We start from the raw sequence: 55,901 nt of genomic DNA on the forward strand, positions 1-55,901 counted from the left end.
GGATTAGCGATCGCGATCTGATTAAGCAGAACATCCCCACAACAGATGTTCGCGTGCTCTTAACCAAGGGACAGCTGAGCGATTTAAGCGATGCCGTCAGCCAGATTCTGAAAGCCGCTAATGAAGGGATGATCTCGCCCACTAAGATGTTTGAACAACTGCGCACCGTTGCGGCAACAATGGGGACCGATCCTAACCAGTTGAAACAGCAAGACAGCGCGAGCATCGGCGATCTTGGCGTGCTGGGCGAGTATCTGGCCGATCTTCCCTACAAAAGCGATGTGCTGAATCTCGATGAAGAAACGTGGAAAAGCTGGGATGGGCTGTCACAGGAGAAATTTATCCGCACACTGTCATCCAAGCTGCGTCACTATCAAAAATATAATGCAGATGTCGACCGCTGGGTCGAGCTGGCGCAAGGTAGCGATCCGCGCGATCGCGTGTATCCCATCCCACTGGAAATGATGCCCTGATGCTGCACATTGAAGACTTGTGCGTGGTTCGTGGTCAGGATCATCAGGCTCACCGTGTTTACCTGCCGCAGCTTTCGCTGCGGCCAGGCGAGGTGGTGGCGGTAACGGGTGAAAGCGGCTGCGGTAAAAGCACGCTTCTGGAAGCCATTGGTTTAGTGTTGCATCCCAGCAAAATTGGGCGTTACACGCTCAGCAAAGGGACACAGCAGCAGGATATTGCCGCGTTGCTTCTGGGCGAGCGACATAATACACTCGCTGCGATTCGGGCACGCGAACTTGGCTTTGTATTACAAAACGGTGGCCTCCTTCCCTACCTGAACGTCAAAGATAATATTCTCTTGCCGTGCCAGCTGCTGGGAGCCCGCCCTGACAGCACCATGCTGGATAGGGTCATCGAAACGCTAAAACTGTCGCCACTACTGGCAAAATATCCTACCCAGCTCTCCTTTGGCGAACGGCAGCGCACCGCTTTTGCGCGCGCGATATTACATCGCCCGGCGCTGGTACTGGCAGATGAACCGACGGCGGCGCTCGATCCCTACAATGCCCAGAAATTATTTAGCCTGTTTATCGAACTAGTCCGTCAGGAAGACATGATGGCGCTGGTCGTTTGCCATGACTGGCCTCTGGTCAAACACTTCAATTTACCCTGTTTAGCTGCGCAGCCAGAATCGCTGACGGCGTCATCACAGAGCGAACGGGGAGGTACTTACTTTGTCCTTTAATCGTGCAAGACTGCTCGGTCGCCTTGCAATGCAAGACCTGTGGCACGATCGCATCATCTCTTTTTGCATCGTCTCCTCTCTTGTTGCGGTCATCGCCCCTTTACTGCTCCTTTTTGGCCTGCGCTTTGGCATTGTGAACCAGTTACAAAACGATCTGGCCAACGATCCCCGCAATCTGGAGATCCGCATGTTGAGCAGCGGAAGCTACGATCAGCACTGGATCACGCAGCTACGGCAGCGGCCTGATGTCGGCTTCGCCATCGGGCAAACGCGCTCGCTCAATACGCTGACTGACTTGCAGACGGACAGCACACATTTTATTGAAAATGCGGAAGTCATTCCGACAGAGGCTGGCGATCCTTTGCTCGGCACGCAGGTGCTCCATCATGACCATGAAGTTGTTATTACTCAGGAAGCGGCACGCAAGCTGGCGGTGAAAACCGGTGATACGCTCACGCTACGCGTGAGTCGTATGCTCGATGAACGCCGCGAATGGGGACGTAAGCGCGTGACCGTGGTGGGGATTTTGCCAGCCACCTATTTTAATCGCCCCGCTATCTTTACCCGCCCCGCGTTATTAATGGCTCTTGAACATTTTCGCGATGGCTATGCGGTAACAGCGTTAGGGGTCGCCAGCGGCGCTCAGCTTAACGGTAACGCGCCGCGCTACGCCCGCGCAAGGTTGTACGCACGCGATATTGACCATGTCGCCAGCCTTGAACGCGATTTGCGCGCCCAACGCATCGAAACCACCAGTCGGCTGGCGGATATTGAGAATGTAAAAAGCATTAACCGTGTGTTGGGCATCATCTTTAACACGATCGCCATCACCGCGCTCATTGGCTGTATCGCCTCGTTAATCGGCTCGTTTATCGCCAATGTCGATCGTAAACGTAAGCATATTGCTGTACTTCGTCTGCTGGGCTTCACGCGACCAGCCGTAGGCGTTTACGTCATTAGTCAGGGCGCTTTGCTCAGCCTGATGGCCTATATCGGCGGTTTTGGCATCTATTTTTTAGCCAGCCAGATATTTAACCGGGCGCTGTCCACAAGCCAGGCCACCGGTCAGATGATTTGCAAGATAACGCCCTTACACGGCCTTATCGCCCTCTTACTGACGCTGGTTGTGGCGACGCTGGTTGCCGGTATCGGTGCCTGGCGCGCGATCCATATTGAACCTGCGCAGAGCCTGCGCGAGGCATAACCCTTATTTTTTTAATTTGCCCTAAGCATCTATTTTAGCGGAGATCGTTCATGGCCTTTACTCCTTCCACATTATCGCGCTGCCTGGCGCTAGCCCTGCTGGTGAAGATCTCCCCCGCGCTGGCAGAACCGTGGGCAGAGAAAACCTATAATCCGAAGCCAGATAGCGATGACGTGATTTTGCCTATGCCCTGCGAAGGTTCGATGGTATTTCGTCGGGTAGAAATTCCAGTAGCCGGTCCTCTGGATGATATTCCCATCACCTTAGGGGAAGATGGCGGTGAATGGGGCTTTGTGGAACACAGTTATCCCACGTTTATCGCCGGTAGCTTTACTGAAACGCCCCAAAATAAAGGCCGTTATTATTTAATGGCGAAATATGAGCTGTCGGCATTGCAATATCAGGCATTAACTTCCGATACTTGCCCGACACCATCGCGTAAACTTAGCCTCCCTCAAACCAGCATCAGTTGGTTTGAGGCCGTTAATTTCTCCGATAAATATAACCAGTGGTTACGCGCAAACGCGCTCGACAAGCTGCCGAAAGAAGATAACAAGCCAGGTTTTTTACGACTGCCCACCGAAGTAGAGTGGGAGTTTGCCGCGCGCGGCGGTCTGAAAGTGGATACCGCACAGTTTCGTGATTCCCGTTATCCGATGGACGACATCAAAAATTATGAGTGGTATTCCGGTTCGCAGTCCTCAAACGGGAAACTTCAGCTCATCGGTCTGTTAAATCCTAACCCGCTCGGCCTGTACGATATGTTAGGCAACGTCTCTGAGATGATGTTTACCCCCTTCTACCTCAATAAAATTAATCGATTGCATGGCCAGGCTGGCGGTTTTGTGGTGCGTGGCGGCAGCGTGATGTCCAGTGAGTCGGATATCCGCAGCGCTAGCCGTAAAGAAATTAACTATTACGATAATGCCCAGCCTTTTACCAGTAAAACAATGGGCCTGCGGTTGGTGCTGGTTTCCCAGGCAATTACCTCAACGGACCGGGTCAAACTTCTTGAGAAAAACTGGTCGACTCTCGGTGATGATAAAACGGGCGCAGAGAGCAGCAAATCCGGGTCCAATGATACGGCGAAAGCGTTAGGTAGCCTGGCTTCTGGCGTTGAAGACGGCGAGCTGAAGAAAAAGCTGAAAGATCTGGAAAACCAACTTCGTGCCAGCAACCAGCAGCAGCAAGAAGAAAGAGCACAGTCTATCCGCGCCAGCCTGAATCTGGGCTCTTTTCTCTGTACCAAATTACAGGACGATGGTCGTTTCCTTGACTTCCTCAATCACAATTATGAGCTGCTGTGCAAAGATAAAGACAGCAGCGATGCCAACTGTGCCATCCGCAAAAATAAGCTGGCGGAACAAACCGATCGTCTACAGCAGCTAACGAGCTACTACGCCAGCAGTCTGGTGGATTCCGGCACCCTGTATGGGCAAGCAGGGCTAAAAGGCGAAGTGAACGTGTTCAATCAGATGCTGATGCTGAATAAACGTCTTTCCGGTCTTAAGCCGTTCCTCGCTGCTCATTGGCAGAATCAGCAAAAATACCTAGCGAACGGCAAAATTGATACAGCTGGCTGGCTGGATACCTGCAAACAAGTAAAGAACGGCCACTAATCTTAAACATGTCAGTTTATAAAGGAGTAAGGAACGTGAAATTAACTCTACGAATTGCGGCGTTGACCATTGTCTGTATGTCACTCAGCCAGACAGCTTTAGCTGCGTCTTACAGTGCGGAGGATCAGGAACAATTAACGCTGGAATGCCTGCTCACCAATAATAAATACGCCAGCGCCTTTATTGCGCAGGATAGCGCGGGATATGCCCTGGGAACCCAGTCTGCTCCGACTGCTGAGCTGAATCTTGTCACTAATCAACCGGGGGTTAACGCCTACTATAATTCTCAGATGATCGCCGGTGGCTCGCTTTACTGGATACGTGTCGTCAAAGGCCCCTATGAATATATTGTTTACGATAAAGAGCAGCACGGCGATATGTCAGGTGTGGTTGTCACAAAAAAAGGGAAAAGAATCTTCCACAAAGATTGCAAGGAACCTATCAAGGTGGGTACACAAAACGATGGCAGCATCTTTAGCCGATTTGCGCAAGAAGATACAGAAGGCGATCGTATTATCGATTTAATCAACAAAGCATAAACGCTTATTTCGTCGTAATGGGGATGTATATCTATCATCCCCATAGAAGGCAGCTAAAGCTATCCGCTTTTTTGTACGCTCATTTTTAATGGTTGATAATATTGCGGATCAAACATCGACAGTGGCAGAGCATGGACTGAACCATCCGAAGACGTTTCCTCAACGTCGGTAATCACGATGTTGGCTGTATTTTCAACCGCATCACAGCTGAATTCAGTTGCCGAAAGGGTTGAGCGAGTTGCACTGCTATCGCCAAACGGCTGAACATCAAGAGTTCCTTTTTCCAGAACGGCTCCCGATTTATCAGTTAATTGTAAGCTGACTGTCAGGTTATTGAATGTCCCATCACCGCCGTTATCCAGCCGGAATACCAAAGAACACACGCCCTGCACCCAACTGCTATCCGTATTACGAATACTAATATACCGATGGTCATTCTCCGTACTCACTGCGGGGCCAACCATGCCGCCACAAAGTACGGCCAGCAATAAGCTGCATAATGTTTTCTTAATCATAATCTTCTACGCCCTCATTCCTCACGCCGCCTCACAAAATTCTGTTCTCTTCCCCGATACGTATGTCGGTTTTAGCCTATTTCAGTGCCAACTCAATCTGTTCTATTGCTTTCTAAGCATATTGTAATGAGCTATATGGTTAAAAAATAGTAATACACTAAACAAACTAGCACTTCAATTTAAAAGCGTTACTCACGAAAAAATTAGAGCGATAATTAGTTCGTTAAAAATAATAACATTACAAAATTAGTAATGTCTATTCTTTCTTGTTGCTTGTAGAAAAAACAGCCTAATCAATAGACCCTATGCAAAATTCATTGAGATGGATCATTTGAGTATATGAACGGTTTTGCTAACGTCATTAATCGTTATTATGTAAAACGTTGTTTTGTTTTCCTACGTATACCTAATGCGGAATATAAGGAAATAGCATTCTATAAAGATATTGGTGAAGAATAATTAATGAGTAGTTATTGCATGGATGTTTTTAAAAAGTTAATGAATGATTCCATGAATAACATAATATCAATTAACAAATAGGTGTAAAAAGTAATGGCTACTAAAATTCGCATGGAGAATCCACGTACTGGCGAGACAGTAACAGGATTTTATGGTTTTTCCTGGACTACATTGTTTTTCGGAGCGTTTCCAGCTCTTTTCAGAAAGGACTTCATAACCTTCATCGGTACTTTTATCGTGCTGATTATCCTTGCTTTTCTCACCATGGGTATTGGCTCGATGATTGGCATGATTATTTGGGCATTCATGTATAATAAGTACTATACAACTAATCTTATTAAGAAGGGTTTTGCTTTTGCAGGAACCAACACAGAGAATGAGCTTGCATCAGGTAAGCTTAATCTCCACTTAAATGCTGATAACTGCCTCACATACAGAATTGGTAATTAAGTATCCAATTGAGCCACCAATGAGTGGCTCAAGTATTCATTATTCTTCAGGTACGAACTCAGTTGTTACCAACGGTGCAAAACTGATCCACCCCAGCGGTTGAAAATTGATCCAGGGGTTAATCTGCTCCTCTGAATACAGGGGAGCTTATGATCACTTTTGAGATTCGTATGAAAATTAAAGTCCTGCACAAGCGGGGAATGAGTATCCGGGCCATCGCCAGAGAACTGGGTATTTCGCGCAATACTGTCCGCAGCCACCTGAATGCCAATCCTGAAAAGCCGCAGTATTCACCACGCCCGGCATCATCATCACTGCTCGATGAATACCGCGATTATATCTGTAAGCGGATCAGCGACGCGCATCCCTACAAAATCCCGGCTACCGTTATTGCCAGGGAAATCATGGAGCTGGGCTATCGTGGAGGTCTGACTATCCTGAGGGAGTTCATCCGTTCGCAGACACTCCCCGTACAGGCAGAGCCGGTTGTTCGCTTCGAAACCGAGCCCGGACGGCAGATGCAGGTTGACTGGGGGACCATGCGAAACGGTAAGTCTCCCCTGCATGTGTTCGTTGCTGTTCTGGGGTACAGCAGAATGCTTTACATCGAGTTCACCGACAACATGCGCTACGACACGCTGGAATCCTGTCACCGCAATGCGTTCAGCTTCTTCGGCGGCGTACCGCGGGAAGTTCTGTACGACAAGATGAAAACGGTAGTGCTCCAGCGAGATGCTTACCAGGCCGGACAGCACCGGTTCCATCCTTCCCTGTGGCAGTTCGGCAAAGAGATGGGCTTCTCTCCGCGGCTGTGTCGCCCCTTCAGGGCACAGACTAAAGGTAAGGTGGAGCGAATGGTGCAGTACACCCGCAACAGCTTCTACATCCCGTTAATGACGCGTCTTCGCCCGATGGGGATAACCGTCGATGTTGAGACCGCAAACCGTTACGGTCTGCGCTGGCTGTACGATGTGGCTAATCAGCGGAAGCATGAAACTATCCAGACCCGCCCCTGTGATCGCTGGGTGGAGGAACAGCAATCCATGCTGGCACTGCCACCGGAGAAAAAACAGTATGACGTGCAGGTTGACGAAAGCCTGGTGACCTTCGACAGGCAGCCGTTGCATCATCCGCTGTCCATCTATGACACGTTCTGCAGAGGAGCCGCATGATGGTCGAACTACAACATCAACGGCTGATGGTGCTTGCTGAACAGCTCCAGCTGGACAGCCTTATCGGCGCGGCGCCGGCACTGTCGCAACAGGCAGTGGTTCAGGAATGGAGCTACATGGACTTCCTGGAGCACCTGCTACATGAGGAGAAACTGGCCCGGCATCAGCGTAAACAGGCGATGTACACGCGGATGGCAGCCTTCCCGGCGGTGAAGACGTTCGAGGAGTACGACTTCACCTTCGCCACCGGCGCACCTCAGAAGCAAATCCAGTCGCTGCGTTCCCTGAGCTTCATCGAACGTAACGAAAACATCGTGTTGCTGGGCCCCTCGGGCGTGGGGAAAACACACCTAGCGATAGCCATGGGCTACGAGGCAGTACGGGCTGGCATCAAGGTTCGCTTCACAACAGCAGCAGACCTGCTGTTACAGCTATCGGCTTCCCAGCGTCAGGGGCGTTACAAAGCGACACTCAATCGTGGTGTCATGGCCCCCAAACTGCTCATCATCGACGAAATAGGCTATCTGCCGTTCAGCCAGGAGGAAGCCAAGCTGTTCTTCCAGGTCATTGCCAAACGTTACGAAAAGAGCGCGATGATCCTGACCTCTAACCTGCCGTTCGGGCAATGGGACCAGACGTTCGCCGGGGATGCAGCGCTGACATCGGCAATGCTGGACCGGATCTTACATCACTCACACGTAGTCCAGATAAAAGGAGAGAGCTATCGACTGAAGCAGAAACGAAAGGCCGGGGTTATAGCGGAAGCTAATCCTGAGTAAACAAGGTGGATCAATATTAGACCGTTGGTGGTGACGGTAAGTGGATCACTTTTTACCCGTTGTTGACACTTGAGATCACGGAGTAAATTGCGCATGGAAAGCATGGCCTTCAACTGAGGGATTTGCCGGGAAACCTGCTCCGGGGTGAAATCTTTCATGCTCCGGAAGGTCAGGCTGATGTTGTCTTCGCTGCCGTCATCAGCCAGCGTGTTTTTAACGGTCAGATTGACGTTTGGGGAATATTCGGACAACACTGAGTCGAAATTATTTTTATTCAAATCAACTTTTTTGCGCTCAGACAGGGGGGCAGACTCCTGACTATTACTGAAGTCGCCCGCCACGAGCAATTTCAGGGGGAGCTCCGTTTTCTTGCTCGCGCCACCAGTGTGCAAATCAAGTTTTAAATTAATACGCACTTTAGGGATTTCGGACTGAAAGGAAGAGTTAGACATGGCTGTCCCTGTTCTATGAAGTAATAGAAACGGTCAATGCCAGTGAGAAATAAATAAGAAAAAATTACCCTGCCAGAACAACTTTTCGGTTCGCGTCATCCGACGTAAATAAAAACCCCGGAACTAAAAAGCGGGCGCATTCCATCCACCAGCATGCCGACACTGTATTTTTGAGCATTTGCCTGAAATGGAAAATTTCGGATAAGACCCAATAGCCGGAGTATAGGAACGTTCCCTGCCAGATCGGAAATGAAAAAATGTAATAATATTTTACATTTCTAAGCTTTAACAATTAAAGATCATCTTTCTGATTTATAAGAATTTTCTTGCATAACCCCTTCAGGCCTTGTGGGATAAGGATGTGCGGCAAATGATCAGTTTATCTTAGGGTGCATATCTGTGCGAAATACCACCAATCGCATGAAATCTCTGGTTTTGTATTTTTATCGAAAAATGTGAAGCCGGACGTGACTGAGCATGTGAAAAATTGACGACATTTTCAGGTTTTCATCATTTCTGATTATTCACTTAAACGGTGCTTATTTGTTTTCGTCAGAAGAAAATAAATGTCATGACTGCCCTTTACACATGCCTCAATACCAGAAAGTAAGCACGACCCGGATATCTGCCATTCAGGGAATGGGTTGTGATCAGACTGACTAATGCGTTGAGAATGTTTGTTCTATTGCTCAGGTTGTAATGCGATCCGGTTCAACGCCATCATGACTGGCGGGAGGGCATGGGCCTGAAAAACCTCTGCACATGTTGACAGGTTGCCCGTCACCAGAAATTCCACCAGCGCAATCAGTTTACCCTCATCCGAAAATCCACCGGTCAGTGCCGACTTCCTTACCAGCAATGCATCCGTATCGCTGAATTCCTGGACCAGAAGCGCTTCATTGTCCCAGTCCTCGTCACTCACCACTGCATTGACCCAGTCCTGCGATTTAAGTTGTTCAATTGCATACGTCAGCCGGTACAAATCCGACTGAGCAGACACCGGCCCCGAGCACGAAGACCAGAGATATTCCAGACGAGTGAATAAGCTGGCAGCAAAGCCCTTCTGGCGCCCAAGTGTCATCAGACTCTCAATATCGGATGCGATAGCATGCGGAAACCGCTTTTGCTTATACGCCACAGTCAGCCAGCGCAGCAAAAATGCATGCTGAGTGGCGACAGCGCCTGACCATCCTGCTGCACGGTACGTAATGCGACAAGGGCGCACCAGGCAAAATGTGCAAGTTCAGCGACGGTTTGTTCCGGAGGTAGAGTATCGTGAGTTCTTTTCATCAGGGAATTATATCGGTGCTGAGGGTACCGGAAAAGACCAAAAAGTGATCGTGTGGGGTCAGACGGAACATCATCACGGTAACCAGTACGCTCACGGGCAAATAACACCCGTTCTGGCCGTAATCACGGGAGGTACCATGTTATCCATTCCGGCCTTCAACCGGCCAAACGGCACGGTAAAAGCGTTCTTATCTGAACGACTAATGATGAAAGATGACATGCTGGTAACGTTATTATCAGTGTGTATCACCGCACACCATGCCTCTCTGAGTATCCTGCTCATGTCCTGCTGTACGACCCCATCGCGCAAGGCCCCCAGCGTATCAAGATTAATCAGCAGCAGTATTTTGCGCTCTGGTGCACTGGCAGACTCCCACATCCATCGCAGGATCGTTGGCGGTGAACTCTGCCGCGCCTGCTGACGCTGGCGCGAATATTCGCCGGTGCGCTGCCAGACTTCAGTATGAAAACGCAGAATCAATGACCGGTATTCGCTCATGGTTTCTCGATACGGCAATTTCAGCGTAAAGCTGAATGCCGCCAGTCGCGGGTAATGGTCAACGGCCTGTTGCAGAAATGCACGCGTACTGACGGCATACGCGCTGACAGCATCAGAAGCCCGTGTGTAAGAATGATTCACAATGCAGACTCTCTTTGGGTTAAATCAGGGAAGACCCCGCCAGTGCGGCGGTATCTGGTTCATAAAGGCGAGGGAGGACTATCCGGTACTGTAGCAGTAGTTTCTCTGCCAGTTCACTTCTTCGATGCTGTAGATACCGGTCTGGCATCGGTAACAGTGCTTCACGCCCTGATAATGGTCGCCGCACCACACACAGTACCAGGACAGCGTCATCACCGTAGCATCCAGTCCGTTGAGCATATTGCGCAGCTTCCTGTGCCGGGCCCCGGCTTTCACTTCCGGGTCGAGATGGGCACAGTTCATCAGCACATCCCGGGCCACGGTCCGCGTATCGTGTTCAAACCACGCAGGGTCGCTGAAGGTGCCAGCATGCAGCACCAGACGACAGCCACAGGAAGCACAGCTCCATACCTGCCCCGGTGCGCTCATGGCTTCACCGGCCGTCACAAAGTGACCTTCACGGTCATTTGCCAGGTAACATTTCAGTACGCGCATGCCGTTACCTCTGCAGTCCGGATTTCAGCATCAGAGAGCGTCCTGCTGAACTCACCGGTTCGGCAGGTCAGGCAATAGCGCTCACCGTGATAATTACTGTCGCAACCACTGCAGTGACAGACGGCGCGGTAAACCAGCGGACGGGCATCCGGTACATACCATTGCAGCTGCCGGATATGGCGGGTCCCTTTCGCTTCCAGGTTGACATACGGACAATGCTGTCGCCCGTTATCTGTCAACATGTCGGACCGGTGTTCAAAGAACGGTCGCTCAGTGTTGTATTCAGGATGGTATCGCAGCGCACTGCCGCACAGGTGGCAGGTGTAGCGGTCATACGGATACCGTTGTGCTGTTCTGGCTCCGGTGAGACGACCATTACCGTCAAGGGCGATGAAAGATTTGGCGTACATCGTGGTACTCCTTACCGCCAGACGACACGCAGGCGTAAGCCGTCCCGATATGGGCTGCATGGCTGCGTGAATGGCGGGTCAGTTATGCGTTAGCGGAAGATGATTCTTGGTATTCAGTCTCTGCAGCCCACCGGGATTACGGTTGTGCAGATGCTACAGAGGTGCGAAAACAAACGGGGCAGGGTCTGGCACCACAATACTGCCTGCGGCAACGGGGACACTTACAGCGCGCCGGGATGTTCTGTGGTTTAGTACGGCGTTGTTTTTCCATCAACAAACCTCGTCTGCTCAGGCGCCACGGGAATCTGCGATACGCTGCTGCATCCAGGTTTCCACCTCGCTTCTGCGCCAGCGCGAACTGCGGCCCAGCTTAATGGGTTTGGGAAACAGACCGTCGCCAATCAGTTTATAAAACCACTTGTCCGTCATACCGGTGTACGTGGTGATAAAAGTCATGTCGATAAGCGGGTCCTGAGCTGAAAGCAGTGTGTCAGGACTGGCATTAATGTTCGAATTCGTCGTGGTCATGGTATTTTTCTCCCTCTGAGGATATGGCTGTCGGGAGACGTCCGGTAGTGGTTGAATCATGGGGTTACCGGTTCGCCTCAGAGGATAGGGAAACGTTGTAAAAAATTACCCGGCCCGTACGTTCAGGCCTGGTGAATCGATATATGCCTGGCTCAACCGCGGCTGCAACCGAAGTTACGTTCACCATCGCCGGTGACTTTGGTTTCGCGTTTGGCAAGATAAGCGGCCTGCGCCAGCGCCTGTTGAAGCTCTGTGGTATTACCGCGCGTCAGCCAGGACACCGGGCTCTTCGGGAAGCGGGCCAGAACGGCATGCGCCTGTGCATCCACCTTCAGAGCACTGCACCACGCCTGTTTAATCATACCTGCGAGCGAATCCGGGTCCTGGTAATCCCCCGGTCCGCACCACGTATCGCGGTTCAGCAACAGCACCGCGTGGTAATGCTTCTTCCCTTTGATTTCACCAAACTCCCGCGCCCAGACAAAACGCAGCGTGGTCGGCCAGACGCGTTTGCCCTCGCGACGTTGACGCGCCTGAAGGGCTGTAATTCGGGCTTTCAGGGAATCGGTGAAACGGGAGATAACGGCTGTATCGCTTGCCGCTGGCGTATCCGGCAGACGGAGGTCAACACGCAGGGCCAGTAAGCGGGTGTAAGCGTTAAGCGCACAACTGAAGGTATCGGCGATGCGTTGCTGCCAGAAAGGGTCGTATGTGTAACTCATTAAAATGGACTCCGGTGGGTTATCGTTCATAACCATTACCAGCGCCGTAAAAAATAACTTTTTGCCTTCAGCGGGTCCCTAAGCAGGTCCCCAGAGATGGCAGGATTCGATAAAATATCGGGGGTGGCAGGGAGATATATGCAACGGGTAGCAGCACAGTGACTGAAGCCATGAGGTCAATACGAATTAACAACGATTCTGGCGCAGGGTGACCCGAATACTGCGAAAAAACAGTCTTCCCGTTACCGACATCTCCAGGGCTACAGTGAACAATGGACATGGAAAGAAGATAACCAGAGGAAATAACGATGATTGTTGACGTTGAGGAAACCCCGGCGATCGCGCTGGCACTGTTGAAAGAAATACTTCACGACTGGTAAAAGACCGTTCCACCATCCTGGCCCTCAACCTGGCCTGTATTTAACCGGCTGGTTGAACGTCATGACGAGATGGTGGTGGTATACAGGGAGATAGCGTCCAGCAGTCTCTCCAGACAACAGCTCTGGGTGCTGCTTGAGCAGATTATCCATGCCGGTAGCTTTGGAACCGATGAGCGCTTTGCACAACTACGGGCTGATCATCAGGAGCTTACGGCCCTGAATGACAGTATCAGCGCCATGAGCCAGAAACTGGCTGAAATGCTGGAGCGACGTACAGAGCTTAGTGGGAACGGTCACTTTCATTGCGAGCGTATGCGTAAACTCACCGAATTTATCGATGATGCCGGAGAGAAGAACGATCATTATCAGCTTCACCTTAAACCAGAACTGCAGCGGCTTAATAGTTTCGATCGGCTTTGTTGAATAAATAAGATTTCGTGCGAACGACCCTGTAGCTGGCTGGATTTTCAGGCAATACGCACGCTTTCTGGCATCCCAGCCTTTGTCATCCTGTTCAACGCACGCACCATGGCCATAGCTTCCGCTACCTGACCATCGTAGTCACGCAGCGTCAGTGAATCTCCCAACAACTGCTTCATTCTGTACATTGCCGTTTCCGCTATCGAGCGACGGTTATATTCCGTTGTCCATTTCCACCGTGCATTGCTTCCGCTCAGCCGCTGAATAGCAACGGCACGGTTGCGGTCTGCGTACTCACCGGGCCAGTAACCTGCTCCTTTTCGGGGAGGAATAAGCGCGCTGATTTTTTTGCGGCGCAGTTCATCGTGACAGAGCCGGGTATCGTAAGCCCCGTCTGCCGCGGCTGCCCTGATTTTTCTGTGAGTCTGCCGGATAAGGCCCGGGAAGGCTTCTGAGTCCGTGACGTTATTCAGCGACAGGTCTGCACAGACAACTTCATGTGTGTTGCTGTCAACAGCAAGATGCAACTTTCGCCAGATACGACGGCGCTCTTTGCCGTGCTTTCTGACTTTCCATTCGCCTTCACCAAAGACCTTCAGCCCGGTGGAATCAATCACCAGGTGTGCGATTTCACCCCGGGGGGACGTTTTGAAACTGACATTAACCGACTTTGCCCGCTTACTGACACTGGTGTAATCCGGGCAGCGCAACGGAACGTTCATCAGGGCAAAAATGGAATCAATAAAACCCTGCGCAGCCCGCAGGGTCAGCCGGAATACGCGTTTAATCACCAGAACGGTGGTGATGGCGAGATCAGAATAGCGCTGGGGCCTTCCTCGTGATGAAGGCGTTGCCGACTCATACCAGGCCTGAATCGCCTCATCATCCAGCCAGAAAGTGAGGGAGCCACGGTTGATGAGAGCTTTGTTGTAGGTGGACCAGTTGGTGATTCTGAACTTTTGCTTTGCCACGGAATGGTCTGTGTTGTCGGGAGGATGCGTGATCTGATCCTTCAACTCAGCAAAAGTTCGATTTATTCAACAAAGCCGTTTCGATCTTAAGTACTGGCCTGACATTGCCGGGATTATTCATTCGCTGGATATGGAGGAGGTTGAGGTTACATTTGCTGATGAAGCGACGGAGGCGATAATTAATGCACGCCGCCCTTCGCTGACGGATTTCTTCAGAGCGTTATTCGATAACATCGGTATGCAAAAAACAGGGGATTACTACGCCTTACCACGAACGTTTAAACTCTCAGATGCAGCGCTGGCGACAATTTGTAATATCACCCGTAGTTTGCCACCCGATGAACTCGTTGACGCCGCTTATGTCAAGCGTACCCGTCATCGTCTGAAAACACAGGATTTTAGCGCGATATGGTGAAGCCACCAGCCCATGTGATAGTCATTGCCAGATTTACTTAAGCGTTTGATGTTTTGTATTGACCAGGTTTAAAAAGGGTCTGTGGTTACCCTGAAAAGCGAATATGACTCCGGCGGGATGTATATACCCGGGGTAAGAGCCCCTGTACCAGCCCCCGCTGCCATCATGATATTACTACCTCGTTCAATAAACCCGATAAATAATCGTTATCGGGACTACTGTTAAAACGCTCTGTAACGCATCACGCTCAACGTATTCATACCATCCACAGATTTCCATTAGCGTTATCTTTTATGCGATTACAGGGGCTTACAGAAAGCTTCAGTAACATTCAGGTTTATAACATCAAACCGTTTATCAGATAACTTACGATAATGCGTTAATTGTTTCTCAGACACTGAAAGATTTGGCCATAACAATACGCGATGTTACCTGCATTATCCGGCCTGCGGTACATGCCCGAACTATTACTCCCGACAAAATCTACATACCCGGATTTATGGTTCGTTGATGTAATCAATACCCTTGCACATACTTAGCGTATTAACACGATCCTTTCAGCTTCCATTGGTTATCACATTACCTGTTATAGTCAACCCTCGTAATAACACGTTAAACAGACAGGCTAACACCAGTAGCACCCACCGTGTATTTACACTTCGCACAACGCTGCCATACGCTCAGTCCATCCTCCGGCAATATTATCGACCGCACTACCCTCCCTGAAGATTTACACACCAAAGATAATATCACTAAGTTTAATATCTAACGTATTTACTCATTTACGCAGTCTTATCTCAAAGTAATGGCCTCGTCTTGTCTCTTTATAAAGGGAAATGACTGAGAGAAAGCACTGTCTGACGAGTAGCCTCACCTGCCGGTTGATATCATCGGCAACTACCTTTTCAACTGTAATATTGCCTTTCAAGTGATACTCTCTTCCAGGCTGTCATTCATCCCTCTGAGTAATGTTCTTGTACTAACTGTTGTTTAACCATAAAGAAAGGGCTATCTTTATTATATTAATACCAATCCAACACATCGGGCCTGACTGCAATACCAGAGCAGGTTACGTCAGGCCTGGTCTATACGCGATAAAAGCCATGCACGTTCACTCTGGAATTATCTTTACCAACACCCCCCCAAAAAAACACTTTGCCGCCTCAAATAACCTCAACCACTATAACGCCCAAATTTACACAACTCACAGAAGCCATCTCCCTGATTCTGAGCAATGAAATGAAAATATACTAGGGTAAACCTGCCTGCTGCCAGAAATTCCCTCTGAAGCGAACCCGGTATCATGACGGGGTGAAGACGAGAGCATGCAGAAGAACAAACGGAGGAATAAGATAAAGTTAAAGAGTAGTGGGTAAGCGAACAAGAATCCCTAAAAACAGAGCACAGAAAGAAATAAATCATTAAAAACAGCAACATTAAAACCATGGTAAAACCGTGATCAAACCAACATAAAACCACAATCTTACTTCACGATGACTACCAGATATGTTTTTTAGTGACGATAAAACCATTGTCATGCTACTTTATCCCCACAACAATCACTACACAAACCACTACTATGTAGTTTGTTTTATGGAGCCTTTTATAATGGCAATAAATTACATTAATGGCAGACAAATACCCGTTAAAAATCGTGACATACGAATCTGCAATTTTTATATTACCTGGTTAGAAATAAACAAAAACATCAGAGCAGAAGGGGTTAACCGTCAGGAAGCAGGCAGCTGCCATCAGGCAGTTAATCATCTCCTCAATAAGTACTATCCTGATAAAGAACAGCAAGACAGACTCCTGGCAGATATGCATACCGCCTGCGACGAGAATATCTTACCTGCAGAAAAATTTGACTGGATTGAAAACGACGAGCGGGCCGCATTCTGGATGTGGGGTTATCTCTGTGAAGCGAGTGACTATCAGCTTGGTATTCTCCGTTCAGGAGATGCCCCTTTCGGTCAGAACTGGTATCAGTTCCTTCAACTCAATAAATCCCCGGCAAGCCACCGGGAAAGAATGCAACTTCTCTTCAATTTCTTTGACTGGATAATTATTCCTGCCCCACCAGTTAATCACCTTAAGAGCCAGGTAATGGACAGGCTCAAAGACCAGTGGAAAAATATTTACAGCAAACCTGCTCCGCTGAAATGGTTACCTGATGAGGAAGAGGCGGTACTGTGGGCATGGAACAGTCTTAAATCGCTACAGGAAGAAAGAAACGCCCCCACCGGCGGACTTTCATTTACGCTTTCTTCGCCGGGGCTGAGCACCTGGTTTACCCCTCTGAGCCATGCTGAACGAAATTTAGCGCTACGTGCCGCACTTGATTTATGGGATGACGCACCGGATACCAAACGGCTATTCCTGCTTAATCTGAATAAAGCCTGGAATCAGCAGAAGCTACGTCAGTCCCGCACAGATAAAAAAGCACTCAATACGTACCTTAAGAACGAAACTAAAATGCGACTCGACTTTATGGCTGAACGCAGCGGAGTTCGCATCAGCGATATGCTGGAAACTCTGATTAATGACCATTACCGAAAAACCTGTGGTGGTGAGTGAGGACTTTGAGCTAAAAACAAGGTGAGCGGAGGCAGTAATACAGCCCATACATGACATTCAAAAAAATTTCAGACCTATATTACCTGTGTGAGAAGGGCAGCAGAAATGCTGCCATTTTGTTATTTCACTCACGGAGGTTAATGTGTCAGATAAAACTGAACAGGGTCTTGATGGCCTGAAGCAACAGCTGTCTCTCCTGCCCGAAACACTCTCCCGTACGATACTAAATCGCATCCGCCAGCACATCCATTACGAGCCGGTCGTTGGCATTATGGGTAAAACAGGGAGTGGGAAAAGTTCTCTATGTAATGCGCTCTTTCAGCAGCCCCTAAGCCCGGTCAGCGATGTGCAGGGCTGTACCCGTGAACCGCTTCGCTTCACGCTCGATATTGGCGGGCGTCGCATGACGCTGGTCGATTTACCCGGTGCCGGTGAATCTCTGGACTATGACCGTGAATACCGGCAGCTATATAAAGATCAGTTACCGACGCTGGATCTTATCCTCTGGGTGATGAAAGCGGATGACCGGGCCTGTGCGACCGACGAAGCGTTTCACCGGTTCCTGCTCAATTGTGGCGTCTCACCGGGCAGCATTGTCTTCGTCATTAACCAGGCCGACAAGGCGGAACCCTCGCTGGAATGGGACAGGGAAGCGTGTCTGCCCTCCACTGGCCAGTTGCTGACGCTGACCACCCGAAGCGCAGCCATCTCACGGCAGTTCTCCTGTCCTTATCCGGTTCATGCGGTGTCAGCCAAAACAGGCTACAACCTGGCCCGTCTGGTCGAAACCATGATATTTGCCCTGCCCCCGGAGGCCAGCAGCGGCGTTTTTCGTCAGGTCAGGGAAGAGCACCGGACTACGGAGGCAGAGAGTACCGCCCGACAGGATTTCGGCGATCTGCTGGGTGAGTTATTCAGCCGGATAGTGGACGCCATTCCGCTGCCAAAGGCGGTCCGTGAAGCGCTGGGAACGATCCGCGACGGCATTGTGAATGCCGCTTCTGCGCTGTGGCACTTACTTTTTTGAGGTGGTGGAAATGATACTCAGGACACTGACATGGTCCCTGTTACGCATGCTGCTGCGCTATATCCGAAGACGGGTGGTTAACAGGATCCTGGATTACTGCCGGCGCGCAGGCTGGCCGGAGAAAGAGATCCACAGCGTCCGTTGGGCTCTCATCCTTCTGTTTCGCCTCTTACTGCGTTTACTGAGGGCGAGATTAATAAAACGCAATACTACAGCCACCTTCAGCCCTGACAACGCCTCCTGCTGACCGGCTTTATGACAGAGTATGACCGCGTAACGCTCACCAGCTAAGCGATGTGAAATTATCATCGTAAATTCAGACAGTTATCGTGGGAAAAATATTGCATCTTTTCTGCCGCGCTGTCTTATCGCTGGTCATATCCTGTCCACACCGTCCTGCATAATAACCGCATGAGTTATCTCGGTATTTTTCATTCACGGAGGGCATATGCGCGCCACGAACCCTGCGCCCCGACACGACAGGCTGGCACTCAGGCTGTCAGTTATTATTAGCCGGCTTTTTGCTGGTGAATCCCTTTCACTAAAAGCGCTGTCCGGTGAATTTGGCGTATCTGAACGCACCCTGCGCCGGGATTTCTCTCAGCGTCTGCTGCATCTGGATCTGACTGGCGATAACGGCTGCTGGCGGTTACGAACAAACCCGATGCGCGACCATACTCCTGGTGCGCTGGCGTTTGCCCGCAACACCGGAATAGCCCGTCTCATTCCCTCACAGAGCCGCCATCTGATGCAGCTGTTGATGGATGAAAACGGCACATCTCCATGCCTGATAGGCCATGCACAGCAGCCCGCGGGGATCCTCCCGGACTGCTTTGAGCGACTTGCTGAAGGCATTTACCACCACCGTCTGGTCAGCCTGTTGGTTAAGGGGATTCGTCACGACCACCTTGAGCCCTACCGGCTAATTTTCTCACATGCAGACTGGTATCTGGTGGCCAGCCAGTATGGTGCGATACGGGTATTCAGGGTTGAGGAGGTAACGTCGGTCTCCTTGTCTGAACGCTCTTTTCACCGGCGCAGTGAAACCAGCGCACTCATTGTAGACGCGGATTTCATCAATGCCCTTCCGCATTTTCACTTTATCAGCAACGTCATTCATACCTTCCGGGAGCTTTCTCCCGAACCTCACACCAGACCAAAAGGAGTTAAAACATGAAACACGGTACAGCCCTGCTGCTGAGCGCAGGAATGATGCTGGCATCGCTGTCAGCCGTAAATGCCGCTACGCCCGATGCCCTTATACAGGCATACCACCAGCGTTGCGGAAAGCCCGTCTTCTATGCGCAGACCGTTAACCACAAAAAGGAAGTCGAGATTTGCATCATCACCCCGTCGGTATCGTACTCATTCGGCAGGACCGGCGCAGAACATAAGGAAATGGACCTCACCGTACCGGCAAACACCACCACGTACGCTTACCAGAGCAATCAGGTAATCAGTCTGCAGGAATTCACAGTCAGAAACGGAGACACCTCATACCAGGTATCTGCCGGGACAAACGATGAAGGCAGACCGTTCGCGTCCCTGGACGTTTACAAGGGAACACCTGAGTCGGGCCAGCATCTGGCGGAAATCCGGCTCGACCCGAACACGGTGGTGAACAACATCAGCCATGCCCTTGCACAGGAAGGCGTGGTGCAATCGGACAGCCTCTGAGCAGAGGCGTTTTAACGAATGGATATTAACACAATGATTCACAGGCAATTAAAAATGACGACGGCTTCCCGGGGCGCGTTACTGGCCGTCACTCTGCTGTCAGCTCTGGCCGTGAGCGGCTGTGGTGACAAAAACGAACAAGAGTTTATCCGGGGCTGTAAGTCCGGTGGCGGAACCACCGCGGTCTGCGGCTGTATCTGGGATGAGCTGAAGACGAAATATACCCACGGGGAACTGGAGAAAATGAACCAGCAGTACGGCTATGTCCCCCCGCGTTTTATGGACAACATGCTGAGTGCCGCTCAGCAGTGCAGAAAATAAGGACTTACCAGAATGGGGCTTGTTATTAAGTATTTCGCAATTGCCTTTGGCATCGCGCTTGTGGTTGTCCTGTTTAACGTGTTCGGAAATACGGGCGAAATCCGCAGTTTCGGGCAGGGGATGGGGTATCTGTTCTGGATGACGCTCGGCCCCGGTGCCGGTATGACTATCGGCGCGTTCCTGCGCCAGTGGCTGATGCCGGATGCGGTATACACCAGCGAAGGTATGACCGGGCTGCTCAAAGCCCGCTTGTTCTGGCTTGTGGGGCCTCAGTGCATCGGCTGGCTGGCCGGTCTGATAACGGTTGGCAAACAGCTTATGTAACACCCACGGCGGATTCATCAACAGTTGCCCGCCTCTTAGATAATTTAAGGAAACGTTCATGCGTAAACTATCTGCCGTTCTGCTGGTAACAACACTGGCATTCACTGGCGTCGCTCACGCTATCCCCAATATGTGGACCAGCGGCTTCGGCATGGGAGTGACCGAATACATCATCACCAGCCCCGAAAATGTGATGTTTAACCTCAATTGCACAGGCAACCCCGATGAGCAGAACATCCTGCAGCATCACGTCATGCTCACCTTTCCCGATGGTTCCGGGGCAGACTCACATGACGACCATACCGCCATCACGCTGGTAATAAACGATCGACAATTCCCGCTCCCTTCGTCTCTGGGATGGCGTAATGCGGACAATGCCTGGTCGCAGTTTATTACGGCTCTGGGACAGGCTGCACATTTTGATGTGTATGTGAATGACAGGAAAGCCGGCAGTTTTAACCCGGGGATCAGGAATACACAGCAGGAGCTGAAAAATATCAGCGACTGTGAAAATACGGCCGGTTAATTCACGGAAACACTCCCCCCACTCGTTTAATACAGGAATTTAGTTCATGACAGATATCACGATTAATACCCTCAGCCAGCGGCTGAATACCCGTACGCTGCATTTTGTCCTGCTCAGCATGGTCACCTGCGGCGTCTGGCCCCTGCTCTGGCTCTACAAAAAGCAGGATATCATCAGCGAGACCACGGGCTACCCGCTTTACGGCAATCTGTTTATTATCTGGCTCACCGTCTGTTTCGGGCTCAGTCGTCAGTTGGGTGCCATGGCAGCACCTGACCCGTACGGTTACGACTCAACCGGCGATATCCTGCTGGCCATCAGCGGGCTGCTCTCAATAGCCAGTGGTGTGATGTATGTGGTCTGGGCTTTCAAGGCCAGAACCGCACTGCGTCACTTTGCGCTGAACACGTTTCGCTTTGACCTGAAGATGAACGTCTTTTATACCGTGCTGTTTAACGTCTTCTACATCACGTACTGCATCAATGACATGCAGCAGGCGCTGGCGAAACACCAGATTATTCACAGGAACACCACAACACCGGGTGAACATGCTCCGGCCCAGGCGGCAGAACAGACGAACCAGCCCTGACAACTGCCACAACACAGGTATTACACACCACCAACGCCCTGCTCATCCGAGCGGGGCGTTTTCTTTTATTTCTCAGAAAGGAAATTTCCATGCGCTTAGCCAGCCGTTTTGGCGCTGCCAGCCTCGTGCGCCGCGACCGCCCATTAACCCGCGATGAACTGGCGCACTACGTGCCCAGCGTCTTCAGCGAAGAAAAACATGAATCCCGCAGCGAACGTTACACGTACATCCCGACCATCACCCTGCTGGATAACCTGCAGCGGGAAGGCTTCCAGCCGTTCTTTGCCTGCCAGACACGCGTGCGTGACCTGAATAAACGCGACCACACAAAGCACATGCTGCGCCTCAGGCGTGAAGGCCAGATTACCGGTAAACAGGTCCCCGAAATCATTCTGCTTAACAGTCACGACGGCTCCAGCTCATACCAGATGCTGCCGGGGTTGTTTCGTGCAGTCTGCCAGAACGGACTTGTCTGTGGCGAAACCTTTGGGGAGGTGCGCGTGCCGCATAAGGGTAATGTGGTGGAGAAAGTCATTGAAGGGGCTTATGAGGTACTGGGGATATTTGACCGGGTCGAAGAAAATCGGGATGCGATGCAGTCACTGTTACTCACGCCACCGGCACAGCAGGCTTTTGCAAAAGCCGCGCTGACGTACCGCTTTGGTGAAGATCACCAGCCGGTGACGGCATCCCAGATACTGACGCCCCGCCGCTATGAAGACCGTCAGGACGATCTGTGGTCAGTTTTCAATCGTTGTCAGGAGAACCTGCTGAAAGGGGGTCTGCCGGGACGTACTGCCAAAGGCAAGCGCAGCCATACCCGCGCGGTTAAAAGCATAGACGGAGACGTTAAGCTCAACCGCGCCCTCTGGGTAATGGCGGAAGAACTACAGCAGGCACTGAGCTGATGCCACCGCTACCTGATAACGCCCACCAGGCAACCCTTTATCCGACCGCCCTGGAAAACACTCCCTGCAGCCGCTCCATCTCCGATGACGACCTGTGCGCCTGGTGCTCACACCTTCTTTATCGTCCCGGTGAACTCAGCCTGTGCCGCTTAATCCTCCCGGAGGGCCACTGGCCCTCACGATGCGATGCAGATGGCTATGCACAGTCCTGCCCACAGCTACTCCTGACCACATCACCTGCTGAACTTACCTGCCAGTAACGCATTCCTTCACCATCACGCCTCAAATCACCTTTTCCACACATCAGGCTCCCGTTTACCGGAGTCGCACTTATGACCTTTCAAAAGGAATAACCAATGAATAACGCTACAAATCTGCAAACCCTTTCAGACCTCGAAAATACCAACACTCTCATCGTCACGTTGTTGCCCGATGAACAGCGTATCGGCTTCTGGCCACAGCACTTTGGTTCCATCCCGCAGTGGATGACCCTTGAGCCGCATATCTTCGCCTGGATGGACCTCTTCTGTGCAGACTATTGCGGGGGTATCTGGCAGTTTTACACGCTGAGCAACGGCGGTGCTTTTATAGCCCCGGAGCCCGATGGTGATGACGTTGAAAAATGGACGCTGTTCAACCCGATGAATGGCAACGATGTGGAAATGAGCGCAGAGGCCGCGGGCATAGCAGCCTGCCTGATGGCTTACAGCCACCACGCCATGCGCACCGAATGCGACGCCATGACGGAGCACTATTACCGTCTGCGGGACTACGCGCTCAACCACGCGGAATGCAGCGCCATCATGCACATCATTGACTGAGGATCCCGCTATGGAAACACAGTTACCACTGTTTGCCGCCGAATTACCGGCATCCGCACAACACACCATCCGTGAGGCACTAACCCTGCTGGAGCGTCAGTTACGCGAACCCGGTGCGTCATTTACCTCCAGTAGCTCAGTACGTGACTGGCTGCGCCTGCAGCTTGCCACACTGGAGCGCGAAGAGTTTACCGCGCTCTTCCTCGATAACCAGCACCGGCTGATTGCGCACGAAACTCTCTTCACCGGCACCATCAACCATACGCAGGTCTATCCACGGGAGGTGGTAAAGGCTGCACTGAAATATAACGCTGCTGCCATGCTCGTGGCGCACTGCCATCCTTCAGGGCACGCAGAGCCCAGCGATTCAGACAGACGGATCACAGAACGTCTTAAGCAGACGCTGGAGCTGGTCGATATTCGCCTGCTGGACCACCTGGTGGTTGGCGGGATGGATATAGTGTCTTTTGCCGAACGAGGCTGGCTTTAAGGAGACCGGTGATGAAGATTATCAGCAAACGCCAGGCGATGGCGATATACCGCCAGCATCCGCAGTCCCGGCTGTTCCGCTTCTGCACAGGGAAATACCAGTGGTCCGGCAGCATCTGCCACTATGCCGGACGGGAGGTGCAGGATATCAGCGGTGTGCTCGCCGTATTCGCTGAACGCCGCCAGGACCGCAACGGCCCGTATGTTGTCCTGCGCAGCGTTACCCTGAATTAACACATAGTTAAGGATTACTTAAATGCAAAGCTCAACAAATGTAGCAAACCACGATATTGCCGCCTCCTGGTGGGGACTTAAGCCTGCAGCTATCCCGTGTTTTGGCGCACGACTGGTACAGGAGGGCAACCGGCTGCATTACCTGGCTGATCGCGCCAGCATCACCGGCACCTTCAGCGAATCAGACCTGCGCCATCTGAATCTGGTATTTCCACTGCTGTTGAAACAACTTGAGTTAATGCTCACCAGCGGTGAACTCACTCCCCGACATCAGCACGGCGTCACGCTCTACGCAAAAGGACTGACCTGCGAGGCAGACACCCTCGGCTCCTGCGGGTACGTTTATCTTGCGATTTATGCGACGCCACCTGCGGCACAACCCGGAGGAGAATAGCCATGCAACACGCCTGTAAAATCAGCGAGGTCATTGAACTGCTGAAACAACATCAAAATGACGACTTCGTATTGTGTTCACTCTGGTACGAAGACGATGTACACAATGTGGATGAGTCTGTTACGACAGAAGAGGCCAGAGCGGCATTATGCCATGCAGCCAGCCATCACGACGCAGAACAGGGCATTAACTGGTTCACACTGGAGGCCGCACTTGACGCCATCAGACAGTAAGTGGATTACCTGAAAAACACCGTAATTCACCATCCCCCTTCACCGTAATCCCCCCGACCATCAACATCTTATTTATTTAACAGAGATCAACTTTATGCAAACCTTACCCACCATCCCGACGAGGAAGGTATCGTCACACCCGTCGCCGGTAGAAATCTGGCAGCAACTTCTTACTTATCTGCTGGAAAGGCATTACGGCCTTTCGCTTAACGACACACAGTTTGGTGATGGCAATGTGATCCAGCAGCATATTGACGCCGGGATTTCACTGGCAGATGCACTCAATTTTCTCGTTGAAAAATCTGAACTGGTACGAATTGATCGCCCCGGTTTCTCCATTCAGCATCAGTCTCCGTTCATCAGCGCTATTGACATACTCCGGGCCAGAAAGGCCACCGGCCTGATGCAACGTACCGGCTATAAGGCGGTGACTTGCGCCATCAGTGGGCAGTAATCCAGGGGGCAGCAATGAAGCTGTCCCTGACGGTGGAAGCCGATACCGTTAATGTACTGGCCCTTAATGGGGGCCGGATCGCCGTCGATATCGATGGTATTGAGCTGGCTGCGCTGATTGATGTGGTCAGTGATAACGGGTATTCGCTTCGTGTTGCTGATACCCCAGGGAGGTTGGTTGTTGAAGATCAGCTACCACGTACCGCCCGTCTGAATGGGATCCAGTGCAGTACCGCTCATATCACGTGTGAGGATAACGCTATTCTCGACCAGGTCACTCTTCAACGCCACGACGGCGGCAACAGTGACTGGATACTGTGCACCGGCTACGGTTACCTGCTCAGACTTAATGCTCGCTTATACCCAGTGCTGGAACTAAAGAGATTGGGGCTTTCAAAGGGCTGCCGTCGGTTAGTGACCACACTGATACGACGTTACGGGATCGATATGCTACATCTGGATGCAGCGGGTGACCTGTTGCCGGGTTTTAGCACCTTCAACTGGTAGTCTCTCCTTCCGACATGCTCAGTCTCTGCAACACATCCGCTCAGAATAATCACAGCCCTGTATTCACCACACGCATAAACGCCAGCCCTCACCGACTGGCGTTTTGCTTTATATAAAGGACATAAACTATGTCAGAACTTACTCTCACCGAATCCGAAGTGTTAACCGACAATACCGATGTAATTTGCTCGACCAGCATTGAACGTATCGTCACCGGACGCAACGCGGCGCTGGCTCAAATTGAAACGCTGATACAGCAACTCGACGATATCTCGACACTGACTAGCAACATCGGCGGTTAGACTGGCCCCATGAATCTCCAGACAGTTGGTATCACTTAAATTAGTGATAGTCTTAATACTAGTTTTAGACTAGTCGTTGGAGTCCGAATGATTGATGTTCTAGGTCCAGAGAAGCGCAGACGGCGCAGCGTTCAGGAAAAAATCGCCATTGTTCAGCAGAGCTTTGAGCCCGGAATGACCGTGTCGCTGGTCGCCCGTCAGCATGGCGTTGCTGCCAGTCAGCTGTTCCTGTGGCGTAAGCAATATCAGGAAGGCAGTCTCACTGCGGTTGCCGCGGGTGAACAGGTTGTACCCGCGTCGGAGCTGGCATCTGCAATGAAGCAAATTAAAGAGTTACAGCGCCTGCTGGGCAAAAAAACCATGGAAAACGAGCTGCTGAAAGAAGCCGTTGAATATGGCCGACAAAAAAAGTGGATAGCGCACGTGCCCTTGTTGCCGGAGGATGGCGAATAAGCCTTGTCAGTCGTTGCCTCCGGGTCTCACGTGCGCAACTGCATGCCATGGCCCGTCGGTCGAAGGGCTGGCAGGATCGTCGGTGCAAGCGCAAGCCTGATGATACTGAAGCGCTGGCTCGTATCCATACCGTTATCGACGATCTGCCCACCTATGGTTATCGTCGTGCATGGGCACTGCTGCGCAGACAATCAGAAACTGACGACATGGCGGTGATCAATGCCAAACGCGTATACCGCATCATGCGTCAGAATGCGCTGCTGCTTGAGCGTAAACCGGCAATACCGCCCTCGAAGCGGGCGCATAGAGGGAAAGTGGCCGTTGGAGAAAGTAACCAGCGGTGGTGCTCCGACGGCTTCGAGTTCAGCTGTGATAACGGTGAAAAACTGCGGGTCACGTTCGCACTGGACTGTTGCGATCGCGAGGCACTTCACTGGGCGGCAAGTACCGGTGGATATGACAGTGAAACCGTGCAGGACGTCATGCTGGGTGCAGTAGAGCGTCGCTTCGGTAACAGGCTGCCGACATCCCCCGTTGAGTGGCTGACAGACAACGGTTCAGCCTACCGTTCTCATCAGACGCGTCAGTTCGCCAGAATGGTAGGACTGGAGCCAAAACATACGGCGGTACGTAGTCCAGAAAGCAACGGAATGGCGGAGAGTTTCGTGAAAACGATGAAGCGCGACTACATCAGCATCATGCCAAAACCTGACGGGTTAACAGCGGCAAAGAACCTTGCGGAGGCCTTCGAACATTACAACGAATGGCATCCGCACAGTGCACTGGGATATCGTTCGCCACGGGAATATCTGCGGCGGCGAACCAGTAATGGGTAAAGCGATAAAAAGTGTCTGGAAATATAGGGGCCAATCCACCAAATACCTATAAAGAAAATTCGACAGTGTCAACTATCGATCAATAGGATTAGCCTATTTTTTTACATCAAACAATAGGCTGTAATGGCATTTTTTTAAGAAAAATACGATTCAAACATGGGATAATAAATTAAAATTCTGTCTATTTTTGGATTAGGGAGTCAATATGTCTGAAGGAGTTTCTAAAAATTCCAGATATGAAATCATTGCAATTCTGAGAGATGAACTCAGGATTCAATCTAAATTGTACTTCTATTGTAATGATATAAAACACCAGTCAACCCTAAAAAAAATAGAAGGAAATTTTTTCTATATAAAACCATCTACCTCTCATCCAGGCCTTCCTAAAGAGAGCATTTTTTATTTTATCATCCACAGCCCATTAGGAAAAATAGAATTCACAACCAACAATCGAATCACTGACAAAAGCAATTCAAACAATCTTCTATGCTTCATTATCCCTGAATCATTATCAATACTACAACGAAGGACATCACCAAGAATTAACGTTAGGTACGAAAGCCAGTTTTATTGCTCTGGAAGATACAGAAGTGGCACTATTTATAAATATCACTTGAATGATATATCTGAAGGTGGTTGCTCGTTTATATCCCTGGAACCTTTGCATAGTTTTATTAGAAATGGAAATGAACTTGAAAATTCAGTGTTAAATCTTGGGGAGTACGGACAAATCCTTTTTAATTTAAAGATAAAACATATATCCGAGGAAAATAATCGCAAACAATGTGATGCAACAAGCTTCAGAGTATCTTGCATGTTTTATTACGAAAGTGAAGAAAAAAAAGAGAAGATAGAAAAAATAATTGTCAAATTGATAATTGATAGAAAAATAATAAACAGGCGAAGCCTAGTTTAATTCATTTGATGAAATATAATTTCAATAAAACACAACCACTTTAATCTAAAACACTATTAATTCAATAGCACACAAGACATTTTTTGATAACGATAGTCAACAGGAAAATTTAACACATTGAAAAACACATTACTTTATACTGACGACAATATCATCGGGCACTCAATCCATGATTATATGATTGATAACAAAAAAAACATCACCACTCTTAACTTCCAGGATATTGTTAAGGGGACCAGCGCGCCATCAACCACTACCATTATTGTCAACACTATCCATAAGGATATCTCTGCAGCCACAACGGTCGCATTGCTTAATACCCTGCGCAAGCGTCTTACGCACTGCGCTTTGCTGGTTTTAATTGTAAAAAGTGACCTCTCCAGACTGTTCCGGGAGCTGCTTTATATTGATAATATATTGATTTTGAATGAAAAATCTTCTTTATCAGATTTCTCAGCCATCATCAACAGACCTTTGACCGCCGATGGCTGCCAGCGGTTATGTACCCGGCGTAAGCTAACCGCTAGGGAGCTTCAGGTTCTGGAGCTAATCATTGCCTGTAACAACAATAAAAGAATCGCATTACTCCTCGATATTGATCACAAAACGGTACACAGTCATAAGGTACATATTATGAAGAAACTGGGGATGAATAACTCACGGATAATGAATAAAAGGATAGTCAATATGTATCGGTGCTAAAGCCAAAAATATGTGGGTGACCAATCAAAAACCGATAATTCATTGGTAATCTGCCTTTAATAATCATTCCCATAGACATAAACCTGACCTATAATAAAGTTATCTTCTCTTTACCTCCGACCTGATTTTTGACGAGAGATAATGAACGCGACTCTGTTTTCCAATCATAATTTATCACGTAGCGATATATCCGTTCGTTATGTCTTTCAAAAGATGTTTTCCCCAAAAGGTACGCTCGTCGCCGTAGAGTGCCTGAGTCGTTTCGATAGCCTGTCTATCTCTCCAGAAAACTTCTTCCGCTATGCCAATACGGGATTGCGCGAGAGCATATTCATGGAGCAACTGGCGCTTATTGAAAAACATAAACAGTGGTTTAATAAAAACGGCATCTCTGCAACAATCAATGTTGATGACCATATACTCAACATATTGCTAAGACCAGAGATTAAAAACCTCGTTGGCCACATTGGCTGCGTTCACTTTGAGGTAACAGAAAACTCGAATAAATTATTGAACAATGCTCTTGCAACCTGGAGCGATCCGCGAAGTACGACGCTCTGGCTCGATGATTTTGGCTCAGGCAATGCGGGTATTAGCGCGATTCGAGGCTACCATTTTGATTATGTCAAAATCGATAAAGACTTCTTCTGGCATTTAATGCAAAAAGATTCTGGCCGACCATTGATGGATGCGCTGATCACCTTTCTTTCCCGTAACCACCATAATGTGATTATTGAAGGCGTAGAAAGCGAAGCGCACAAGAAATGGTTACAGGGCATGGAGTGGTTTGCTATTCAGGGACACTACTGGAAGGAAGTCAGTATTGAACAACTGGTCAAAGAAGATATCAAGGTTTAAAAAAATGCCGGAGCATTCCGGCATCAATATTAACATTCGCGCAATAAAGTCAATCAATCACTCAATTATAAACTAACTCCCAGGTCGCCCAGCTGGTCAACGGACCGCTGGTCGCTTTTTCCGGCGCTGGCGTAACGTAGCCAATGTAATAAGTAAATATCCCGCCATCCACCGCCTTTTCGACCAGAGGCACCCGGTTTTGCTGCGGGTCAGCCGGGACAATTTTATTGCTCTTGTCCAGAGTATTATTGTCGTTAGTCGACAGCGCCAGGAAAATATGGCTGGCCCCATCCGCGCGCGTATTCGCCAGATAACCAGCGTTTTCATTGCTGACGGAATTAACCATAAACCCATCAATCCAGCGCACATTCACCATCCGAACTTCATCTTTATCCGCCGCGCCGCCATCATGACGAAGCTGGCAGTTTGAGAGTTCCAGCGTGAAAGGCTGTGGTTTCATAAATGCCCCCGCCCCGCGATCGTGTACTTCTGCCAGGCTGACCGGCGCCAGCCAGACGCTTCCACTCCCTGCATTATTGCCGCCGTTAAGCGCCACGCTACAGGAGATGTCGGTCACCCGTCCGGCAAAATCAACCCGCCCACGATCGTAATTCGTCTCGAATCCCCACGCCGAGGAGGCAATAAGCGTCCCGCTTATCAGGGCCAACTGAATGAGTCGTGTGCTATTTTTATACTTTGCTGAATCACTCATACCCGCCTCCCGCATTAATCGTACGTCAGGTTAAAGACCAGGTGCGACTCCACTTCACCGGTACTGGTAGTCGGCGCATATTGATAGAAGCGCGCATGGAGAGGCAGGGTGATATAACGAGTTTCCTGGTTTTGTAATGTACCAATATTATATTTTTTGTTGAATTCCAGAGGAGTGTTGTCCTTTATAACCTGCACACCAACGCCCTTAGCAGCAGAATTTCCGGTCTTTTCGTTTAGTAGAACACCTTGATTCGCTGATGTATTTGTAGCTAATGTTCCAGAAAATGAGGTGTTAATATTTGCATAACCACTGACACTGACTCCCCCACTACACTCCAGTTTAATATCAAATGGTGTACCGCCAGCCCAGGTCCCCACCCCTTTTAAATCAGCTCGTTTAATCGTGCCTATATCGACATTCATATTTTTGCCACCTAAAATGGTACAAGAAGGTGAAACAATTGTAATGGCATCAGCATTAAGGCTGGTTTTAAGGATTGTAAATCCTGGTCCGTACTCTGTATACGGCCCACTGGCTATGGTTCCACTCCCTGTTGTGGTACTGGTCTTAATTATATCTAATGTGAATGTTGAACCTGCGAGTCTAAAGGAGGAACCTGTCGTGGTATAACTATCAGGGTAGATCATACTGATCTCCCCTTTACGTGAGAAACGTAAACCAATTCCAGGAATTGCAGTTGAATAGACTTTATTGGCCCCCTGAACCAAACCAGCAGCAACAACTTTCGCATCTGATTTCAGAGTAGTAATTCTATCACATGTAACATAAATCGTATTATTATCCGGCATTGTCCATGTTTTAGTTGCAATGACACTCCCTACTGGTAAGTCCGGGCTAACAACCACGCGCCCCATAGCCATATTAATTTCATAGGCACTATTAGATTGCCAACATGATGCCCATGCTGACGTTGTCCCCAGCGCCATTAAGCCAATAAAAAGCGTCAGTTTTTTCATTAGCGACATAGCGTTTCCTTTGTTTTTTCCTGACTTAATTCCACCGAGCACTGTCCGCCGCTCCACTTAACCGTGGCCTTCGGCGCGCTGGCGTCGCTGATAAACATCATGCTGCCCTGCCCCACCACGCCGATCTCTTTCCCGGACGGACCGAATATCGTGGCGGCAAACGGTAACGGCAGGCCATTAGCCTGGCGCGCCCGCAGAGTGATGTTGTTCTGCAGCGTGGTATCGAAGGAGACCTTGACCACGCTCCCTTCCCACGGCACCACCTGCGCCACGGTACTGCCGAAGGCGACATCGTCATTGCTGCCTTTCGGGTCAATTTCAACGGAATTTATCCGGTAAGGCCGCAGATACGGCAGAATGGCGTAGCCGTTGCTGTCGATGCGGGTACCCGGCGAACCGGGCAACATCGCGCCCGCGGCATCTTTCGCTTCGATCAGCGCCATAGTAGTGCCGGTTTCCGGCGAGAATACGACGCCGTGCTGATGCGCGATTAGCGTCCCGCTGGCGCCCACGCCGCTCTGGCGATAGCCTTCGCCCTGGCTATAGCTGCCGTTCAGCGTCGTCCACGGGGTACGGTAACTGCCGTTCAGCGCCACATCGTGCTGGCCGCCAGTGGCGGTGGTCGTCGACACGCCGTAGTTAAGGTTGTTTTCGCTATCCAGCGAACCGTTGACGCCAATCTGCGAGCTGGCGAAACGCGAATTGTTAAACGCGGTATTCGATGTCAGGTTAGCGGTGCGGTTTTCACCGAACCACAGCGGGTAGCTAAAGTTGAGAGACACGCGATCGTCGCGGCGGTGGCCGGAACTATCCGGGGTATAGACGCGCTGGGCGCTGACCGACCACGAGAGCCGACCGTACATATTGTTGTAACTAAACTGATACTGCTTTTCCGTCCCCGAACGGTTCCAGTAATCCGCCACCCGACCGCTCAGATAAAAACCGCCCCAGCCGTCCGGCAGGTTCTGGTTGACGGTAAAGGTCATCCCGTTTTTCTGGCGCCACACGGTGTAGTTGCTGTTGTAGTTCTTCTCCTGATCGACGGCGTAGAGGGCGTCGTTCAGGTTGTAGTAGCCTTTGGTGGAGTAGCGATACGCCGCCAGCACGATGCTGGTCTGGGTTTCGGTAAACATGCGGTTAAAGGTGGCGCGATAGCTTTGACCGTGCTCGTCAAGGGTATCGCTCTTCAGCCGCGAGTGAGTCACGTCGAAGGAGAGCGCGCCGATGCCGGTGTTCATCCCGGTCCCCAGCAGGAACGCCTGATAGTCATCAAATCCGGTGACGCCGGTATAGCCGGTAAACAGGTTATTTAAACCATGCTGCCAGGTTCCCTGGTAGAGCATCGGTTTATTACGCAGCGAACTATCGTCGACTTTACCGGCGGAGAGCGCGTAGCGGGTCATCCCCGGACGCAGCAGCTGCGCTACCGAGGCGTAAGGTACGCTGAATACCTCGACCGAACCATCGCCCTCTTTAACCGACACTTCAAGGTCGCTACCGTAGCCGGAAGGATAGACATCCTGCAGGGTAAACGGCCCCGGCGGCACCGTGGTCTGATAGATAATATTGCTGCCCTGGCGCACCGTCACCAGGGCGTTGCTTTGCGCCACGCCGCGAATTTCAGGGGCGTAGGAGCGCATGCCGTCGGGAAACATATTGTCATCGGTCGCCAGGTTAACCCCGCGCAGGCCGATGGTGTCAAAGAACTCGCCGTTGGTAAAAATCTGCCCGCCGCTGACTATCGAGTTAATCTGCGGAATCGGCCGCTGCAGATAGGTCTGGTTGCTGTTCCAGTGCGCTTTCCCCTGCTGCTGCTGCCAGTTCAGGTTACCGATATGCTTGAGCAGCCAGCCGTCCCACGACAGGCCCGCGTTAACGCCAAGATACGCGCTGCTGTTATCGGAACCGTTGGCCGAGGAGATATGGCTGTTCCAGGCGTTGGCCATCCAGCCTAAATTCAGCGCCGCAACGCCTTTATCCCAGAATTGCGGGCTGACAAAGTTTTTCAGGCGCTGATCTTCGTAGATTTGCGGTACGGCAATATCCAGTCTCAGGGAGGACTGAATCAGCGTGTCTTTGACGTTATCTTCGTGACGCCACTCCTGCAGGCGTCCGCAGAAGCCCTCTTTTTCGCTGAGCTGCGGATTTAATTTTTCCGGCGAAATCCCATACTGCATCAGCATCGCTTTGGTATAGCAGACGCCCATTTTGCCGTCTTTACCGGCGGTGATTTTCAGGTCGTAGCGCCCTTTCCATTCGCCGTTGGTATAGACATCAAGGGAGTAGACGCCCTCGCTGATAGCGCTGGTCGAGAAGCGCGACAGGTCGACCTTTTCGCGACTGCCGACGATAAAACCATCGTTAAATTGATAGATCGTTCCCGGGTTTTCCTGTCCGCTGGAAAATGGCGGAAAGCAGCACAGCGCAACCGCAATAGCCGTGCTTAATCTTCCCGGGCAGATTGACCTCTGCTTCATGATCGTTTCCCTTATTTGACGGTAACTTTCACTGCGACATCTGCACCATAATCATTAATGTTGTTAACGGTCAGGGTCTCGCCTTTGCTCACCGCTGAAGAGAGGGCGATGGTCTGGCTGGACTGCGGGGCAAACATGACCGTTTTGCTGTTGAGCGCTTTGCCGCCGTTACGGGAGATACGGCTTACGGTGATATAAAAGGGCGTTGGGTTACTGACGGACAGGCTGCTGCCGTTAGCGGAGAGCGCCAGTTTTTCTGCCGCAGCGTCGCGATTGCCTAGCCCGGCAGGGCGATAAATAAACTTAAAGCGCGAACGAATCGCCAGCTGCAGAATATTTTGCCCTTCGTTTTTCTGGCTGGCCTCAACCGGCGGTATTTCCAGAAGGTTCAGCCACCACAGCGTCTCTTTATCTTTAGCCAGCCCTGCATTACTGCCGAGCTTAATACGCAGGGTTTGACCGCTTTTCGCATCAACGCGGGAAATAGGCGGCGTGATAATAAAGGGGGTCGTAATGGTATCCGGCGTCGCGTCGGCATTACCGTTATCCAGCCAGGCTTGCGCCAGCGCCGGACGGTCGGCGGTGTTAGAGAGCTGCACCGTTATTTCTTTTTCATTTCCTGGATAAATAAAGCGGGTACCGTTAACAATAATATTATTGGCATGGGCCGCAAAACTAAAAATGAAACAGAAAAAAAGGGCAATACGCTTCATGCTGACCTCAGAATAAAAAAATAAGCGGCAGCAGTGGCCGCTTTATTATTGTTGTATACCCTGAATAATTCGAATTGCAGAAAGGCGGCCAGAGAGTGACTGGGGTGAGCAAACGTCGCCAACGCCTGTGCCATTCGAAGTATGACGGGTATAGACCGCCCCGGCGCGAGGCGGCTTTATCTCTCAGTCGATATTACTGATAAGTAATTTCGTAAGTCGCGTAGCTGTTAACCACACCGGTGGTAACCGTGGTCGGGGTGCTGGTCGCATAGCCGACGTAGTAAGTGAAGCGCGCGCCATCCTGAACGGCAGAGGCATCACCGGCCGCTTTAGGCTGGGTGCTGTCGCCCGGGATGATTTTGTTGGTCAGCGCGGTGGCGTTATCGGTGGAGAGAACCAGCTGGATATTCTGCGCGCCGGCGGCTTCGGTGTTAGCCAGGTAGCCCTGCTGTTTAGCGGTTGCGCCCGCCAGCAGGTTACCGCCGGTCCAGTTCACACCCAGTTTGCTCACATCATCCTGTTTGGTGCCATCAGCCGCCTGGCAGTCAGAAACATCGATGGTGAAAGATTTCGGTTTCAGATAGGTATCCGCCGCGGCAGCTTTAACTTCCGTTAAAGTCACTGGTGACAGATAAACGTTCGCATCGCTGCCCTGGCCGTTTACGGAAACAGTACAAGATACGTCGGTAACTTTACCGAAGAAATTAACCTGACCGCCGCCTACATTGGTATCAGCAGCATTTGCCGCAGCCATACCAAAAAACGCAGTTGCCATTGCAGCAGAGAGAAGAACCTTTTTCATTGCCATTTCCTTGTCAGAGTGAATTAAGTATCAATGAGCAAACAGTTAATACGCACAAAAGTCAGAAGCGATTTGCGATGCTCACTTGTGCAACTGTTAATAGAAACTTCGACTGACCGGAGGCCGCAATATTTAAGGCGTCAGGAAAGAATTCAATGAAAGAATTCGTCGAGGCTGTCGGCGTCAAAGAATGCTATTTCGAAATTAAACATACATTCTTTTACAACTTGATTGAGACTGTTTTATGGATTAGCGCCTATTAATAGACAAAAAACAATCAGCAATTCCAATCAAAGACATGTTGACTTTTGTCAAACATAACATAAAGCAAAGTAACACATTGATTTTTAGAGGTTATAATTACAATGCGCCAATGGCTATAATTTTAATGATGTTTAAAATCACAATGGCATGGGTAAGTCAGTTTATTCAAAGCGTACTGGTCGAAAAGAATTACTCCAGGCGGTGGCGAAGATTCCGGTCTGCCTGATTAGTGTCGAAGCGAGCACTGGGGCATTTTACTGGCAGCATGAGTCTGAAAAATAGGGACATAAAGTAAAAGTTATCAATCCTCAGTATGTAAAACACGTTACCCGCCCTGAAATCCGGGCGCGCTGTAGGTGATATCAGTCACCCAGACCTGATTGGGCTTTACCACGGTAAATTCACGCTGCACACGATTAGGGGCAACGACCGAAGGTCTGCCAGCCATCCGGCATGAAGCTTTATAGCCACGCACCGCTTTGATCCGGTTCAACAACGGTAGCGGCATAGAAAGCCACAGGAAGTAGCTGAGGACTCGCTGAAGAAGGTAATAGCAGCTTTCCCTCGCGCCATTGCTGGCGCGATTTGCCTGAGCGATATGGCCCAAGGAAGACCTTTTATAACCGTTTTAACCGATGTGTCAACGCCAAGATTACTGACCGTTTTTCGCCATTTTCATTGCCCGCACTCCCTGTTGGTCATTAACGTTGTCCGCTTTCCACCATTTCATCATCACTGATTGGCGTTGCGCTTTTTGCCAGCACTCCGGCTTTGCGTTTCTCTTTCAACCGATAGCTTTCTCCTTTTATGTTCAGCGTCGTTGAGTGATGCAGAAGACGATCCAGGATCGCCGTCGCCAGCACGTTATCACCGAACATTTCACCCCAGTCGGCGAACCCTTTGTTTGACGTCAGGATGATGCTCGCTTTTTCATACCGGCGGTTCAGCAGCCGGAAGAACAGACTCGCCTCCTCACGGTTCATTGGCAGATAACCTATTTCATCCAGGATAAGCACCCGCGCATAACTCAGTTGCTGCAGCTGACGTTCAAGACGATTTTCCTGCTTCGCCTTTATCCGTGACAACGCCCGTTGCTGGCCTGTTCGCCTGCTCTGTCGGGTGCTGGATGTTCATCCCAGTGGCTTTTACGCCTGGCTTCAGCAGCCGCATTCACAACGCCATCAGGCAGACCTGAGACTGACAGGACAGATTAAACAGTTCTGGCTGGAATCGGGATGCGTCTATGGTTATCGCAAGATCCATCTGGATCTGCGGGACAGCGGGCAACAGTGCGGAGTGAACAGAGTCTGGCGACTGATGAAACGTGTCGGGATAAAGGCTCAGGTCGGATACCGGAGCCCGCGGGCACGTAAAGGCGAGGCCAGTATCGTGTCGCCCAACAGGCTCCAGCGACAGTTCAATCCGGATGCTCCGGATGAGCGTTGGGTAACCGACATAACCTATATCAGGACCCACGAAGGCTGGCTGTATCTTGCCGTGGTTGTTGATCTGTTCTCACGCAAAATTATCGGCTGGTCCATGCAATCCCGGATGACAAAGGACATTGTCCTGAACGCACTGCTGATGGCTGTATGGCGGCGTAATCCCCAAAAACAGGTGCTGGTTCATTCGGATAGTAAGAATGTCTGTGTCAGTTCTCATCATCATGCTTGCTGTTTTGTTCGCGCGGTGAGATCACTGATGCAGTGAAGACTTTCCGGCTACCTGACTCACACTCTGATCGACCAGAAATGTGTCTTTCCCTGGACCCGTCGGTTGACGGAAAGTACTTCATGCGAGGCTTCTCCTCACCGATGCGCGTGACTCAAGAAGGGCCTGACGTCTTGTCTCCTTACTGTCCTGTCCGGGTTATCGTCAGGAGAAATGACGATAAGTTCCAGAAAGGATTAGGCTATGGCGAAGACTAAATCAGTTCGCCCACCGTTTGTCGTGGGCGGCGTTGATACGCATAAGGACCTGCACGTTGCTGCAGTAGTTGATGAAAACAACCGCGTTTTAGGCAGTGATTTTTTCGCGACAACCCGGCAGGGATATCGGCAGATGCTGACATGGATGGCATCTTTTGGAACGGTTGCCCGCATCGGAGTTGAATGTACCGGTTCTTACGGCGCTGGCTTGCTACGCCACCTGCAAAATGCCGGCATCACCGTGCTGGAAGTGACTGCTCCGGATAAAATGGAACGCCGCAGGCGTGGAAAAAGTGACACAATTGATGCTGAAAGTGCCGCCCACGCAGCTTTCTCATTGATACGCACTGTCACACCTAAAACACGAAGCGGGATGATTGAAGCACTCCGCGTTCTGAAAGTCTGCCGAAAAACAGCCGTTGCAGCACGTCGTATTGCGCTGCAAATGATCCAGATGAATATCGTTTCATCTCCGGATGAACTACGTGATCAATTACGTAATCTGACCCGGATGCAGCTGATTCGAACCCTGGCCGCATGGCGGCCGGATGTGACGGCGTATCGTAATGTTCAGGATGCTTATCGTATTGCCCTGAAATCGCTGGCTCGACGATATCTTGAACTTCACGATGAAATAGCAGACCTGGATATCATGATCGCGTCAATCGTTGATGAGCTGGCACCTGAGCTGATCAAGCGTAACGCTATCGGCTATGAATCCGCTTCTCAGCTGCTCATCACTGCGGGTGATAACCCTCAACGGCTGCAGTCTGAGCCTGGCTTCGCGGCCTTATGCGGAGTCAGTCCCGTTCCCGTCTCATCAGGAAAAACAAATCGCCACAGACTGAACCGTGGTGGAGATCGCGCAGCAAATAGCGCCCTGCATATCATCGCTATAGGCCGGTTACGTACAGATACGAAAACGCAGGAGTATGTCGCGAAAAGAGTCGCGGAAGGGCACTCAAAAATGGAAGCGCTGCGCTGCCTGAAACGTTATATCGCACGCGAGGTCTTCACACTGCTTCGCAATCAAAATCGGCAGATTAACAGCACTCAAATAACGACTTGACACTTAGAAGGGCGTCCAGGGCAGTCAGTACACAAGCCATGAGTGGCAGTCGTTCCTGAAATCACACGGCCTGGAGGGCAGCATGAGCCGTCGCGGTAACTGCCACGATAATGCGGTTGCAGAAAGCTTTTTCCAGTTGTTGAAACGCGAACGGATAAAGAAAAAGATCTATGGAACGCGGGAGGAAGCCCGCAGCGATATTTTTGATTACATCGAAATGTTTTATAACAGTAAGCGTCGGCATGGTTCCAGCGATCAGATGTCACCGACAGAATATGAAAACCAGTATTATCAACGGCTCGGAAGTGTCTAGATTATCCGTGGCGATTCAACTATTAGCATTTCATGTTTCTTTCGGCAGGCTTTCTCAAATGCAAAGACAGGTTGACCCACCAGGTTATATACAGCAGTTTTCCGCTCTCCTGAGTCTGCAATCACGGTAAGATATAAGGAGATGGGCCTGACTCGCCCGCCAGGATAACGAATTTTTTTTTAACCCCTGCAATGCAAGTGATGCAAAACCCAGTATGGCGCTACCCACCAGCTCCGGAGGAGCCTGAACATCCCTTACTATAGATTCAATTGCATTCCGCATTATTTGAGGGAAGTATTCTACTGGGTAAGTAGCCTTTTTGTCTTTTATAACTCCAACACTCATATTCGACCTCTCATATGTTAATTTTTACTGGCAGATATACTGCAGGACCAAGAATATGATACTCATCTGCTATTTGGAATACTCCGGCAGACCATTGGTCTAAATTGGTTTTATTTGGATTGATATTATTTTAGTCAGGATTGTTTTGCTACCTGATACTGTACAGATATGAGTCATGAACAGCCCTGTACTGGTCTGTTTTACTCATGGATAAATAGATGATTTGTGATGCCATTATTTAAAGCTACATCCAAAATTACGTTCACCATCTGTAAAGCATTTGTTTTTCTCTTTTGCGAAGTAACTTGTCCGGTAAATCAGCGAGCAATATGACTCACTTTGCTTGCCATCCTTTGCACTCAGGTAATAACAAGGATTCCTGGGTATGTGGACTAACTCTTTATCGGGGGGATATATGAAACTGACAGCACTCATCCATGACTCACGTATAAGGCGGCGTAGTGTACCTTTGTTACTATCATACGCTCCCAGTGTATTGAAAGTGTCCCCGTTGAGTAACAATAAAACGTGATAATGTTTCTTATGTGAATCAGGTACAAACTCTCTGGCCCAGTAGACTGGCCCCCTGAATCTCCAGACAACCAATATCACTTAAATAAGTGATATTCTTAATACTAGTTTTTAGACTAGTCATTGGAGAACAGATGATTGATGTCTTAGGGCCGGAGAAACGCAGACGGCGTACTACACAGGAAAAGATCGCTATCGTTCAGCAGAGCTTTGAACCGGGAATGACGGTCTCCCTTGTTGCCCGGCAACATGGTGTGGCAGCCAGCCAGCTATTTCTCTGGCGTAAGCAATACCAGGAGGGAAGTCTTACTGCTGTGGCTGCCGGAGAACAGGTCGTTCCTGCCTCTGAACTTGCTGCCGCCATGAAGCAGATTAAAGAACTCCAGCGCCTGCTCGGCAAAAAAACGATGGAAAATGAACTCCTTAAAGAAGCCGTTGAATATGGGCGAGCAAAAAAGTGGATAGCGCACGCGCCCTTATTGCCCGGGGATGGGGAGTAAGCTTCGTCAGCCGTTGTCTCCGGGTGTCGCGTGCGCAGTTGCACGTCATTCTCAGACGAACCGATGACTGGAAGGACGGCCGCCGCAGCCGTCACACGGATGATACGGATGTGCTTCGCCGTATACACCATGTTATCGGAGAGCTGCCCACATATGGTTATCGTCGGGTATGGGCGCTGCTTCGCAGACAAACAGAACTTGATGGTATGCCTGCGATCAATGCCAAACGTGTTTACCGGATCATGCGCCAGAATGCGCTGTTGCTTGAGCGAAAACCCGCTGTACCGCCATCGAAACGGGCACATACCGGCAGAGTGGCTGTGAAAGAAAGTAATCAGCGATGGTGCTCTGACGGGTTTGAGTTCCGCTGTGATAACGGAGAAAAACTGCGGGTCACGTTCGCGCTGGACTGCTGTGACCGTGAGGCACTGCACTGGGCGGTCACAACGGGTGGCTTCGACAGTGAAACAGTACAGGACGTCATGCTGGGAGCAGTGGAACGCCGCTTTGGCAGCGAGCTTCCGGCGTCTCCAGTGGAGTGGCTGACGGATAATGGTTCATGCTACCGGGCGAATGAAACACGTCAGTTCGCCAGGATGTTGGGACTTGAACCGAAGAACACGGCAGTGCGGAGTCCGGAGAGTAACGGAATAGCAGAGAGCTTCGTGAAAACGATAAAGCGTGACTACATAAGTATCATGCCCAAACCAGACGGGTTAACGGCAGCAAAGAACCTTGCAGAGGCGTTCGAGCATTATAACGAATGGCATCCGCATAGTGCGCTGGGTTATCGCTCGCCACGGGAATATCTGCGGCAGCGGGCCAGTAATGGGTTAAGTGATAACAGGTGTCTGGAAATATAGGGGCAAATCCACCCAGACAACACGTAATGATGTCTTACGAACTCGCTTACCCTCTTTCTCCCGTTTGTTAAGATGATGTGAAATTTTTGCTTTCAGAGAATCCGTAAAGCGGGATATTACTGATGAATCTGTCCTTGCGAAATTAGCCTCATCAGGCATGTCATTTAATGGTTTGAGAACAGGAGTATGTAAATCTATTCTTACAGCCAATACTCTTGAGTGTTCACTCAATGCTTTATCAATAGTCTGTTCTATTTTCTTTAAATGGTATTGATTCAATTTTCCGTGAGAGGTGATATATTCGTACATACTATTTGTTTCCTTCTTTATATTTCGAAAGTGTTAGTCGTAGTAGAGCTGATTATTTAATTAAATCACTTGCTCTACGCTTGTATTGTTCATATGCATTATGCATACGGTCTATGTTTACTTGCCGAGTTATATGCATGAGCGTTGTTTTATTAGTGCTGAAATGTTTGTTGGTTTCAATGTATTGAATTGGGTCTTCCCTTGTTGTGGTGGCTAAAGGCATGATAATGGCGTATTAATTCGCCAGAGGTCACCACCATGGACGAAAAGTCCCTCTATGCTCATATCCTCAACCTGTCTGCTCCGTGGCAGGTAACGTCTCTTTCTCTCGATGAAAATGCGGGGTCTGTTACCGTTACTGTCGGGATCGCTGAAAATACTCAGTTGACCTGTCCTGACCTGCCCCCAGGATTAGATACAACCGTCAGTTAGTAAGGTCGGTTTGTTTACCTTCACATTTTCCATTTCGCCACCGTGCTGCAAACTCTGATGGCGTCTGATAATTCAGTGCTGAATGTGGACGACACTCGTTATAATCCTGCCGCCAGTCATTAATGATTTTCCTTGCGTGAACGATATCGCTGAACCAGTGCTCATTCAGGCATTCATCGCGAAATCGTCCGTTAAAGCTCTCAATAAATCCGTTCTGCGTTGGCTTGCCCGGCTGGATTAAGCGCAACTCAACACCATGCTCAAAGGCCCATTGATCCAGTGCACGGCAAGTGAACTCCGGCCCCTGGTCAGTTCTTATCGTCGCCGGATAGCCTCGAAACAGTGCAATGCTGTCCAGAATACGCGAGACCTGAACGCCTGAAATCCCAAAGGCAACAGTGACCGTCAGGCATTCCTTTGTGAAATCATCGACGCAGGTAAGACACTTGATCCTGCGACCGGTGGAAAGTGCGTCCATGACGAAATCCATCGACCAGGTCAGATTGGGCGCCGCCGGACGGAGCAGCGGCAGACGTTCTGTTGCCAGCCCTTTACGACGTCTTCTGCGTTTTACGCCCAGGCCACTGAGGTGATAAAGCCGGTACACGCGCTTATGATTAACATGAAGCCCTTCACGGCGCAGCAACTGCCAAATACGACGGTAGCCAAAACGCCTGCGCTCCAGTGCCAGCTCAGTGATGCGCCCTGATAAATGCGCATCAGCAGCCGGACGGTGAGCCTCATAGCGGCAGGTCGACAGGGATAAACCTGTAAGCCTGCAGGCACGACGTTGCGACAGACCGGTCGCATCACACATCAGCATCACGGCTTCCCGCTTCTGGTCTGTCGTCAGTACTTTCGCCCAAGAGCCACCTGAAGCGCCTCTTTATCCAGCATGGCTTCGGCAAGCAGCTTCTTGAGTCTGGCGTTCTCTTCCTCAAGCGACTTCAGGCGCTTAACTTCAGGCACCTCCATACCGCCATACTTCTTACGCCAGGTGTAAAACGTGGCATCGGAAATGGCATGCTTGCGGCAGAGTTCACGGGCGGGTACCCCAGCTTCGGCTTCGCGGAGAATACTGATGATCTGTTCGTCGGAAAAACGCTTCTTCATGGGGATGTCCTCATGTGGCTTATGAAGACATTACTAACATCGGGGTGTACTAATCAACGGGGAGCAGGTCAACATCTATATACATACATAGACAAACGCCACTGTTCTTTAGTCTGGGGTTGAAATTGCAATAAAGGAAGGAGTTAACGATATTCATGATTTTTATACCTTTTTAGCCATCGAATTGCTCTGGAGTTATCACATATAATGCTCGGGCTTTTTTTTATTAAGTTATGGATGAATTTGAATCTATATTACTTTGGTGAAAATCCGTTACTCCTCGAAGCATATATCTATTCTTCTGAGGTTAAGCCGTTTGGTGCAAAGAGATAAATTAAGGAACTCATCATGAAACTAGCCAGTCGTTTTGGACGGGTAAATCAGGTACGGCGCGACCGCCCGTTAACCCGTGAAGAATTAATGCAATACGTCCCCAGTGTTTTTAGTGAGAATAAGCACGAATCCCGTTCAGACCGATACACCTGGATACCGACCATCACTATTCTTGAGAATCTGCAGCGGGAAGGTTTTGAGCCTTTCTTTGCCTGCCAGACCCGCGTACGTGACCAGGGCCGACGGGAGCACACCAAACATATGTTGCGCCTGCGTCGTACCGGGCAACTTACCGGACATCAGGTTCCCGAAATTATCCTCCTCAATTCACATGATGGCTCATCCAGTTATCAGATGCTGCCGGGATTGTTTCGTGGCGTCTGCACCAACGGGCTGGTCTGCGGGCAGTCATTCGGCGAAGTGCGGGTGCCGCATAAAGGGGATGTGGTGGAGAAAGTTATTGAAGGGGCTTATGAGGTACTGGGGATATTTGACCGGGTGGAGGAGAAACGTGATGCCATGCAGTCCGCTCTGTTACCGCCACCAGCGCAACAGGCGATGGCGAGGGCCGCTCTCCACTATCGTTTTGGTGAAGACCACCAGCCCGTCACTACCGCTCAGATACTGACGCCACGTCGTTACGAAGACCGCAGTGATGACCTCTGGACGGTGTATCAGCGGATGCAGGAGAACCTGATGAAGGGAGGACTGGCGGGGCGTACCGCGCAGGGGCGAAGCAACCGTACCCGTGCTGTGAACGGTATCGACGGCGATGTGAAGCTTAACCGTGCGCTGTGGGTGATGGCAGAGAATATGCTCGAACTGCTGGGGCAGGCATGACTTCAATGCGGAGGAACATACCCGTGAACACCGAAACTCACCCACACCTTCCCTCCGGCCCGTTTACCCGTGAGCAGGCCTCAGGCATCGCAGCGCAATATGACAACATCACCATTGAAGACGACCAGGGAACGCATTTTCGTCTGGTTATACGTTGCGAGGGTGTGATGGTCTGGCGGGCATGGAACTTTGAACCTGAAGCCGGAGTGATGCTGAATCGCTACATCGCACGTTATGGCATCCGCAGGTCCTGACCGACCTTAACAGACTTCAGCCTCATCCTTTCCCGCCAGCCCTGACCGGCTGGCTTTTTTATTTCCGGAGTCATTAATCATGAACAACGCATTAACGGATAACACCATTCCGACAGACACTCTTTGTGCCACACCTGTTAAAGATGAACAGCGCCTTCGTTTCTGGCCTCAGCATTTTGGCCGTATCCCGCAGTGGATAACCCTTGAGCCTCGCATCTTTGCCTGGATGGACCGGCTGTGTGCGGATTACAGCGGTGGCGTCTGGGCTTTTTACACTCTCAGCAACGGTGGTGCTTTCATGGCTCCGGAAGAGAGTGACGGCCCCTGGTCGCTGTTTAATACCCTTAATGGTAACAGCGCTGAAATGAGTGCTGAAGCTGCGGGTATTGCCGTCTGTCTGATGGCTTACAGCCACCATGCCTGCCGAACGGAGTGCGATGCCATGACGGAACATTATTACCGTCTGCGGGATTATGCGCTGAACCACCCTGAGTGCAACGCCATTATGCACATCATCGACTGAGGTACTGCACCATGGAAAAACAATTACCGTTGTTTGCATATGAACTGACGGCATCAGCACAACAGACCATCCGCGAGGCGTTGACTCTTCTGGAGCGCCAGTTACGAGAACCCGGCGCGTCGTTTACGTCCAGCAGCTCAGTACGTGACTGGTTACGGCTCCATCTGACAATGGAGGAAAGAGAGGCATTTGTTCTGCTGCTGCTGGATAACCAGCACCGCCTGATTACGCATGAAACGCTGTTCAAAGGCACCATCAGCCATACCGAAGTTCATCCACGGGAAGTGGTGAAGGCCACCCTTAAATACAATGCGGCGGCGGTGATTGTTGTTCACTGTCATCCTTCAGGCCATGCCGAACCCAGCCAGGCTGACAGACGGGTGACTGAGCGACTGAAGAACGCTCTGGACCTTGTGGGTGTGCGCTTCCTGGACCATCTCGTCATCGGCGGAATGGATATCGTCTCGTTTGCTGAACGGGGCTGGTTGTAAGGGAGGAGTATTAATGAAAATTATCAGTAAGCGTCAGGCGATGGCGATATACCGCCAGCATCCACAGTCCCGGTTGTTCCGCTTCTGTACCGGCAAATACGCGTGGTCCGGCAGCATCTGCCACTATGCCGGTCGCGAGGTGGACGATATCAGCGGTGTACTGGCCGTATTCGCAGAGCGCCGCCAGGACCGCAATGGCCCTTATGTCGTATTGCGCAGCGTTACGTTGAATTAATTCACGATTAAGGAGGACTACATTTTGTCGAAGAACATCACGCTAACAACGCATGATATCAGCGAACCCTGGTGGGGGCTCAGGCGCAGTGTCTCCCCGTGTTTTGGTGCCCGTCTGGTCCAGGAGGGAAACCACCTGCATTACCTGGCTGACCGTGCGAATTTTAACGGACAGTTCTGCGATGCGGATTTGCGCCATCTTGACCAGGGTTTCCCGGTACTGATGAAACAGCTGGAGTTAATGCTCACCAGCGGTGAACTGAATCCTCGTTATCAGCACTGCGTCACGCTGTATGCAAAAGGTCTGACCTGCGAGGCCGATACGCTCGGTTCGCACGGCTATGTTTATATCGCGATTTATCCCATTCCCGTCACCACAGAATAACACCGTAACACTTCGCCCTTCAGCACACATGTTTTCCCACTAAAGAGATAACGCTTATGCAAACCAAATCATCCCCTTTAATGCGGGCGGCATCGTCACGTCCGTCTCCCGTGAGTGTCTGGCAGACCCTGCTGACCTGCCTGCTGGAACAGCACTATGGCCTTACGCTTAGCGATACGCCGTTCATTGATGAACAGGTGATTCAGCAGCATATCGACGCGGGTATCTCGCTGGCCGATGCCCTGAATTTTATTGTAGAAAAGTACGAACTGGTCCGGACTGACCGGCCAGGCTTCAGCATCCTGACGCAGTCTCCGTTTATCACACCCATAGATATCCTCCGGGCCAGGAAAGCAACGGGGCTGATGAACCGTGACACGTATAAAGAGGTGACGGCTATTACCAGAGGGCAACATCCGCAGGTCAGCGCTCCAGGCAAGCGATGAGCTGGACGAAACAAGTACATCAACACCAGCCCTGAACGGCTGGTGTTTTTCTGACTATAAAGGAGAGAAATAATGGCCGGAAATAATGTTAATGAATCCGAAGTGTTAACCGGGCACACTGATGTGATTTGCTCCACCAGCATTGAACGTATTGTTACAGGCCGTAATGCTGCGCTGACACGGATTCAAAGCCTTATCAGTGAACTTGATGATATCTCCATTCTGACCCACGATATCGGCGGTGGTACAGCACAGGAGTGGGGAATGCGGGAGGGCTATCGCTGCGATTGCTGGTTCACGGAAAAAACCGATAAAGCAATGAAAGCGATGACCCGCAATATTGATCGCCGCATCTGGCGAGAGCTGATGAATAAATCAGGCATGCTGAGCCTGATGGATGCTGATGCCCGTGACGAGTGGCACAAAAGCCTGGAGAAAGACGATATCCCCGCGATATCTGAAGACAATATCCTCAGTACTTTCCGGCAACTGCACCAGAGTAAAGATGAGGTATTTGAACGGGGAGTTATCAACGTCTTCAAAAATCTGAGCTGGGATTACAAAAGCAACAACCCGTGCAAGTTTGGAAAAAAAATCATCATTAATAGTCTGGTGAAGTACGATAAATGGGGCTACAGCCTGAGCTGGGGCTGGCAGCGCGATCGATTAGCTGACCTGGAGCGTGTACTGATGCTCCTGAATGGAAAGCCCATCCCCGACAACCGCGCCGATGTTACCTGCCGTCTAGGCGATTATATTCATGAGAACAGGAACAGCACCAGCTATGAAGATGAGATGTTTTCTATTAAGTACTTTCAGAAGGGAACAGCGCATATCACATTTAAGCGGGCAGAGCTGGTTGATAAGCTGAATGACATCATCGCCCACCACTACCCTGGCACGCTGGCATCCATGCAGTATTCAGGATGATTTATCTGTCTGCACAAAGTGGAATTTCATTACCCTTGAAGGGTCTGAACAAACGCCTTGCCATCTCAACTACTTATGGCCAGAATAAAGTTGGCGTACCTGGTGCTTTTCTTCTGGTGGTTTGTTACTGGATCCTTGTGACGCACCAGGTGCGTCGCCAGACAAAAGAACACAATGAAGCATCTACACATCATCCTCAGATGACCATCCCCTTGCCGTCCCCGATTCGGGTTTTAAATTCGTACCAGGCGGGACAGAGGGTACAAATGAGGGCATAAATTTCATCACATCAAAAATTTTATTTATAAATCATGAAAATAAATCAAAACATCGATTCCGAGTCCGGCACCACTATTTAAAGAACCCGCCCTAGAGGCGGGTTTTTGCTTTTGTAGTTTCTGATACTTTCCAACCGATCATCTCTCAATATCTTTACTGCTCTACCCCCACAAAATCCATACGTAAGATTAGTCGTGCCTGTTAGCAAGCTGAGATCTGGGTTCTATAGAGGTCCGCGACCCTGAGCGACAGTACCTGTTACTCAACCCCGCGCACGGATAACAGGCAATGTGCTGCCGGGAGAGCCTGGTGCGCTGCGCTTCTCAGGCCTGCACACCGGTTACAACATGATGGGCTGGATAAAACGGTACGCTGCATCCGGCAGTTCTCATTCCCTGCAGACGCAAAAAAGCCCATCCGGCAGGATGGGCTTCTTCACTTGTTTGATGCCTGGCAGTTTATGGCGGGCGTCCTGCCCGCCACCCTCCGGGCCGTTGCTGCGCAACGTTCAAATCCGCTCCCGGCGGATTTGTCCTCCTCAGGAGAGCACTCACCGACAGACCACAGATAAAACAAAAGGCCCGGTCTTTCGACCGGGCCTTTTGTTTTTATTTGATGCCTGGCAGTTCCCTACTCTCGCATGGGGAGACCCCACACTACCATCGGCGCTACGGCGTTTCACTTCTGAGTTCGGCATGGGGTCAGGTGGGACCACCGCGCTACAGCCGCCAGGCAAATTCTGTCTATCAACACACTTTTCGCATGTCGATGTAATCTGTAATCAAGCTGAATTTCGATGTCTCATCCGCCAAAACATCTTCGGCGTTGTAAGGTTAAGCCTCACGGTTCATTAGTATCGGTTAGCTCAACGTATCGCTACGCTTACACACCCGACCTATCAACGTCGTCGTCTTCAACGTTCCTTCAGGACCCTTAAAGGGTCAGGGAGAACTCATCTCGGGGCAAGTTTCGTGCTTAGATGCTTTCAGCACTTATCTCTTCCGCATTTAGCTACCGGGCAATGCCATTGGCATGACAACCCGAACACCAGTGATGCGTCCACTCCGGTCCTCTCGTACTAGGAGCAGCCCCCCTCAATTCTCCAGCGCCCACGGCAGATAGGGACCGAACTGTCTCACGACGTTCTAAACCCAGCTCGCGTACCACTTTAAATGGCGAACAGCCATACCCTTGGGACCTACTTCAGCCCCAGGATGTGATGAGCCGACATCGAGGTGCCAAACACCGCCGTCGATATGAACTCTTGGGCGGTATCAGCCTGTTATCCCCGGAGTACCTTTTATCCGTTGAGCGATGGCCCTTCCATTCAGAACCACCGGATCACTAAGACCTGCTTTCGCACCTGCTCGAGCCGTCACTCTCGCAGTCAAGCTAGCTTATGCCTTTGCACTAACCTCCTGATGTCCGACCAGGATTAGCTAACCTTCGTGCTCCTCCGTTACTCTTTAGGAGGAGACCGCCCCAGTCAAACTACCCACCAGACACTGTCCGCAACCCGGATTACGGGTCTACGTTAGAACACCAGCCATTAAAGGGTGGTATTTCAAGGTTGGCTCCATGCAGACTGGCGTCCACACTTCAAAGCCTCCCACCTATCCTACACATCAAGGACCAGTGTTCAGTGTCAAGCTATAGTAAAGGTTCACGGGGTCTTTCCGTCTTGCCGCGGGTACACTGCATCTTCACAGCGAGTTCAATTTCACTGAGTCTCGGGTGGAGACAGCCTGGCCATCATTACGCCATTCGTGCAGGTCGGAACTTACCCGACAAGGAATTTCGCTACCTTAGGACCGTTATAGTTACGGCCGCCGTTTACCGGGGCTTCGATCAAGAGCTTCTCCTTACGGATAACCCCATCAATTAACCTTCCGGCACCGGGCAGGCGTCACACCGTATACGTCCACTTTCGTGTTTGCACAGTGCTGTGTTTTTAATAAACAGTTGCAGCCAGCTGGTATCTTCGACTGATTTCAGCTCCATGAGTAAATCACTTCACCTACATATCAGCGTGCCTTCTCCCGAAGTTACGGCACCATTTTGCCTAGTTCCTTCACCCGAGTTCTCTCAAGCGCCTTGGTATTCTCTACCTGACCACCTGTGTCGGTTTGGGGTACGATTTTGTGTTACCTGATGCTTAGAGGCTTTTCCTGGAAGCAGGGCATTTGTTACTTCAGCACCGTAGTGCCTCGTCATCACACCTCAGCGTTAACAAGACTCCGGATTTACCTGGAATCTCCGCCTACATGCTTAAACCGGGACAACCGTCGCCCGGCTAACATAGCCTTCTCCGTCCCCCCTTCGCAGTAACACCAAGTACAGGAATATTAACCTGTTTCCCATCGACTACGCCTTTCGGCCTCGCCTTAGGGGTCGACTCACCCTGCCCCGATTAACGTTGGACAGGAACCCTTGGTCTTCCGGCGTGCGGGTTTTTCACCCGCATTATCGTTACTTATGTCAGCATTCGCACTTCTGATACCTCCAGCATGCCTCACAGCACACCTTCAACGGCTTACAGAACGCTCCCCTACCCAACAACACATAGTGTCGCTGCCGCAGCTTCGGTGCATGGTTTAGCCCCGTTACATCTTCCGCGCAGGCCGACTCGACCAGTGAGCTATTACGCTTTCTTTAAATGATGGCTGCTTCTAAGCCAACATCCTGGCTGTCTGTGCCTTCCCACATCGTTTCCCACTTAACCATGACTTTGGGACCTTAGCTGGCGGTCTGGGTTGTTTCCCTCTTCACGACGGACGTTAGCACCCGCCGTGTGTCTCCCGTGATAACATTCTTCGGTATTCGCAGTTTGCATCGGGTTGGTAAGTCGGGATGACCCCCTAGCCGAAACAGTGCTCTACCCCCGAAGATGAATTCACGAGGCGCTACCTAAATAGCTTTCGGGGAGAACCAGCTATCTCCCGGTTTGATTGGCCTTTCACCCCCAGCCACAAGTCATCCGCTAATTTTTCAACATTAGTCGGTTCGGTCCTCCAGTTAGTGTTACCCAACCTTCAACCTGCCCATGGCTAGATCACCGGGTTTCGGGTCTATACCCTGCAACTTAACGCCCAGTTAAGACTCGGTTTCCCTTCGGCTCCCCTATTCGGTTAACCTTGCTACAGAATATAAGTCGCTGACCCATTATACAAAAGGTACGCAGTCACCCCATAAAGAGGCTCCCACTGCTTGTACGTACACGGTTTCAGGTTCTTTTTCACTCCCCTCGCCGGGGTTCTTTTCGCCTTTCCCTCACGGTACTGGTTCACTATCGGTCAGTCAGGAGTATTTAGCCTTGGAGGATGGTCCCCCCATATTCAGACAGGATACCACGTGTCCCGCCCTACTCTTCGAGTTCACAACACATGCACTTTTGTGTACGGGGCTGTCACCCTGTATCGCCGGACTTTCCAGACCGTTCCACTACCACACATGCTGATTCAGACTCTGGGCTGCTCCCCGTTCGCTCGCCGCTACTGGGGGAATCTCGGTTGATTTCTTTTCCTCGGGGTACTTAGATGTTTCAGTTCCCCCGGTTCGCTTCATTACGCTATGTATTCACGTAATGATAGTGTGACGAATCACACTGGGTTTCCCCATTCGGAAATCGCCGGTTATAACGGTTCATATCACCTTACCGACGCTTATCGCAGATTAGCACGTCCTTCATCGCCTCTGACTGCCAGGGCATCCACCGTGTACGCTTAGTCGCTTAACCTCACAACCCGAAGATGTTTCGTAAAACACTTCAGTGTTGCGAAAATTTGAGAGACTCGGACACACCGCTTTTCATTTCTTATTACGGAGAAATGAAACAGTGTGTCGTTTCAATTTTCAGCTTGATCCAGATTTTTAAAGAGCAAATATCTCAAACGAGACTCGAAAGTCTGTTTTGAGATACTTCGGTCGGCGACTTTCACTCACACATACCAGCAAGTGGCGTCCCCTAGGGGATTCGAACCCCTGTTACCGCCGTGAAAGGGCGGTGTCCTGGGCCTCTAGACGAAGGGGACACTGAAGTCTCAATCGAAAGACGCCTTGCTATTTACTTTTCATCAGACAATCTGTGTGAGCACTACAAAGAACGTTTCTTTAAGGTAAGGAGGTGATCCAACCGCAGGTTCCCCTACGGTTACCTTGTTACGACTTCACCCCAGTCATGAATCACAAAGTGGTAAGCGCCCTCCCGAAGGTTAAGCTACCTACTTCTTTTGCAACCCACTCCCATGGTGTGACGGGCGGTGTGTACAAGGCCCGGGAACGTATTCACCGTGGCATTCTGATCCACGATTACTAGCGATTCCGACTTCATGGAGTCGAGTTGCAGACTCCAATCCGGACTACGACATACTTTATGAGGTCCGCTTGCTCTCGCGAGGTCGCTTCTCTTTGTATATGCCATTGTAGCACGTGTGTAGCCCTACTCGTAAGGGCCATGATGACTTGACGTCATCCCCACCTTCCTCCAGTTTATCACTGGCAGTCTCCTTTGAGTTCCCGACCGAATCGCTGGCAACAAAGGATAAGGGTTGCGCTCGTTGCGGGACTTAACCCAACATTTCACAACACGAGCTGACGACAGCCATGCAGCACCTGTCTCACGGTTCCCGAAGGCACCAAGGCATCTCTGCCAAGTTCCGTGGATGTCAAGAGTAGGTAAGGTTCTTCGCGTTGCATCGAATTAAACCACATGCTCCACCGCTTGTGCGGGCCCCCGTCAATTCATTTGAGTTTTAACCTTGCGGCCGTACTCCCCAGGCGGTCGACTTAACGCGTTAGCTCCGGAAGCCACGCCTCAAGGGCACAACCTCCAAGTCGACATCGTTTACGGCGTGGACTACCAGGGTATCTAATCCTGTTTGCTCCCCACGCTTTCGCACCTGAGCGTCAGTCTTTGTCCAGGGGGCCGCCTTCGCCACCGGTATTCCTCCAGATCTCTACGCATTTCACCGCTACACCTGGAATTCTACCCCCCTCTACAAGACTCTAGCCTGCCAGTTTCGGATGCAGTTCCCAGGTTGAGCCCGGGGATTTCACATCCGACTTGACAGACCGCCTGCGTGCGCTTTACGCCCAGTAATTCCGATTAACGCTTGCACCCTCCGTATTACCGCGGCTGCTGGCACGGAGTTAGCCGGTGCTTCTTCTGCGAGTAACGTCAATTGCTGCGGTTATTAACCACAACACCTTCCTCCTCGCTGAAAGTACTTTACAACCCGAAGGCCTTCTTCATACACGCGGCATGGCTGCATCAGGCTTGCGCCCATTGTGCAATATTCCCCACTGCTGCCTCCCGTAGGAGTCTGGACCGTGTCTCAGTTCCAGTGTGGCTGGTCATCCTCTCAGACCAGCTAGGGATCGTCGCCTAGGTGAGCCGTTACCCCACCTACTAGCTAATCCCATCTGGGCACATCCGATGGCAAGAGGCCCGAAGGTCCCCCTCTTTGGTCTTGCGACGTTATGCGGTATTAGCTACCGTTTCCAGTAGTTATCCCCCTCCATCGGGCAGTTTCCCAGACATTACTCACCCGTCCGCCACTCGTCACCCAAGGAGCAAGCTCCTCTGTGCTACCGTTCGACTTGCATGTGTTAGGCCTGCCGCCAGCGTTCAATCTGAGCCATGATCAAACTCTTCAATTTAAGTTTGATGCTCGTGAATTAAACTTCGTAATGAATTACGTGTTCACTCAGAGACTTGGTATTCATTTTTCGTCTTGCGACGTTAAGAATCCGTATCTTCGAGTGCCCACACAGATTGTCTGATAAATTGTTAAAGAGCAGTTGCGACGCGCTTTAGCGCTCTGTCGCGAGGTGGCGTATATTACGCTTTCCTCTTTCAGAGTCAACCCTCATTTTCAGGTTTTTCTCTTCAACCGAACCGGCTGTTTGTGTGAAGTGATTCACATCCGCCGTGTCGATGGAGGCGCATTATAGGGAGTTTCCCGCGGCCCGCAACCCTTAAATTGCAGAAAAATGACTAACCGCTGCATTCCACAGCAAAACCCCGCCTTATACCCATTTACACACAGAGTTATCCACAATCGTAAGCAAAATAGTGGTCAGCCTCCCTGAAAGAAGTGAAAGCAGATAAGGAAATCTCTATATAAAAAGAGACTCGCTCTACGTTATATATAGAAGAAAAGCCCAGGCAGCCCATGCCCCATCATCCCTACCACCTTTGAATTACGCATCCCATCAGGCGATAATACCCATACAAACCGTGATTCCAGGACCGTGATGAGACACTCTCTGCAACGTACTGCTATACGCAAACGCCCGATGAAGCTCGGCACTACCGTGATCCTCATGGTCAGTGCGGTACTCTTCTCCGTGCTGCTTGTCGTTCATCTGATTTATTTCTCGCAAATCAGCAACATGACGCGCGATGCATTAGCGGGTAAAGCGCTTGCGGTCGCACGAACGCTGGCAAACTCCCCGGAGATCCGCCAGGGGCTAATGAAAAAGCCTGAGGAAAGCGGTATTCAGGCGATTGCCCAGGCGGTGAATAAGAGCAACGATTTTTTGTTCATCGTCGTCACCGATATGCAAAGCATTCGTTACTCCCATCCCGAAGCGCAGCGAATCGGTCAGCCGTTTAAAGGCGATGACATTTTGCTGGCCCTGCAAGGGAAAGAGAATGTCGCCATTAATCGCGGATTTCTGGCGCAAGCCCTGCGCGTATTTACCCCTATTTATGACGAGCATCACCGGCAGATAGGCGTCGTGTCGATCGGCCTTGAGCTAAGCAGGGTGACTGAGCAGATCAATAACAGCCGTGGCAGCATCTTTTGGTCCATCTTATTTGGCGTGCTGGTTGGGCTGCTTGGCACATGGGTATTTGTCAAAGTCCTCAAGCGTATTCTGTTTGGTCTGGAGCCTTATGAAATCTCCAATCTGTTCGAACAACGCCAGGCGATGCTGCACTCTATAAAGGAAGGCGTCATTGCCGTTGACGAGTGCGGTGAAGTGACGCTGATAAACCAGGCGGCACAAGACCTGCTGGATTACCACAAATCGCAAGACGATGCCCAGCTCTCCACGCTCAGCCACGCATGGTCAAAAGTGGTCGATTTTTCACAGGTACTGCATGACGGAACGCCGCGTCGCGATGAAGAGATCATGGTGAAGGATCGGCTACTCTTAATTAACACGGTTCCGGTACTCAGCAACGGTAAAATCATCGGGGCCATTTCAACATTCAGAGATAAGACTGAAGTCCGAAAACTTATGCAACGACTGGACGGCATGGTCAACTATGCCGACGCACTTCGTGAACGATCCCACGAATTCATGAATAAATTGCACGTGATTCTGGGATTATTGCATCTGAAAAGTTATAAGCAGCTTGAAAATTACATCCTGAAGACCGCGAACAGTTATCAGGAAGAGATTGGCTCACTGTTAGGAAAAATAAAATCCCCGGTGATCGCAGGATTTTTACTCAGTAAGATTAATCGCACATCTGATTTAGGCCATAGCCTGGTGATCAGCAATGAAAGCCAGTTGCCGGAAAACAGCAACGAAGATCAGGTGGCTGTGCTGATTACCGTTCTGGGGAATTTGATTGAAAACGCCCTGGAGGCGCTAGGTCAAGAACCTGGTGGCGAGATCAGCGTATCCTTGCATTATCGACACGGCTGGTTGCATTGCGAAGTGAATGACGATGGTCCGGGGATTGCCCCCGAACACATTGAGCACATCTTTGAGAAGGGCGTTTCGTCAAAAGGAACCGAACGGGGCGTTGGTTTAGCGCTTGTTAAACAACAGGTTGAAAACGTTGGCGGCAATATTTCCGTCGAGTCTGAACCTGGGATCTTCACCCAATTTTTTGTACAGTTACCGTGGAATGGTGAGAGGGCCAGCAGATGATCAATGTCTTAATTGTCGATGACGATGCAATGGTAGCGGAATTAAACCGCCGTTATGTCGCGCAACTCTCCGGTTTTCATTGCTGCGGCACAGCCTCCACGCTGGAGAAAGCAAAAGAGATAATCTTTCATAGC

62 protein-coding genes, 1 tRNA gene, 3 rRNA genes and 8 pseudogenes (2 of these 74 only partly in view) are annotated in these 55,901 nt (G+C 50.5%); 49 read left to right on the top strand and 25 right to left on the bottom strand.

The genetic code is table 11. The features are described 5' to 3' along the window. The 5 genes in view from HV314_RS22695 to HV314_RS22715 are tightly spaced (at most 50 nt apart) and all read left to right on the top strand, a layout consistent with a single transcriptional unit that may run on beyond the window. Window positions 1-473: the 3' end of a vWA domain-containing protein gene (locus tag HV314_RS22695; RefSeq protein WP_017901259.1), read on the top strand. 1,495 nt of this gene lie to the left of the window's left edge; the window shows 473 of its 1,968 coding nt (coding positions 1,496-1,968); its start codon lies beyond the left edge, outside the window; its stop codon occupies window positions 471-473. After that, complete coding sequence (locus HV314_RS22700; RefSeq protein ID WP_023288357.1) at window positions 473-1,198, top strand: ABC transporter ATP-binding protein; 726 nt, start codon at window positions 473-475, stop codon at window positions 1,196-1,198. Before HV314_RS22695 ends, HV314_RS22700 begins: the two co-directional genes overlap by 1 nt. Continuing rightward, a complete protein-coding gene (locus HV314_RS22705) occupies window positions 1,188-2,402 on the top strand; it encodes an ABC transporter permease (protein WP_025999345.1) in 1,215 nt (404 codons plus the stop codon). Before HV314_RS22700 ends, HV314_RS22705 begins: the two co-directional genes overlap by 11 nt. 50 nt (window positions 2,403-2,452) lie before the next feature. Next, window positions 2,453-4,021, top strand: coding sequence for a formylglycine-generating enzyme family protein (locus tag HV314_RS22710; protein ID WP_032747569.1), 1,569 nt, complete (start codon window positions 2,453-2,455; stop codon window positions 4,019-4,021). A gap of 35 nt (window positions 4,022-4,056) precedes the next feature. Then, window positions 4,057-4,560, top strand: a complete 504-nt coding sequence (locus HV314_RS22715) for a hypothetical protein (RefSeq protein WP_017901263.1) — start codon at window positions 4,057-4,059, stop codon at window positions 4,558-4,560. A 59-nt stretch (window positions 4,561-4,619) separates the two neighbouring features. Here HV314_RS22715 and HV314_RS22720 read toward each other — a convergent pair whose 3' ends face one another. Further along, window positions 4,620-5,075 (bottom strand): IrmA family protein, encoded by a 456-nt coding sequence (locus HV314_RS22720; protein ID WP_032747566.1) that lies wholly within the window; start codon window positions 5,073-5,075, stop codon window positions 4,620-4,622. 552 nt (window positions 5,076-5,627) lie between these two features. Between HV314_RS22720 and HV314_RS22725 the strand changes: the two genes are divergently transcribed. The 3 genes from HV314_RS22725 (at window position 5,628) to istB (ending at window position 7,935) form a co-directional block, all read left to right on the top strand. Then, window positions 5,628-5,984 (top strand): hypothetical protein, encoded by a 357-nt coding sequence (locus HV314_RS22725; protein ID WP_031521479.1) that lies wholly within the window; start codon window positions 5,628-5,630, stop codon window positions 5,982-5,984. Window positions 5,985-6,133: 149 nt separating this feature from the next. Then, window positions 6,134-7,156, top strand: coding sequence for an IS21 family transposase (gene istA / locus HV314_RS22730; protein WP_032747563.1), 1,023 nt, complete (start codon window positions 6,134-6,136; stop codon window positions 7,154-7,156). Continuing rightward, entirely contained in the window at window positions 7,153-7,935 is a 783-nt protein-coding gene (istB, locus tag HV314_RS22735) for an IS21-like element ISSen3 family helper ATPase IstB (RefSeq protein WP_032747561.1), read from the top strand. The genes istA and istB overlap by 4 nt, the downstream gene beginning before the upstream one ends. On the opposite strand, the gene tssB is transcribed toward istB, so the two are convergent. The 8 genes from tssB to HV314_RS22770 form a co-directional block, all read right to left on the bottom strand. Continuing rightward, window positions 7,878-8,387, bottom strand: a complete 510-nt coding sequence (gene tssB / locus HV314_RS22740) for a type VI secretion system contractile sheath small subunit (protein WP_032747556.1) — start codon at window positions 8,385-8,387, stop codon at window positions 7,878-7,880. The two genes, istB and tssB, sit on opposite strands and share 58 nt — an antisense overlap. 682 nt (window positions 8,388-9,069) lie before the next feature. Further along, window positions 9,070-9,543: a DUF2913 family protein gene (locus HV314_RS22745; protein ID WP_239661200.1), complete on the bottom strand. Its 474-nt coding sequence runs from the start codon at window positions 9,541-9,543 to the stop codon at window positions 9,070-9,072. Then, a complete protein-coding gene (locus tag HV314_RS27445) occupies window positions 9,528-9,677 on the bottom strand; it encodes a hypothetical protein (RefSeq protein ID WP_319841445.1) in 150 nt (49 codons plus the stop codon). The genes HV314_RS22745 and HV314_RS27445 overlap by 16 nt, the downstream gene beginning before the upstream one ends. Window positions 9,678-9,768: 91 nt before the next feature. Continuing rightward, a complete protein-coding gene (locus HV314_RS22750) occupies window positions 9,769-10,317 on the bottom strand; it encodes a YagK/YfjJ domain-containing protein (RefSeq protein ID WP_032747553.1) in 549 nt (182 codons plus the stop codon). Between the two features lie 78 nt (window positions 10,318-10,395). Further along, window positions 10,396-10,812 carry a putative zinc ribbon protein gene (locus HV314_RS22755; RefSeq protein WP_032747550.1) on the bottom strand — a complete coding sequence of 139 codons (417 nt, stop codon included), beginning with the start codon at window positions 10,810-10,812 and terminating at the stop codon, window positions 10,396-10,398. Next, window positions 10,800-11,222, bottom strand: coding sequence for a putative zinc ribbon protein (locus HV314_RS22760; protein ID WP_049287231.1), 423 nt, complete (start codon window positions 11,220-11,222; stop codon window positions 10,800-10,802). Before HV314_RS22760 ends, HV314_RS22755 begins: the two co-directional genes overlap by 13 nt. A 288-nt stretch (window positions 11,223-11,510) precedes the next feature. Then, window positions 11,511-11,750, bottom strand: a complete 240-nt coding sequence (locus tag HV314_RS22765; protein WP_028016384.1) for a helix-turn-helix transcriptional regulator — start codon at window positions 11,748-11,750, stop codon at window positions 11,511-11,513. 152 nt (window positions 11,751-11,902) lie between these two features. Then, a complete protein-coding gene (locus tag HV314_RS22770; RefSeq protein ID WP_028016383.1) occupies window positions 11,903-12,472 on the bottom strand; it encodes an inovirus Gp2 family protein in 570 nt (189 codons plus the stop codon). A 455-nt stretch (window positions 12,473-12,927) separates the two neighbouring features. Between HV314_RS22770 and HV314_RS22775 the strand changes: the two genes are divergently transcribed. After that, entirely contained in the window at window positions 12,928-13,275 is a 348-nt protein-coding gene (locus HV314_RS22775; protein WP_142476901.1) for a hypothetical protein, read from the top strand. 44 nt (window positions 13,276-13,319) lie between these two features. On the opposite strand, the gene HV314_RS22780 is transcribed toward HV314_RS22775, so the two are convergent. Further along, a complete protein-coding gene (locus tag HV314_RS22780; RefSeq protein WP_134918848.1) occupies window positions 13,320-14,243 on the bottom strand; it encodes an IS5 family transposase in 924 nt (307 codons plus the stop codon). Between the two features lie 130 nt (window positions 14,244-14,373). Here HV314_RS22780 and HV314_RS22785 point away from each other — a divergent pair, with 130 nt between their 5' ends. From HV314_RS22785 to mrkJ, 23 genes and pseudogenes are all read left to right on the top strand, one after another. Further along, window positions 14,374-14,658, top strand: coding sequence for a hypothetical protein (locus HV314_RS22785; protein ID WP_224267737.1), 285 nt, complete (start codon window positions 14,374-14,376; stop codon window positions 14,656-14,658). A 1,506-nt stretch (window positions 14,659-16,164) separates the two neighbouring features. Next, complete coding sequence (locus HV314_RS22790) at window positions 16,165-17,235, top strand: hypothetical protein (protein WP_319841444.1); 1,071 nt, start codon at window positions 16,165-16,167, stop codon at window positions 17,233-17,235. A 142-nt stretch (window positions 17,236-17,377) separates the two neighbouring features. Next, window positions 17,378-18,262, top strand: coding sequence for a GTPase family protein (locus tag HV314_RS22795; protein WP_021314685.1), 885 nt, complete (start codon window positions 17,378-17,380; stop codon window positions 18,260-18,262). A 448-nt stretch (window positions 18,263-18,710) separates the two neighbouring features. Then, window positions 18,711-19,439 carry a helix-turn-helix transcriptional regulator gene (locus tag HV314_RS22800; RefSeq protein WP_032738397.1) on the top strand — a complete coding sequence of 243 codons (729 nt, stop codon included), beginning with the start codon at window positions 18,711-18,713 and terminating at the stop codon, window positions 19,437-19,439. Continuing rightward, a complete protein-coding gene (locus HV314_RS27450) occupies window positions 19,436-19,939 on the top strand; it encodes a hypothetical protein (protein ID WP_004856844.1) in 504 nt (167 codons plus the stop codon). The genes HV314_RS22800 and HV314_RS27450 overlap by 4 nt, the downstream gene beginning before the upstream one ends. A gap of 54 nt (window positions 19,940-19,993) precedes the next feature. Further along, window positions 19,994-20,260, top strand: a complete 267-nt coding sequence (locus HV314_RS22810; protein WP_021314684.1) for a hypothetical protein — start codon at window positions 19,994-19,996, stop codon at window positions 20,258-20,260. 12 nt (window positions 20,261-20,272) lie between these two features. After that, window positions 20,273-20,584 (top strand): hypothetical protein, encoded by a 312-nt coding sequence (locus HV314_RS22815; RefSeq protein WP_004856838.1) that lies wholly within the window; start codon window positions 20,273-20,275, stop codon window positions 20,582-20,584. Window positions 20,585-20,642: 58 nt separating this feature from the next. After that, window positions 20,643-21,110: a hypothetical protein gene (locus HV314_RS22820; protein WP_004856835.1), complete on the top strand. Its 468-nt coding sequence runs from the start codon at window positions 20,643-20,645 to the stop codon at window positions 21,108-21,110. 46 nt (window positions 21,111-21,156) lie between these two features. Next, window positions 21,157-21,699, top strand: coding sequence for a DUF4234 domain-containing protein (locus HV314_RS22825; protein ID WP_004856832.1), 543 nt, complete (start codon window positions 21,157-21,159; stop codon window positions 21,697-21,699). Between the two features lie 89 nt (window positions 21,700-21,788). After that, the gene (locus tag HV314_RS22830) at window positions 21,789-22,607 is read left to right on the top strand and encodes a DUF932 domain-containing protein (protein ID WP_004856830.1); all 819 of its coding nucleotides are present in this window, start codon (window positions 21,789-21,791) and stop codon (window positions 22,605-22,607) included. After that, complete coding sequence (locus HV314_RS22835) at window positions 22,607-22,867, top strand: hypothetical protein (RefSeq protein WP_049287279.1); 261 nt, start codon at window positions 22,607-22,609, stop codon at window positions 22,865-22,867. Before HV314_RS22830 ends, HV314_RS22835 begins: the two co-directional genes overlap by 1 nt. 96 nt (window positions 22,868-22,963) lie before the next feature. Beyond that, window positions 22,964-23,428: an antirestriction protein gene (locus HV314_RS22840; protein WP_004856826.1), complete on the top strand. Its 465-nt coding sequence runs from the start codon at window positions 22,964-22,966 to the stop codon at window positions 23,426-23,428. A 10-nt stretch (window positions 23,429-23,438) separates the two neighbouring features. Beyond that, entirely contained in the window at window positions 23,439-23,918 is a 480-nt protein-coding gene (radC, locus tag HV314_RS22845; RefSeq protein ID WP_021314683.1) for a RadC family protein, read from the top strand. An 11-nt stretch (window positions 23,919-23,929) separates the two neighbouring features. Continuing rightward, the gene (locus HV314_RS22850) at window positions 23,930-24,151 is read left to right on the top strand and encodes a DUF987 domain-containing protein (RefSeq protein WP_004856822.1); all 222 of its coding nucleotides are present in this window, start codon (window positions 23,930-23,932) and stop codon (window positions 24,149-24,151) included. A gap of 22 nt (window positions 24,152-24,173) precedes the next feature. Then, window positions 24,174-24,545: a type IV toxin-antitoxin system YeeU family antitoxin gene (locus HV314_RS22855; protein ID WP_004856821.1), complete on the top strand. Its 372-nt coding sequence runs from the start codon at window positions 24,174-24,176 to the stop codon at window positions 24,543-24,545. A 2-nt stretch (window positions 24,546-24,547) separates the two neighbouring features. Beyond that, on the top strand, window positions 24,548-24,778 hold the full coding sequence (locus HV314_RS22860; RefSeq protein WP_004856818.1) for a hypothetical protein: 231 nt from the start codon (window positions 24,548-24,550) through the stop codon (window positions 24,776-24,778). 94 nt (window positions 24,779-24,872) lie between these two features. After that, on the top strand, window positions 24,873-25,232 hold the full coding sequence (locus HV314_RS22865) for a TA system toxin CbtA family protein (protein ID WP_181546782.1): 360 nt from the start codon (window positions 24,873-24,875) through the stop codon (window positions 25,230-25,232). Window positions 25,233-25,246: 14 nt separating this feature from the next. After that, complete coding sequence (locus tag HV314_RS22870) at window positions 25,247-25,738, top strand: DUF5983 family protein (RefSeq protein ID WP_004856810.1); 492 nt, start codon at window positions 25,247-25,249, stop codon at window positions 25,736-25,738. A 128-nt stretch (window positions 25,739-25,866) separates the two neighbouring features. Next, window positions 25,867-26,037: pseudogene (locus HV314_RS22875) on the top strand (DUF4942 domain-containing protein); the annotation flags it as partial. 90 nt (window positions 26,038-26,127) lie between these two features. Further along, window positions 26,128-27,329 (top strand): IS3 family transposase gene (locus HV314_RS22880; RefSeq protein WP_154948990.1). Its coding sequence is split into 2 segments (ribosomal slippage): window positions 26,128-26,443 and window positions 26,443-27,329, totalling 1,203 coding nucleotides; the frame shifts between segments, so codons are not numbered across the junction. A gap of 205 nt (window positions 27,330-27,534) precedes the next feature. Next, on the top strand, window positions 27,535-28,245 hold the full coding sequence (locus HV314_RS22885; protein ID WP_004118575.1) for a flagellar brake protein: 711 nt from the start codon (window positions 27,535-27,537) through the stop codon (window positions 28,243-28,245). 117 nt (window positions 28,246-28,362) lie between these two features. Next, a complete protein-coding gene (locus HV314_RS22890) occupies window positions 28,363-28,947 on the top strand; it encodes a helix-turn-helix domain-containing protein (RefSeq protein ID WP_000799244.1) in 585 nt (194 codons plus the stop codon). 141 nt (window positions 28,948-29,088) lie between these two features. Continuing rightward, window positions 29,089-29,805 (top strand): cyclic-di-GMP phosphodiesterase MrkJ, encoded by a 717-nt coding sequence (mrkJ, locus tag HV314_RS22895; RefSeq protein WP_000994520.1) that lies wholly within the window; start codon window positions 29,089-29,091, stop codon window positions 29,803-29,805. A gap of 61 nt (window positions 29,806-29,866) precedes the next feature. On the opposite strand, the gene HV314_RS22900 is transcribed toward mrkJ, so the two are convergent. From HV314_RS22900 to mrkA, 5 genes are all read right to left on the bottom strand, one after another. Then, window positions 29,867-30,517, bottom strand: a complete 651-nt coding sequence (locus tag HV314_RS22900) for a fimbrial protein (RefSeq protein WP_001283944.1) — start codon at window positions 30,515-30,517, stop codon at window positions 29,867-29,869. Window positions 30,518-30,531: 14 nt separating this feature from the next. Beyond that, complete coding sequence (locus tag HV314_RS22905; protein WP_004118569.1) at window positions 30,532-31,506, bottom strand: fimbrial protein; 975 nt, start codon at window positions 31,504-31,506, stop codon at window positions 30,532-30,534. Beyond that, window positions 31,497-33,983, bottom strand: coding sequence for a fimbria/pilus outer membrane usher protein (locus HV314_RS22910; protein ID WP_004207004.1), 2,487 nt, complete (start codon window positions 33,981-33,983; stop codon window positions 31,497-31,499). Before HV314_RS22910 ends, HV314_RS22905 begins: the two co-directional genes overlap by 10 nt. An 11-nt stretch (window positions 33,984-33,994) precedes the next feature. After that, window positions 33,995-34,696 (bottom strand): fimbrial biogenesis chaperone, encoded by a 702-nt coding sequence (locus tag HV314_RS22915; RefSeq protein WP_000820820.1) that lies wholly within the window; start codon window positions 34,694-34,696, stop codon window positions 33,995-33,997. Between the two features lie 193 nt (window positions 34,697-34,889). Continuing rightward, window positions 34,890-35,498 carry a type 3 fimbria major subunit MrkA gene (mrkA, locus tag HV314_RS22920; protein WP_001493056.1) on the bottom strand — a complete coding sequence of 203 codons (609 nt, stop codon included), beginning with the start codon at window positions 35,496-35,498 and terminating at the stop codon, window positions 34,890-34,892. Between the two features lie 405 nt (window positions 35,499-35,903). On the opposite strand from mrkA, the pseudogene HV314_RS22925 reads away from it, so the two are divergent. Then, window positions 35,904-36,041, top strand: a pseudogene (locus tag HV314_RS22925) (IS110 family transposase); the annotation flags it as partial. 73 nt (window positions 36,042-36,114) lie between these two features. On the opposite strand, the pseudogene HV314_RS22930 reads toward HV314_RS22925, so the two are convergent. Then, a pseudogene (locus HV314_RS22930) lies at window positions 36,115-36,252 on the bottom strand (IS3 family transposase); the annotation flags it as partial. An 86-nt stretch (window positions 36,253-36,338) separates the two neighbouring features. Between HV314_RS22930 and HV314_RS27700 the strand changes: the two are divergent. Then, window positions 36,339-36,425, top strand: a pseudogene (locus HV314_RS27700) (IS5/IS1182 family transposase); the annotation flags it as partial. A 38-nt stretch (window positions 36,426-36,463) separates the two neighbouring features. Here the strand turns inward: HV314_RS27700 and HV314_RS22935 are convergent. After that, window positions 36,464-36,838: pseudogene (locus HV314_RS22935) on the bottom strand (ATP-binding protein); the annotation flags it as partial. On the opposite strand from HV314_RS22935, the pseudogene HV314_RS22940 reads away from it, so the two are divergent. The 3 genes and pseudogenes from HV314_RS22940 to HV314_RS22950 all read left to right on the top strand — a co-directional run. Continuing rightward, a pseudogene (locus HV314_RS22940) lies at window positions 36,828-37,397 on the top strand (IS3 family transposase); the annotation flags it as partial. The pseudogenes HV314_RS22935 and HV314_RS22940 sit on opposite strands and share 11 nt — an antisense overlap. Window positions 37,398-37,676: 279 nt before the next feature. Next, on the top strand, window positions 37,677-38,759 hold the full coding sequence (locus tag HV314_RS22945; RefSeq protein WP_020803817.1) for an IS110 family transposase: 1,083 nt from the start codon (window positions 37,677-37,679) through the stop codon (window positions 38,757-38,759). A 16-nt stretch (window positions 38,760-38,775) separates the two neighbouring features. Continuing rightward, window positions 38,776-39,072: pseudogene (locus HV314_RS22950) on the top strand (IS3 family transposase); the annotation flags it as partial. Here the strand turns inward: HV314_RS22950 and HV314_RS27705 are convergent. Together HV314_RS27705 and HV314_RS22960 are read right to left on the bottom strand one after the other, a co-directional pair. Beyond that, a complete protein-coding gene (locus tag HV314_RS27705; protein ID WP_442778817.1) occupies window positions 39,069-39,197 on the bottom strand; it encodes a hypothetical protein in 129 nt (42 codons plus the stop codon). The pseudogene HV314_RS22950 and the gene HV314_RS27705 overlap by 4 nt on opposite strands. A 454-nt stretch (window positions 39,198-39,651) precedes the next feature. Further along, window positions 39,652-40,029, bottom strand: coding sequence for a YagK/YfjJ domain-containing protein (locus HV314_RS22960; RefSeq protein WP_181546784.1), 378 nt, complete (start codon window positions 40,027-40,029; stop codon window positions 39,652-39,654). Window positions 40,030-40,082: 53 nt separating this feature from the next. On the opposite strand from HV314_RS22960, the gene HV314_RS22965 reads away from it, so the two are divergent. After that, window positions 40,083-41,311 (top strand): IS3 family transposase gene (locus HV314_RS22965; protein ID WP_104457020.1). Its coding sequence is split into 2 segments (ribosomal slippage): window positions 40,083-40,398 and window positions 40,398-41,311, totalling 1,230 coding nucleotides; the frame shifts between segments, so codons are not numbered across the junction. Here HV314_RS22965 and HV314_RS22970 read toward each other — a convergent pair. After that, complete coding sequence (locus HV314_RS22970) at window positions 41,282-41,620, bottom strand: YagK/YfjJ domain-containing protein (protein WP_181546786.1); 339 nt, start codon at window positions 41,618-41,620, stop codon at window positions 41,282-41,284. The two genes, HV314_RS22965 and HV314_RS22970, sit on opposite strands and share 30 nt — an antisense overlap. 258 nt (window positions 41,621-41,878) lie before the next feature. On the opposite strand from HV314_RS22970, the pseudogene HV314_RS22975 reads away from it, so the two are divergent. Beyond that, window positions 41,879-42,016 (top strand): annotated as a pseudogene (locus HV314_RS22975) (ISL3 family transposase); the annotation flags it as partial. A 28-nt stretch (window positions 42,017-42,044) separates the two neighbouring features. Here HV314_RS22975 and HV314_RS22980 read toward each other — a convergent pair. Further along, a protein-coding gene (locus tag HV314_RS22980; protein WP_088765928.1) for an IS3 family transposase occupies window positions 42,045-43,165 on the bottom strand; the annotation gives its coding sequence in 2 pieces (ribosomal slippage) (window positions 42,045-42,907 and window positions 42,907-43,165; 1,122 coding nt in all). A gap of 348 nt (window positions 43,166-43,513) precedes the next feature. Here HV314_RS22980 and HV314_RS22985 point away from each other — a divergent pair. The 8 genes from HV314_RS22985 (at window position 43,514) to HV314_RS23020 (ending at window position 47,601) form a co-directional block, all read left to right on the top strand. Beyond that, complete coding sequence (locus HV314_RS22985) at window positions 43,514-44,338, top strand: DUF932 domain-containing protein (protein WP_049090444.1); 825 nt, start codon at window positions 43,514-43,516, stop codon at window positions 44,336-44,338. A gap of 5 nt (window positions 44,339-44,343) precedes the next feature. Beyond that, the gene (locus tag HV314_RS22990; RefSeq protein WP_181481474.1) at window positions 44,344-44,592 is read left to right on the top strand and encodes a DUF905 domain-containing protein; all 249 of its coding nucleotides are present in this window, start codon (window positions 44,344-44,346) and stop codon (window positions 44,590-44,592) included. 79 nt (window positions 44,593-44,671) lie between these two features. Next, window positions 44,672-45,115 carry an antirestriction protein gene (locus HV314_RS22995; RefSeq protein WP_021314406.1) on the top strand — a complete coding sequence of 148 codons (444 nt, stop codon included), beginning with the start codon at window positions 44,672-44,674 and terminating at the stop codon, window positions 45,113-45,115. An 11-nt stretch (window positions 45,116-45,126) separates the two neighbouring features. Beyond that, window positions 45,127-45,606: a RadC family protein gene (gene radC / locus HV314_RS23000; RefSeq protein ID WP_021314407.1), complete on the top strand. Its 480-nt coding sequence runs from the start codon at window positions 45,127-45,129 to the stop codon at window positions 45,604-45,606. Between the two features lie 13 nt (window positions 45,607-45,619). Next, window positions 45,620-45,841 carry a DUF987 domain-containing protein gene (locus HV314_RS23005; RefSeq protein WP_021314408.1) on the top strand — a complete coding sequence of 74 codons (222 nt, stop codon included), beginning with the start codon at window positions 45,620-45,622 and terminating at the stop codon, window positions 45,839-45,841. 24 nt (window positions 45,842-45,865) lie between these two features. Continuing rightward, complete coding sequence (locus HV314_RS23010; protein ID WP_021314409.1) at window positions 45,866-46,225, top strand: type IV toxin-antitoxin system YeeU family antitoxin; 360 nt, start codon at window positions 45,866-45,868, stop codon at window positions 46,223-46,225. Window positions 46,226-46,281: 56 nt separating this feature from the next. Next, window positions 46,282-46,671, top strand: coding sequence for a TA system toxin CbtA family protein (locus HV314_RS23015; protein WP_031285565.1), 390 nt, complete (start codon window positions 46,282-46,284; stop codon window positions 46,669-46,671). A 72-nt stretch (window positions 46,672-46,743) separates the two neighbouring features. Further along, window positions 46,744-47,601 carry a DUF4942 domain-containing protein gene (locus tag HV314_RS23020; RefSeq protein ID WP_181546787.1) on the top strand — a complete coding sequence of 286 codons (858 nt, stop codon included), beginning with the start codon at window positions 46,744-46,746 and terminating at the stop codon, window positions 47,599-47,601. Window positions 47,602-48,497: 896 nt separating this feature from the next. Here the strand turns inward: HV314_RS23020 and rrf are convergent. From rrf to HV314_RS23040, 4 genes are all read right to left on the bottom strand, one after another. Then, window positions 48,498-48,613: ribosomal RNA gene (gene rrf, locus HV314_RS23025) — 5S ribosomal RNA — on the bottom strand. Window positions 48,614-48,709: 96 nt separating this feature from the next. Continuing rightward, window positions 48,710-51,616, bottom strand: a 23S ribosomal RNA gene (locus HV314_RS23030). A gap of 219 nt (window positions 51,617-51,835) precedes the next feature. Beyond that, a tRNA-Glu gene (locus HV314_RS23035) sits at window positions 51,836-51,911 on the bottom strand. Between the two features lie 85 nt (window positions 51,912-51,996). Further along, window positions 51,997-53,538: ribosomal RNA gene (locus HV314_RS23040) — 16S ribosomal RNA — on the bottom strand. Together the 16S, 23S and 5S rRNA genes with 1 tRNA gene alongside form the textbook arrangement of a ribosomal RNA operon. A 597-nt stretch (window positions 53,539-54,135) precedes the next feature. Here HV314_RS23040 and HV314_RS23045 point away from each other — a divergent pair. Then, entirely contained in the window at window positions 54,136-55,767 is a 1,632-nt protein-coding gene (locus HV314_RS23045; RefSeq protein ID WP_181546789.1) for a sensor histidine kinase, read from the top strand. Continuing rightward, a protein-coding gene (dcuR, locus tag HV314_RS23050) for a two-component system response regulator DcuR (protein ID WP_016155419.1) crosses the window boundary here: on the top strand, window positions 55,764-55,901 show its start. Its footprint extends 582 nt past the window's final position; only the first 138 of its 720 coding nucleotides appear in the window; it begins with the start codon at window positions 55,764-55,766; its stop codon lies beyond the right edge, outside the window. Before HV314_RS23045 ends, dcuR begins: the two co-directional genes overlap by 4 nt.

Origin of the sequence: Citrobacter sp. RHBSTW-00887, from assembly GCF_013728095.1 — a bacterium.
Taxonomy (GTDB): domain Bacteria; phylum Pseudomonadota; class Gammaproteobacteria; order Enterobacterales; family Enterobacteriaceae; genus Citrobacter; species Citrobacter braakii.

Excerpts from the sequence above, each read along its gene's own strand:
- HV314_RS22825 (WP_004856832.1), top strand. The coding sequence starts at position 21,157 with ATGACAGATATCACGATTAATACCCTCAGCCAGCGGCTGAATACCCGT.
- HV314_RS22835 (WP_049287279.1), top strand. The coding sequence starts at position 22,607 with ATGCCACCGCTACCTGATAACGCCCACCAGGCAACCCTTTATCCGACC.
- HV314_RS22725 (WP_031521479.1), top strand. The coding sequence starts at position 5,628 with ATGGCTACTAAAATTCGCATGGAGAATCCACGTACTGGCGAGACAGTA.
- HV314_RS22710 (WP_032747569.1), top strand. The coding sequence starts at position 2,453 with ATGGCCTTTACTCCTTCCACATTATCGCGCTGCCTGGCGCTAGCCCTG.
- HV314_RS22830 (WP_004856830.1), top strand. The coding sequence starts at position 21,789 with ATGCGCTTAGCCAGCCGTTTTGGCGCTGCCAGCCTCGTGCGCCGCGAC.
- HV314_RS22840 (WP_004856826.1), top strand. The coding sequence starts at position 22,964 with ATGAATAACGCTACAAATCTGCAAACCCTTTCAGACCTCGAAAATACC.
- HV314_RS22915 (WP_000820820.1), bottom strand. The coding sequence starts at position 34,696 with ATGAAGCGTATTGCCCTTTTTTTCTGTTTCATTTTTAGTTTTGCGGCC.
- HV314_RS23020 (WP_181546787.1), top strand. The coding sequence starts at position 46,744 with ATGGCCGGAAATAATGTTAATGAATCCGAAGTGTTAACCGGGCACACT.
- HV314_RS22770 (WP_028016383.1), bottom strand. The coding sequence starts at position 12,472 with ATGAGTTACACATACGACCCTTTCTGGCAGCAACGCATCGCCGATACC.
- HV314_RS22905 (WP_004118569.1), bottom strand. The coding sequence starts at position 31,506 with ATGTCGCTAATGAAAAAACTGACGCTTTTTATTGGCTTAATGGCGCTG.
- HV314_RS22855 (WP_004856821.1), top strand. The coding sequence starts at position 24,174 with ATGCAAAGCTCAACAAATGTAGCAAACCACGATATTGCCGCCTCCTGG.
- HV314_RS22700 (WP_023288357.1), top strand. The coding sequence starts at position 473 with ATGCTGCACATTGAAGACTTGTGCGTGGTTCGTGGTCAGGATCATCAG.
- HV314_RS22785 (WP_224267737.1), top strand. The coding sequence starts at position 14,374 with ATGGAGGAGGTTGAGGTTACATTTGCTGATGAAGCGACGGAGGCGATA.
- HV314_RS22860 (WP_004856818.1), top strand. The coding sequence starts at position 24,548 with ATGCAACACGCCTGTAAAATCAGCGAGGTCATTGAACTGCTGAAACAA.
- HV314_RS22990 (WP_181481474.1), top strand. The coding sequence starts at position 44,344 with ATGCGGAGGAACATACCCGTGAACACCGAAACTCACCCACACCTTCCC.
- HV314_RS22900 (WP_001283944.1), bottom strand. The coding sequence starts at position 30,517 with ATGAGTGATTCAGCAAAGTATAAAAATAGCACACGACTCATTCAGTTG.
- HV314_RS22765 (WP_028016384.1), bottom strand. The coding sequence starts at position 11,750 with ATGACCACGACGAATTCGAACATTAATGCCAGTCCTGACACACTGCTT.
- HV314_RS22755 (WP_032747550.1), bottom strand. The coding sequence starts at position 10,812 with ATGCGCGTACTGAAATGTTACCTGGCAAATGACCGTGAAGGTCACTTT.
- HV314_RS22760 (WP_049287231.1), bottom strand. The coding sequence starts at position 11,222 with ATGTACGCCAAATCTTTCATCGCCCTTGACGGTAATGGTCGTCTCACC.
- tssB (WP_032747556.1), bottom strand. The coding sequence starts at position 8,387 with ATGTCTAACTCTTCCTTTCAGTCCGAAATCCCTAAAGTGCGTATTAAT.
- HV314_RS22870 (WP_004856810.1), top strand. The coding sequence starts at position 25,247 with ATGAAGCTGTCCCTGACGGTGGAAGCCGATACCGTTAATGTACTGGCC.
- HV314_RS22790 (WP_319841444.1), top strand. The coding sequence starts at position 16,165 with ATGTTTTTTAGTGACGATAAAACCATTGTCATGCTACTTTATCCCCAC.
- HV314_RS22885 (WP_004118575.1), top strand. The coding sequence starts at position 27,535 with ATGTCTGAAGGAGTTTCTAAAAATTCCAGATATGAAATCATTGCAATT.
- mrkA (WP_001493056.1), bottom strand. The coding sequence starts at position 35,498 with ATGAAAAAGGTTCTTCTCTCTGCTGCAATGGCAACTGCGTTTTTTGGT.
- HV314_RS22820 (WP_004856835.1), top strand. The coding sequence starts at position 20,643 with ATGCGTAAACTATCTGCCGTTCTGCTGGTAACAACACTGGCATTCACT.
- mrkJ (WP_000994520.1), top strand. The coding sequence starts at position 29,089 with ATGAACGCGACTCTGTTTTCCAATCATAATTTATCACGTAGCGATATA.
- radC (WP_021314683.1), top strand. The coding sequence starts at position 23,439 with ATGGAAACACAGTTACCACTGTTTGCCGCCGAATTACCGGCATCCGCA.
- HV314_RS22810 (WP_021314684.1), top strand. The coding sequence starts at position 19,994 with ATGACGACGGCTTCCCGGGGCGCGTTACTGGCCGTCACTCTGCTGTCA.
- HV314_RS22720 (WP_032747566.1), bottom strand. The coding sequence starts at position 5,075 with ATGATTAAGAAAACATTATGCAGCTTATTGCTGGCCGTACTTTGTGGC.
- HV314_RS22985 (WP_049090444.1), top strand. The coding sequence starts at position 43,514 with ATGAAACTAGCCAGTCGTTTTGGACGGGTAAATCAGGTACGGCGCGAC.
- HV314_RS23045 (WP_181546789.1), top strand. The coding sequence starts at position 54,136 with ATGAGACACTCTCTGCAACGTACTGCTATACGCAAACGCCCGATGAAG.
- HV314_RS23005 (WP_021314408.1), top strand. The coding sequence starts at position 45,620 with ATGAAAATTATCAGTAAGCGTCAGGCGATGGCGATATACCGCCAGCAT.
- HV314_RS22865 (WP_181546782.1), top strand. The coding sequence starts at position 24,873 with ATGCAAACCTTACCCACCATCCCGACGAGGAAGGTATCGTCACACCCG.
- HV314_RS27445 (WP_319841445.1), bottom strand. The coding sequence starts at position 9,677 with ATGAAAAGAACTCACGATACTCTACCTCCGGAACAAACCGTCGCTGAA.
- HV314_RS23015 (WP_031285565.1), top strand. The coding sequence starts at position 46,282 with ATGCAAACCAAATCATCCCCTTTAATGCGGGCGGCATCGTCACGTCCG.
- HV314_RS22800 (WP_032738397.1), top strand. The coding sequence starts at position 18,711 with ATGCGCGCCACGAACCCTGCGCCCCGACACGACAGGCTGGCACTCAGG.
- istA (WP_032747563.1), top strand. The coding sequence starts at position 6,134 with ATGATCACTTTTGAGATTCGTATGAAAATTAAAGTCCTGCACAAGCGG.
- radC (WP_021314407.1), top strand. The coding sequence starts at position 45,127 with ATGGAAAAACAATTACCGTTGTTTGCATATGAACTGACGGCATCAGCA.
- HV314_RS22945 (WP_020803817.1), top strand. The coding sequence starts at position 37,677 with ATGGCGAAGACTAAATCAGTTCGCCCACCGTTTGTCGTGGGCGGCGTT.
- HV314_RS22970 (WP_181546786.1), bottom strand. The coding sequence starts at position 41,620 with ATGTACGAATATATCACCTCTCACGGAAAATTGAATCAATACCATTTA.
- HV314_RS22815 (WP_004856838.1), top strand. The coding sequence starts at position 20,273 with ATGGGGCTTGTTATTAAGTATTTCGCAATTGCCTTTGGCATCGCGCTT.
- HV314_RS22910 (WP_004207004.1), bottom strand. The coding sequence starts at position 33,983 with ATGAAGCAGAGGTCAATCTGCCCGGGAAGATTAAGCACGGCTATTGCG.
- HV314_RS27450 (WP_004856844.1), top strand. The coding sequence starts at position 19,436 with ATGAAACACGGTACAGCCCTGCTGCTGAGCGCAGGAATGATGCTGGCA.
- HV314_RS22850 (WP_004856822.1), top strand. The coding sequence starts at position 23,930 with ATGAAGATTATCAGCAAACGCCAGGCGATGGCGATATACCGCCAGCAT.
- HV314_RS22995 (WP_021314406.1), top strand. The coding sequence starts at position 44,672 with ATGAACAACGCATTAACGGATAACACCATTCCGACAGACACTCTTTGT.
- istB (WP_032747561.1), top strand. The coding sequence starts at position 7,153 with ATGATGGTCGAACTACAACATCAACGGCTGATGGTGCTTGCTGAACAG.